Genomic DNA, 55,935 nt, shown 5'->3' with positions numbered 1-55,935 from the left:
AGAACAGGCCGCCTTCGAAACTCTCGGTGTAGATGTGCAGGTAGTCGCCGGCCGCCGAGCGGTCGAACAGCACGCCCGCGTCGCGCATGCGCGCCAGCAGCTCGGGCGCCACGTCGATGCGCGTGGCCAGGTCGTCGTAGTAGTTGTCCGAGATCGGCACGAAGCGCGTGCCGTTGGCGCGCAGCCGGGCCACGGTGTCGAAGATGTCGTCGCAGTCGAGTGCGATGTGGTGCACCGCGCCGCCGCCGGTCACGCTCAGCGTGCGCGCGGTGCGCGTGCGCTGGCTCAGCGACACGTTCAGCACCAGGCGCAGGCTGCGGTCGGCATTGGCCACGCCGCGGCTGCGAATCAAGCCGAAGGGGTCGGCCAGCTCCAGGCTCTCGCCGGGCTCCAGGCCGAGCACGGCGCGCGTGAACAGCACCCAGGTGTCGAGCTGGTCGAGCGCCAGGCCCAGCGCGACGTGGTCGATGCGCGTGAGGCCGGCATCGCGGTCGTCGGGCCCTGCGTCTTCGAGGATGAAGTCGGTCTCGTACAGCCCGTTGGCGCCCAGCGCCTCGGGCACGAAATGGATCAGGTTGCCGCCCGGCGCCACGATGGCCGGCACGCGCAGTTCGTTCGGGCCGACCGGGCTGTCGTGGCGCAGCGAGCGCATGGAGGTCGCGCGGCCCACGGCCGCGAGCGGGTCGGCGCAGCGCACGCCCAGCGCGCACACCGAGGTGCCATGCGCCTCGAAGCGGCGGCGCGCAAACGAATCGGGCTGCGCGTTGACGATGAAATGGATGCCGCCCTGGCGGTACAGCGTGACGGCCTTGGAACGGTGGCGCCCGACACGGCGGCACCCCAGTTGCCCGAGCAGCGAACCGAGCGTGACGGCCGAGGCCTCGTCGGCCGCGAACTCGATGAACGACAGGCCCGAAAGCACCGGCGCGGGTGGCGGGTTGAACAGCTCCACGCGCTGCGGCTGCACGGGTGCATCGCTGGCGGCCAGCCGCTCGCGCGTTTCGCTTTCGAGGTACAGCAGCGAGCGCATCGCATCGACCGCGGTGCGGCGGTTCGGCGTTTCGCGGAAGATGTCGTTGAAGATCTCGAGCGACAGCGGCCCGGTGTAGCCCGCGCGCAGCACCTGCTCGAAGAAGCCGGTCACGTCGAAGTCGCCCTGCCCCGGAAACGAGCGGTGGTGGCGCGCCCACTGCAGCACGTCCATCGACAACAGCGGCGCATCGGCCATCTGCACGAAGAAGATCTTCTCGCCCGGAATGGCGGCGATGCCCGCCGGATCGTCCTTCAGCGACAGCGTGTGGAAGCTGTCCAGGATCAGCCCGAGGTGCGGGTGGTCGGCGCGCTGCACGATGTCCCAGGCCTGGGCGTAGCGCGAGGTGTGGCGGCCCCAGGCCAGCGCCTCGAAGCCCACGCGCAGGTTGCGGCGCGCGGCGCGCTCGGCCAGCTCGTGCAGCTGGGCAGCGGCGCGGGCCGGATCGTTCACCGACAGCGGCGAGGTGTTGGAGCAGCACAGCACCAGCGGCGCGCCCATGGCTTCCATGAGGTCGAACTTGCGTTCGGCGCGCTCCAGGCTGCGCTGGAACTGCACTTGCGGCATGCCTTCGAAATCGCGGAACGGCTGGTACAGGTCGATCGACAGGCCCAGGTCGGACGCGATGCGGCGCAGCTCGGCGGCGGTGCCGCGGAAGTTGACGAAATCGGCTTCGAACAGCTCGATGCCGTCGAAGCCCGCCGCCGCAATGGCTTCGAGCTTCTGACGGAGGGTGCCGCTGAGCGAGACGGTGGCAATGGCGCGGTGCATGGGATGGACTGTAGAAAGAGCCCGGCCGCGCCACAACGCAAATCAGCCCCTTCTGATCGATGATCGCACGCCACCGATCATCATTCGCACGAAATAGGGGTTACACCTAGCCAACCCGGAGGTCCGGGCCGGGCGTTTTTTCAGAGGCTGCGCCAGTAATCGATCAGCATCTGCGCGAACTCGACCGGCCGCTCCACCGCGCTCAGGTGCGCGGCGTCGATGGTCGCCAGCCGCGCGCCCGGAATCTGCGCCACCATGGCTTCGGACATCGCCATCGGCGTGGCCTCGTCCTGCAGCCCGCCGATCACCAGCGTGGGCGTGGCGATGCGGCGATTGCTCTCGCGGAAGTCGATGGCGGCGACGGCATTGCAGCTCTCGATGTAGCCCCGCGCGTCGGTGCGCACCAGCGCGTCGTGCAAGGTGCGCGCGGCGACCGTGCCTTCGGGCGTGGCGGCATAGGCCGGCGTGAGCCAGCGCGCCACGGCGCCGGGCGCGATGGCGGCCACGCCCTTGGCGGCCACGGTTTCCGCGCGCAGGCGCCACGGCGCCTGGTCGGGGTAGTGGGCGGCCGAATTGGCGACGACCACGGTCTTCAGCAACTCGGCGTGCCGCACGGCCAGCGCCTGCGCGGTCATGCCGCCCATCGACAGGCCGACGAAGTGCACGGGCTCGCCGCCTGCTTCACGCGCGATCAGCTCGGCCGCGTCCTGCGCCAGCGTTTCCACGCGCAGCACGCCGGGCACCACCTCGGAGCCGCCATGGTTGCGGTGGTCGTAGCGGATCACCGTGTGGGCGCGCGCGAGCTGCGCGGCCACGCCGTCCCACATGTGCAGGTCGCAGCCGAGCGCATGGCTGAGCACGACGAAAGGGCCTTCGCCTTCGCGCACGACATTCAGGCGGGGGGTGGAAGTGGTCATGGGGTGGAGTCCTTCTTTGGGGAGGATGGCGGAACAGGTTGAGAGAGACGCGGCAGCCACAGGAACGCGATCGCCAACAGCACGACGCCGGCCATCAGCATCGGCACGACCATCGGCCAGGCGCCGTAAGAAAAACTGGTGTCGACAAACAGCGCGGCGACCTGCCCCACGCAGAACGCGACCATCATCATGCCGAAACCGGACCACGACACGGCCCGCCCCGCCAGGTGCGGCAGATCGCCCACGGCGCCGGCCTGCCCGCAGGGCTGGTGGATGCCGTGGCCGAGGCAGTACACGGCGTGGCCCGCCAGCAGCGGCACCGCGCTGTGCGGCAGCAGCCAGCAGCCCAGCGCCTGGATCACGGCGCCCGTGATGCTCAGCACCGCGCCCAGCCGCACGGTGCGCATCGGTCCGAAACGGCGCAGCAGGCTGCGGCACATCGTGGTGCTGAAGATGTAGACCAGCGAGCCGCCGGCCGGAATCCAGCCGTACCATGCGGGCGACCAGCCGAGGTAGCCGATGTAGACCATCGGCGAGAGCAGCAGGAAGCAGAACAGCCCGCCATAGGTGGTCGCCGCCACCGAGGCCCAGGCGCGGAACGAGCGGCTCGCGAACACCGCGCGCGTGCTGCCGCGGGGTGCGGACGATTCGCCGGTCATTGGCTTGCGCGTTTCATCGAACGAACGCCAGCACAGCGCGAACAGCGCCAGCGAATAGGCCGCCATCGCGACCATCACCCAGCGCCAGCCTGCGCCCTGCACCAGCCAGGCGCCCAACAGCGGCGCCACCAGCCCGACCATGCCCAGGCCCGTGAGGCCGCGCGCCATGACGTGCGGGCCCTCGTGCGCCGGATACAGGTCGCGCACCGCGGCGCGTGAGCACACGAGAATCGCCGCCATCGAAAAACCCTGCAGCGTGCGCCAGCCCGCAAGCACCGCCACGCTGCCCGCGAAGGCGCCGCCGAAGGCCGCGATCGCGTAGCAACCCAGGCCCGCGAGCAGCACCGGCCGGCGACCGAAGCGGTCGGCCAACGGACCGCACAGCAGCTGCGCAAAGCCGAAGGCCAGCACGAACAGCGTGAGGCTGGTGCTGGCCGAACCGAGTTCGCCGGCGATGGCGGGCAGCGCCGGCAGGTAGCTGTCGGTTGCCACGGGCTGCGCTGCGAGCAGCAGCGGCAGCAGCAAGGTGAAGCCGACGTCGAAGCGGCCCTTGCCGCCCTTTGCGCCCTTGCCTTCTGGCGCGCTCACTGCGCCGCCACTGGCGGCAGCAGGCCCTTCTCGCGCAGGATGTTCGTCGCGATGCCGAACGCATGGTTGGCCACCGGCACGCCGCAGTAGATCGCGGCCATCATGATCACTTCCTTGATCTCGTCGGGCGTGAGGCGCGACTCGGGCGGGCCGTCGAGCGCGGCGCGCACGTGCATCGCGAACTCTTCGTACGCATGGATGCCCAGCATCATCGACAGCACCATGAAGCGACGTGTCTTGTCGCCCAGCGCGGGGCGGCCCCAGATGTCGTTCCACGCGTGGCGCGTGATGAGTTCCTGGAACTCGGCGTTGAAGCCGTTGCGGTTGGCGAGCGACTTGTCGACCCACGCGTCGCCGAGCACGCGGCGGCGGTTGACGAGCCCGTCTTCGTAGGGGTTGCTCGGGGTGGCGTCGGGGGCGGTCATTGCGAGAGTTCCTTGTCGGATGAGAGTTGGGCTTGCAGGGCTTTCACCTCTGCCACAGCGATTTGCCCGGCGTTCACGGCAAGCGCAGGGTCGAACCATTCGTCGGCCGCGTCGCGCGGCAGCTCGGCACGCAGCCGGTCGATGTTGGCGCGCATGCGCACGGCATCGACCTGCAGGCCGGGCAAGGCGCCGGCCATGGCGCGCACGCTGCCATGCGCCGACATCAACAGCTGCGGCCACTCGGCCAGCTCGGCCTGCCACGCGCCGAGCGCGCGTTCGTGCTGTTGCGGCATCGCGCCGAGCAAAGCGGCCACGCGCTGCGGCGCGCGGTGCGCGGCGGCAATGGCGACCATCGAGGCCACGGGGTTGCGCTTGTGCGGCATCGCCGACGAGCCGCCGCGCCCGGGTTCGCTGGGCTCGGCGACCTCGGCCACTTCGTACTGACCGAGCAAGGAGATGTCGACCGCGACCTTGCCGAGGCTGCCCGTCATCAGGCCGAGTTCGCAACCGAGCGCGACCCATTCGTCGCGCTGCGTATGCCACGTCGCGCCGGGGTCGCCCAGGCCGAGTTCCTTGGCCATGCGCTGGCGCACCGCGGCGCCCTGCCCCTTCATCTGCGCCAGCGTGCCGACGGCGCCGCCGAGCTGCAACTGCAGCGCGTGCTTCGCCGCGGCGCGCAGGCGCATGCGGCTGCGCACCAGCGGCGCGGCCCAGCCGGCGCACTTGAAGCCGAAGCTCGTGACCGAGGCCGGCTGCATCAGCGTGCGCGCGAGCATCGGCGTCTCGGCGTGCTGCACGGCCAGGCGCAGCAGCGCGTCGGCGGCCTTGGCGAGATCGGTCTCGACGAGCGCAACGGCTTCGCGCGTGACCAGCGCCATCGCGCTGTCGATCACGTCCTGGCTGGTGCTGCCGAAGTGCACGAAGGGCACGGCTTCGGCATTGAACAGGCCCACGGCCTCGCGCAGCGCCTTCACCAGCGGGATGGCGACGCTGCCCGCGCGTCCGCTCTCGCGCACGATCTTGGCCACGTCGAACAGCTCGACTTTGCAGCTGCTGACGATCGAATGCGCGGCGCTCTCGGGAATCAGCCCCTCGGCCGCCTGCGCGCGCGCGAGCGCCGCCTCGAAGCGCAGCATGGCGTCGACGAAGGCGCGGTCGCTGAAGGCGCCCAGCGTTTCGGAGGTGGAAAGGAAGCCTTCAAAAATGCTCATGCGTGTTCCGATGTTTCTAGTATTTCAGTTGCGCCACAGCGCGCAGTTCTTCGGGGGACGCGGTGCCGAAGCCGAAGAACTCGAGGTAGGCCGGGATCATTTCGAACAGCATGTCGGTGCCGACCTGCACCTGGCAGCCCTTGGCCTTGGCGGCCTGCAGCAGCGGCGTGTATTCGGTCTTCATGACGACCTCGCCGACGAAGGTGTCGGGCGCGATGCGGTCCACGTCGAAAGGCAGCGGATCGGTGTCCTTCATGCCCAGCGGCGTGGCGTTGACGACGATGTCGAAGCCCGCCGGGTCTTTCGATCCCGTGGTGACCTTCATCTGCGGGTAGTGCTCGCGCAGCCGCGCGGCCAGTGCCTGCGCGGAGGCGTCGCTCATGTCGAACAGCATCAGCTCGGCCGCGCCGGCCGCGGCGATCGACGCCGCAATGGCCGACCCGACACCGCCCGTGCCCGACACCAGCACGCGCGTGCCCTTGAACAGGCGTCCCTTGCGCTCCACGCCGCGCACGAATCCCGCGCCGTCGAACTGGTCACCCAGCAGGCTGCCGTCGGGCCGCTTGAGCACGGCGTTGCAGGCGCCCGCGACGCGCGCAGTGGGCGTGACCTCGTCGACCAGTGACATCGTCGTGACCTTGTGCGGCATCGTGACCAATGCGCCGCGCAGGTTCGAGAACCTGAAGATCTGCGCGAGCGACACCGCGTAGTCCTCGGGCTTCACGCCCATGGGCACCACCACCGCGTCGATGCCCTGCTTGTCGAACCAGGGGTTGTAGATCATCGGCGCCTTGAAGGCTTCGGTGGGGTAGCCGATGTGGGCGATGAGCGTGGTCTTGCCGGAGATCATGAGAGTCGTCTTGTTCAGGGAGGTGCGGGCTCAGGCCACGCTCGGAGACTGGTAGCGCAACGGGGTTGCGATCTCGGCGTGCATCGCCGGCGGGTAGATGAGCTCGCGCAAAAAGTCGGCATCGGCCTGCATCGCATCCGCCGCGTCGAGGTGGCCGAAGTAGCGAAAGTAATGCGGCATCTGCTGCACCAGCATCTCGAAGCCGGCCTGTGCATTGAGCCCGCGCGCACGTGCCGCACGCACCAGCGGCGTGGGCTGGTTGCGCAGCAGGATGTCGAACAGCGCCGCGTGCGGCGCCATGCGCGCCACGTCGAGCGGCAGCGCATCGTCTTCGGCCAGGCCGAGCGGCGTGGCGTTGATCACGAGGTCGTAGCCCTCGGGCGCGTTGCTGTCGACCGCGATCACGGTCGCATCGAAGAAGGCGTCGAGCTTGGCGGCCACGCCCGCGGCCTTGCCGGAGGCGGTGTCGAAGAAGGCGATGTATTCGGCGCCGTTCACCGTGCCGCCTTCGGCCAGCGCCACGCCGATGGCCGCGGCACTCACGCCCGCGCCGAGGATCAGCACGCGCTTGCCGCGGAACGGCACATTGCAGCGGTCGAGCGCGCCGATCAGGCCTTCGCCGTCGAACAGGTCGCCTTCGAGCTGGTCGCCCTCGGTGCGGCGCACCACGTTGACCGAGCCCGCCACGCGGCCGAACAGGCCGCAGCCGTCGAGCAGGTCGACCACGCGCGGCTTGTGCGGCGGCGCGATCACCATGCCGCGCACGTTGCGCGCCAGGAAGGCCGACTTCATGAACACCGCGAAGTCGCGCACCGGCACCTGCATGGGCACCAGCACGGCATCGATGCCGTAGCGCGCAAAGGCGGCGTTGAACATGCGCGGCAGCCGCACATTGCGGACCGGGTCGCCGGGGATGAGGTAGGCCTGGGTGCTGCCAGTGATGAATGGGCTCATGGGCGTGCTTCCGTTCGTCAATCGCTCGTTTCGGGGCGGAACAGCGGGCGTTATAGACCCTTCGCGAGCGACGTGCTGGCACATGAGCCACCAAACGCTCGATGATCGATCTTTGAAGTTCGTCAATCGATCAAATTACGGGTTTTCACTTAGCCATTCGGGCCCTGTCGCCGGGCCGGACGCGGGCACACTTCCGCCCATGACCCCCACCAGCCCCGACGACTCGACGCCGCCCGCCGGCCTGGACAAGCGCGACTGGATCGCCGGGCTGGAGCGTGGCGTGAGCATCATCGAAGCCTTCGACGACGCCAACCCGCGCCTCACGGCCAGCCAGGCCGGCCAGCGCACGAACATGACGCGCACCGCCGCGCGGCGCTACCTGCTCACCCTGCAGCACATGGGTTACGTGGCGAGCGACGGCAAGCTGTTCTGGCTCACGCCGCGCGTGCTGCGGCTGGGGCAGTCGTACCTCGAATCGGCCCGGTTGCCGCGCGTGGTGCAGCCGTTTCTGCAACGCGTGGCGGCCGGCACCAACGAGATCGCGTACCTCAGCGTGATGGACGGCGACGAGGTGGTCTACATCGCGCGCAACGGCCCCAACCGCAGCATGAGCACCGGCTACGTGCTCGGCGCGCGCGTGCCGGCGCAGGTGACAGCCTCGGGCATGCTGATGCTGGCGCTGCGCAGCGACGCCGAGCTGAACGAATGGCTCGCCACGCGGCAACTGACGGTGTTCACCTCGCACACCATCGCCAGCATGGAACGCATGAAGCTCGAACTGGCACGCATCCGCGCCCAGGGCTGGGCGCTGTCGGAACAGCAGCTCGACCTGAACTCGCGCGGCATCGCCGTGCCGCTGCGCGACCGCCACGGCACGCTGGTGGGCGCGCTGAACATCACGATGCCGATGGGGCACGAGAGTTCGGAAGACGCGGTGGCGCGCGTGCTGCCGGTGCTGCGCGAGACGGCGCAGGCGATGCGCAATCTGATCTGACGAACTGACAGCATTCCGACAGCATCCGCCCGGCAGGATGCGGGCTCTTATCCAAAAAACACTGGAGACAAGCCATGTCCGACCGCTTTCCGACCGACGCCCACACCCGCCGCCACTGGCTGCAAGCCGGCGGCGCCCTCACCCTCGGCGGCCTGCTGCCTTCAATGGCCTCGGCGCAAGATGCCTGGCCCAGCAAGTCGGTGCGCTTCGTCGTGCCCTTCGCCCCGGGCGGCAGCTCGGAAATCGTGGCGCGCTCCACGGCCGCCGAGCTGTCGCGCACGCTGGGCCAGAGCGTGTTCGTCGACAACAAACCCGGCGCGGCCGGCAACATCGCGATGAGCGAAGTCGCACGCGCCACCGACCAGCACACGCTGATCCTCGGCCACATCGGCACGCTGGCAGTCAACCCGTACATCTTCGCCAAGCTGCCCTACGACGCGAACAAGGACTTCAAGCCCGTGAGCCTGCTGGCCAAGGTGCCCAGCCTGTACGTGGTGCACCCCGACGTGCCGGCGAAGAACCTCAAGGAATTCATCGCCTATGCGAAGAGCAAGCCGGGCAAGCTGAGCTACGGCTCGGCCGGCAACGGCAGCGCCGGCCACCTGGCCTTCGAGTACCTGAAGATGACGGCCGAGGTCTTCATGCTGCACGTGCCCTACCGCGGCACCGGCCCGATGGTGACCGACCTGCTCTCGGGCCGGCTCGACGCCTCGGCCATCGGCGCGGCCGCGATCATTCCGTTCATCAAGGCCGGCAAGGTGCGCTGCATCGCGACCGGCTCGGCCAAGCGCCTCGCGCAACTGCCCGACGTGCCGACCGTGGCCGAGCAAGGCTTCCCCGGCTTCGAGATGACGCAGTGGTACGGCATGCTCGCGCCGGCCAGCATCACGCCCGCGCAGATGACCAAGCTCTCGACCGAGACCATGAAGGCCGTGAAGTCACCCGACTCGATCCAGCGACTCACCGCCGATGCGGGCGAGGCCGTGGGCGGCACGCCGGAGCAGTTCGCTCAGTTCATCACTGCCGAGCAGAACCGGTGGCAGAAGGTCATCGCCCGGGCAAACATCAAGCCAGACTGAGCGTTCCAGGGTCTAGCATCGGCGCCATGCGCATCCTGCTGGCCGAAGACGAACACACCCTGGGCACCTGGCTCTGCAAGGCGCTGGAGCATGCGGGCATCCAGGTCGAATGGGTGGACGACGGCCGGCTGGCCGACCGGGCCTTGCAGCAGCGCGACCACGACGCGCTGGTACTCGACCTTGGCCTGCCCGGCATGGACGGCCACACGGTGCTGCAGCGGCTGCGCGAACGCGACCAGCGGCTGCCGGCGCTGATCCTCACGGCGCGCGATTCGCTGAACGAGCGTGTCGCGTCCCTCAACGCAGGTGCCGACGATTTCCTTGCCAAGCCCTTTGCGCTGGCCGAGCTCGAGGCCCGGCTGCATGCGCTGGTGCGCCGCGCGCGCGGCGTGGAGCATCCGCGCCTGGCCTGCGGGCCGCTGGTGTACGACGGCGCACGCCGGCAGTTCACGCTGGGCGGCGAGGCGCTCGCCCTGTCACCGCGCGAACAGGCCGTGCTGCGCGCGCTGGTGCAGCGCAGCGGCGAGCCGCTGTCGAAGCAGCAGATCCTCGACCGCGTGTTCTCCGACGACGACGAAGTGCATCTTGAAGCGGTCGAGGTGCTGGTCTACCGGCTGCGCAAGCGGCTCGACGGCAGCGGCGTGCGCATCGTCACGCTGCGCGGTCTCGGCTACGTGCTGGAAGCCGACTGAGTGAGCGCGCTGCGCCGCTTCACCGACCGTCTGCGCCGCACCAGCCTGTGGCAGCGGCTCGCGCTGCTGCTGTTCCCGGCCCTGCTGCTGGTGACGGGCATCGAGCTGTGGATGACGCGGCACGATGCGCTGGCCGCCGCCAATGCGGCGTATGACCGCTCGCTGCTCGGCGCGCTCAAGTCGATCGACGCGAACATCTCCACGGCCTCGGGCGGGCTGTCGGTCGAGCTGCCGTACACCATGTTCGAGTTCTTCGAGCTCACAGCCAGCGGGCAGGTGTTCTTTCGCGTCGCGACCTCCGACGGACTCGTCGAGCTGGGTAGCGCCGACCTGCCCGCGCCAGCCGTCGAGCCCGCGATGGGCGTGCCGGCCTTCTACGACGCCACCTACTTCGGTGAGGCCGTGCGGCTCGCGGCCTACCGGCGCGACCTCGACCGCGCACCGGCCGGCAGCACCGGGCGCAGCGTGCTGATCCAGGTCGGCGAAAGCACGCGCTCGCGCCAGGAGTTCACGAGCCGCTTCGTGCGCAGCGCGGCGCTGCGCGACGGACTGATCCTCGCGATGTTGCTGTGCGGCACCGCACTGGCGCTGGCCGCGGCGCTGCGCCCGCTGTCGCGGCTGGCGCGCGAGGTGCAGGCGCGCTCGCCCGACGACCTGACGCGCATCGCCGAGACCGACCTGCCCGCCGAGGTGCGCCCGCTGGTCGCCGCCGTGAACCAGCAGATGGCGCGCACGCAGGAACTGGTCGCACAACAACGGCAGTTTCTGGACGACGCCTCGCACCAGCTGCGCACGCACCTGACCACGCTGCAGATGCAGGCCGACTACGCACGCCGCGAAGACGACCCGGCGCAGGTGCGCGCCGCGCTCGACGCGCTGGGCGCCGAGATCGGCCGCGCCACGCGCAGCGCGCAGCAACTGCTGGCGCTGGGCCGCAGCGACACCGTGGCCGTCGAGCCCGCTGAATTCGACACCGCCGAACTGCTGCGCGAGGTGGCCGTCGACCTGCTGCCGCTGGCGCGCGCCAAACGAATCGACTTGGGCATCGACCTGGGCATCCACGCGCCCTCACCCGATCTGCACGCGGTGGGCGACCGCGGCCTGCTGCGCGAAGCGCTGAGCAACCTCGTGGCGAACGCGATCACCTACACGCCGGTGGCCGGCACCGTCACGCTCTTCGCGGCCGGCGATGCCGTGGGCTGGAGCCTCAATGTGGAGGACGACGGCCCCGGCCTGAGCGACGAAGAACGCGCCACGCTCGGCCAGCGCTTCCGTCGCGGCACGCGCGCGGGCCCCGGCGGCTTCGGGCTCGGCCTGGCGATCGTGCGCGCCATCGCGCAGCGGCACCGCGGCGATTTGCGGCTCGAAGCACGCGGCGCGGGGCCGGGCCTGCATGCCATCATCTGGTGGCCCCGTCCCGCGGGGTGAACCGCCGCCCTTCTTCTTCGATGCCACGCCCTTTTGCCTTCACCCGTCGCCATGCGTTGCGCGCGCTGTCCGCGTGGCTCGCGCCTGTCGCGCTGCATGCGACGGCGGCGTCCGGTGATGCGTCCGAAGGCCCGGCGGAATGCGTGATTCCCGCCAAGGCCGGCGGTGGTTTTGCGCTGACCTGCGCGCTCGCGCGCGACGCGCTGCAGGCCGTGCGCCCCGCGCGCACGCCGCTCGCGCAGCGCTACCTGCCGGGCGGCATCGGCGCTGTCGCCTTCGACCGCATCGCCAGCGGCCAGCTCGGCGGGCCGGGCACGCTGGTCGCGTTCTCGAGCGGCTCGCTGCTCAACCTCGCGCAAGGCCGCTTCGGGCCGCACCCGCCCTCGGCCGTGCGCTGGATCGCCACGCTCGGCACCGACTACGGCGTGGTCGCCGTGCACCGCGACTCGCCCTACCGGCGTTTGCAAGACTTGATCGCCGCGCTGCGCCAGGACACGTCGCGCATCGTCTTCGGCGCGGGCGGCACGGTCGGCAGCCAGGACTGGGTGAAGGCCGCGCTGCTGGTGCGCGCGGCCGGCGGCGCACCGAAGGCGATGCGCTTCGTGTCCTTCGAAGGCGGCGGCGACGCGCTCGGCGCGCTGCAGGGCAAGCACGTCGACGCGTTCCCGGGCGACGCCGCCGAAGCGCTGCAGGCCATCGCCGGCGGCGCGGCGGTGCGCCTGCTCGCGGTGCTGTCCGAAACGCGACTGGGCGGTGCGCTCACCGGCGTGCCCACCGCGCGCGAGCAAGGCGTGGACATGGTCTGGCCGACCGTGCGCGGCGTGTACCTGAGCGCCAACGTGCCCGACGCCGCCGTGCGCGCCTGGACCACGGCCTTCGCCGAAGCCACGGCCGCGCCGGGCTATGCGGCGCTGCGCGAACGGCACAGCCTTTATCCTTTCGCGCTCACCGGCGCCGCGCTCGACGACTACGTGCAGGCGCGCATCAAGGCCTACCAGGCGCTCGCCGACGAGCTCGGGCTGCGCCGCTGGAAGCCCTGACCCACATCACGCCCGAACGCCATGACCGAAGACGACATCACCCAACACCTCATCGACACGCTCGGCGGCGGCCATTTCGAAGTGGCCGACGACAACACCTTCTTCTTCCACGGCGCGGACAACAAGTTCCCCTTTGCCACGATCGTCACGAAGGACGACGCGTTCGACAGCGCCTCGAACCTGAACCGCCCCGGCGTGTTTCGCCTGAACGTCGGCGTGGGCAAGGAGACCTTTCGCGCGCTGTTCGGCGACGCTGAGCCATCGGGCATCGACTACACCGCGCTCGACCGGCTCATGCCGCACCCGGTGTACGCAAAGATGTACTGGGTCAGCGTGATCAACCCGAGCGCTGCGACCTTCTAGGCCGTGAAGCCACTGCTGGCGGAGGCCCGCAACCTGCTCGCGTCCCGGGACAAAATCTAAGCGATCACGCTGACGAACGCGACAGCGTTGCCAGCTTGTTCTTCGCGCTCTGCAAGAGCCCGACCTTCTCGACCGGCAACTGCGCCTTCGTATCCCCGAGCTTGATGATCTCGAGCGCCGCGGGTTTCGGCATGAGTGCATCGCGCGGCGTGAGGCCGTTGAATTTCGCGTTCGAGATGACGTGCACCTTCAGGTGACGGTGGATGTTCTTCGAGAGCTTCTTGCAGGCGGCGCCCAGGGTGGCTTCGTCGGGAATCGACTGGCCGTGCACGACGAGCAGCTCCAGGGTGCCGTCTTCGTCCTCTGCGAGCACGAAGGCGCGCACGACCGAGGCCTTGAACTTGCCGCGCAGCATCGCGCGGACCGGCTCGGCCGCAGCGAACGATTTGAGCGCGATGTTGCGCAGCTCGTCGTGGAAGATGAAAGCGCGGTCGATCGAGAAGGTCTCGGCCTCCTCGGCCTTCGGCTTTTGCTTCTTCAGGATGCCACTGCTGACGAGGTGCTCCAAGGTGCGTTCCACATCGGCCGTGTCGAGCTTCGAGCGATGGGCCAGCTCGCTGGAAGTCAAGGGTTGGTCGGGCGCCGCGTAGGCGACCATCAAGAGCTTTTGCACCTCGGGGGCGAAAAGAAAATCTGCAGCACTCATTTCGCGGTTCTCTACTTCTCTACGTCTGTGGGGTTCTCTACAAGCGGGTTGCATTATCGAGAGCACCCCTGCTTCCCGTGCGATGCGGCTTTCTCCACGGCGTTTTCGCGGCGGATTCCGTCACCGCGCATGGCGCCGGCCTACAGCGGCGCCCGGTGCGCGCCGGTAAGAACGGTTGAACACGACAAGGAGCTTCAGCCATGGACATGGAACAGACGATCGACAAGATCAAGCAAGTGGATGCCGCACGCGCCGACTACCCCGGCGAACACCTCGTCGTGCTCGGCGCCGGCGTGCTGCTGTTGCTGGCCGCGGGCCGCAGCCGGTCGTTCCTGATGCGGATCGTCGCAGGCGCCGCCGGCGGCGCGCTGATCGGCCGGGCCGCGAGCGGCACCGGCGGCATCGCCAAGCTGGCCGGGGTGTTGCAGAACGGAGGCCTGGCATGGCCGCGGCGCTGACCTCGCAGGCCCACCCGCCTACACCCGACCCGCGGCGGTACTGGGCGCCTTGCCTGGGCGTGGCGCTGGTGGCGATGTCGCTCTTCTATGTGACCTTGAAAGACCTGGTGCAAGAGAGCGCGGCACGCGCCGCGGCCTTGACCACCGCCGTCGTGCCCGCCGAGCCCGACAAGTCGACCGCCGACCGCGCGTTGCCGGATGCGGTGACAAGCGCTCCCACACAACCGGCCACGCTGACGAACACGAACTTCGAGGCCCCGGTGATCGCCCCCGCAGCGCCCGCCGCCAAGGCAGCGCCTGCCGTCGTCGAGGTGCACAAGTGCGTCATGCCGGAGGGCGATGCGGCCTACTCCGACGGGCCGTGCCCCGAGGGCGCACGCGCGAGCACGCTGCGATTTCCGCGCGACCTGCACGCCTCGGCGAACTTGTGAGTTGGTGAGCGGCTCAGGCCGCCTTCAGAAACACATCGTGATCCGGCGCGAAATTGGCGTGCAGCGGCAGCATCGCGCCGCCCAGCGCACAGGCCTGCGCCCCCGCCCGCCCGCCATGCAACCGCGGCGCCCACAGGCCTTCCCAGTTGCACTGCGCGAGCGCCGCGCGGGTCTGCGCCAGCAGCGCCTCGAGCAGCGCGCGTGACATCGAACCGTCCATCACCACGTCGGCCAGGTCGAGCACGGCCGTGCTGCTGACGATGGCATGCGCCAACGCGCGCGATGCGCTGCCGAGCCAGGCCTGCGTGGCCGCGGCGAACGGCGCTTCGAGCGCGCGGTCGTCGTACGCGGCCGTAGCGTCGAGGCCTTCGGCGCGCAGGCGTTGCTCGAGCTCCCACAGCGACGCCTCGGCCACCACCTGCGTCGACACGCCTTCGGAGGGCTTCTCCGTGCGCATCGGGATCGACGCGAGCGCGCCCGCGTTGCCGTGCGCGCCGGTGTGCAGGTGCGAGTTGATGACCAGCCCGCCGCCCACGAAGGTGTCGACGAAGATGTACAGAAAGCTCTTGAGGTCGTGCCCGCGCCCGGTGACGAGCTCGGCCACGCAGGCGGCCACGGTGTCCCGCGCAAAGCCCACGGGCACATCGGTGCGCGCGCGCACCTCGGCCAGCAGGTCCATCTGGTTCCACTCGTCCGACTGCGCCTTCGACAGCCCCAGCGTGCGGTGCCAGCCGCCGAGCTGGAACGGCGCCGCCAGCCCGGCGCCCACGTTGCGCGCGGCCAGCGGTCCGAGCCCGTCGCGCAGCCGGTGGATGTGCTCGGCGATCACGGGCAGCAGCGCCTCGGCGTCGGGGAACTCGTAGCGGATCGCGTGGTGCTCGCGCACCTGCGCCGCGAAGTCGATCAGCAGCCACTCGGCGCCGCGCCGCCCGAGCTTCACGCCGATGGCGAAGGCGCCGTCGGGGTTGAGCGCCAGCGGCACCGAGGGCTGGCCGATGCGCCCGCGCACACGGCTTTGCTTGACGATGAGGCCGTCGTCCTCGAGCCGCGCGGTGATGAGGCCGATGGTCTGCGCGCTCAGGCCCGTGAGCCGCGCGAGGTCGGCCTTGGGCAGGCTGGTGTGCACGCGCAACGCCTGCAGCACCACGCGCTCGTTGAACTGGCGCATGCCCACCTGGTTGGAGCCGCGCGGACGCAGCAAGACCGACGGGAGCTCGAGGGCATCGGGATCAGGCATGCGCCTCCGCGGGCAACTGGTCGGCGGTCATGGCACCGGTCATCACGGCCACGGTGTCGCTCATGCTGATCTTTCGGGGGTTGAGAACGGCGGCGCGCCGACCGAGACGTGCGACGTGGATGCGGTCGGCGACCTCGAACACGTGCGGCATGTTGTGGCTGATGAGCACCACGGGCAGGCCGCGCTCGCGAACGCGGCGGATCAGCTCGAGCACCATGTTGCCCTCTTTCACGCCGAGTGCGGCGGTGGGCTCGTCCATGATGACCACGTGCCGCGCGAAGGCCGCGCTGCGCGCCACGGCCACGCACTGGCGCTGGCCCCCCGAGAGCGTTTCGACCGCCTGCGTCATCGACTGGATGCCCACCTTCAGGTCGGCCATGCGCGCCGTGCTTTCGAGCAGCATCTTCTTCTTGTCGAGCATGCGCAGCACGTTGCCCAGGAAGCCGGGGCGGCGCAGTTCGCGGCCGAGAAAGAGGTTCTCGTAGATCGTCATCGCGGGCGCGACGGCGAGGTCTTGATACACCGTCTCGATGCCGGCACGGCGCGCGTCGAGCGGATTGCGAAAGTGCACCGGCGCACCGTCGAGCAGGATCTGTCCTTCGTCGGGCACGATGGCGCCCGACAGCGCCTTGATGAGCGACGACTTGCCCGCGCCGTTGTCGCCAATCACCGCGAGGATCTCGCCTTCGCGCAGTTCGAAGTCGACGCCGTCGAGCGCGGTGACCTGGCCGTAGCGCTTCACCAGGCCCTTGGCCTGCATCACGATCTTGGGAGTTGCGACAGCGTTCATCAACGTGCTCCCTTGCGCGAGAGCTGGTCGGCCGCCACCGCCAGGATCACGAGCACGCCCGTCACCAGCACCTGGTAGATCGACGACACGCCCATCAGCGTGAGCCCGTTGCGGAACACGCCCACGATGAGCACGCCGATGAGCGAACCCAGCACGATGCCGCGCCCGCCGAACAGGCTGGTGCCGCCGAGCACCACGGCCGTGATGGCGTCGAGGTTCTCGGTCTGGCCCGCGTTCGGGTCGCCCACGCCGGTGCGCGCCACGGACAGCAGCGAGGCGATGCCGTAGAACACGCCCGCCGCCACGTACACGCCCAACAACACGCGCTGCGTGGGAATGCCCACCAGCCGCGTGGCCTCGGCGTTGTTGCCCACTGCGTAGATGTGCCGGCCGGATGCGGTCTCGCGCAGCACGAACCACGCGAGCACATACAGCGCCACCATCAACACCGAGCCCCAGGCCACCTCGGCGCTGCCGATGGTGAAGGTGGTGCCCAGGCCCGTGAGGCCGGCAGGCAGGTCGGTGATCGTTTGCGACGACGAATACAGCTGCGTGATCGCGAACGCGATGTTCAGCGTGCCCAGCGTCACGATGAACGGCGGCAGCTTGATGCGCGTGACCAGCAAGCCGTTGAGCAGGCCGAACAGCGTCGTCACGCCGATGCCGCACAGGATGGCCAGCGGCACCGGCAGCCCGAGTTCGGTCGCGAACTTGCTCATGACGATGCTGCCCAGCGCCATCACCATGCCGCACGACAGGTCGATGCCGGCCGTGAGGATGATCAGCGTCTGGCCGATGGCGATCACGCCCACCACCATCACCTGCTGCAGGATCAGCGACAGGTTGCCGCCCGTCAGAAAACGGTCGGACTGCGTCGCAAAGAAGATGCAGGCGCCGAGCAGGGCCAGCCACGGCCCGAGGGCGCCCCACGGGATGTGGTGCGTCGGAGATTTCGCCATCGATGTGTACTCCCGGGACGACCTGTTTACTTCTTGCCCCAGCACAGCTCGGTGCCGGTCTTGGTGTCCTTGCTGTCGACGCCGGCCACGCTCTTGCCGGCGATGAGCGTCACGCCGGTGTCGACATAACCCGAGGCCTTCTTGCCCGTCTTGGCGAACTCGACACCCGCGGCCACACCCATGGCGGCCATCTTCAGCGGGTACTGCTGCGAGGTCGCGGCAATGACGCCGGCGGCCGTGTCCTTGATGCCCTGGCAGCCGCCGTCGACCGAGACGATCATCACGCCCTTCTCCTTGCCCGCGCGCTTGAGCGCGTTGTAGGCACCGGCCGCGGCGGGCTCGTTGATGGTGTAGACCAGGTTCACGTCGGGCGCCTTCTGCAGGCAGTTTTCCATCACGGTCTGCGCCTTGGCCTGGTCGCCGAAGCTGTCGGCCATGCAGACGATTTCGGGCGCCTTCGACAGCTCGTTCGACTTGGCATCGTTGGCCGCCAGCCCAAAGCCCTTCATGAAACCGTTGTGGCGCTGCGCGCCCACCGGGTGGCCCGGCAGCAGGTCGAGCGCGACGATCCTGGGCGTCTTGCCGGCCATCGCGGCCTTGGCGTATTCGCCGATGAGCACGCCGGCCGTGTAGTTGTTGGTGGCAAAGAGCGCATCGGTCGCATCCGGCGGATCGGCCGGGCTGTCCAGCGCAATCACCATGATCCCCTTGTCGCGGGCCTTCTTGATCGCCGGCACGATGGCCTTGGCGTCGCTCGGCGTGATGAGGATGGTCTTGGCGCCCGCGGCAATCATGTTTTCCATCGCCGTGATCTGGCCCGCGTTGTCGCCGTCGGCCTTGCCCGCGCCCGACAGCAGCTTGGCGCCGAGCTTCTTGGCCTCTTCCTGCGCGCCCTCCTTCATCTTCACGAAGAACGGATTGGTCTCGGTCTTGGTGACCAGGCCGATGACCGGTTCGCCGGCGGCCAGGGCCGTGGAGGCAGTGGAAGCGGCCAGGGCCAGAACGGCCAGGGCGGGAACGAAACGCGGGCTGATGAACATGGGGGTGTCTCCTTCAGGGGGCGAGGCGCTCAGCGCCTGCCGTGCTTGCTGTGGAACCGGATGCCTTGCCTGCGAATAAGCGGAAAGACATCCGAACGCGAAGGGGACTATCGAGCAGGCGACCGACTAAATCAAGTAAGTTTAGTTATCGAAAACCCGAGGGAGGCGGCGGGTGACCTTGAGCGGTTGATTGCGCTGCGGCGGGCGATTTGTAATTCAAATTAACTCATTTCAATTGCCGCGACAGCTATTCTTTTCAAATTTTGACAATTGTCCTAATTGTTGATTTATCGTAACCACCGATGCGAAAAATCATCAATTTGTGGAATGCAGAGCAAAGTTCGCGCTTCGGCCTGATGCCCGGAAAGCCTTGATGCCAATGGATTCAGTGCTCTGTTTTTCATTCCACACCGCCGGCCAAGTTGAATAAATAAACCCGGAGGAATTGCGGCAGATGCTCAGCCATTTCGTGGAAATACTCCGAAACAATCCGGAAATCGCCTTGTTTCTGGTGCTGTGCATTGGCTACGCAGTCGGCCAGATCCGTTTCGGGCCGATCCAGCTCGGTGGCATCTGCGGCACGCTGATTGCCGCGCTGATCGTCGGCCAGTTGGGCATCCGGCTCGACGACAGCGTGAAGAACGTGTTCTTCATGCTCTTCATCTTTGCGCTCGGCTACGCGGGCGGCCCGCAGTTCTTTGCCAACCTCGACGCCAAGGGCCTGCGGCTGGGCCTGCTGTGCCTGGTCGAGGTGGTGGTGGTGCTCGCGCTGGTGCTCGGCGCCACCGTGCTGCTGTCGCTCGACCGCGGCACGGCCGCCGGGCTGATGGCGGGCGCGGCCACCGAATCGGCCGTGGTGGGCACGGCGACCGATGCGATCTCCAAGCTTGCCCTCTCGCCCGCCGACATCGCGCAGCTGCAGGCCAACGTGGTCACGGCCTATTCGATCACCTACGTGTTCGGGCTGATCGCCATCGTGGTCGTCACGAGCCAGGTGTTTCCGCTGCTGCTGCGCGTCGACCTGCGCGCGGAAGCCGACAAGCTCTGGAAGACCATGGGCGGCGGTGCCGACGACCCGGCCGCCGCCAGCGCCACGCCCGAGATGGTCGGGCGCGTGTTCCGCGTCACCGTGGGGCGGGGTCGCTCGGTCGGCGAACTCACGTCGATCCTCGGGCGGCAGGCCAGCATCGAGCGCGTGGTGCGCGACGGCCAGAGCCTCGCGGTCGCGCCCGACGTGCGCCTGCGCGTGGGCGACCGCGTGCTCGCCATCGGCCGGCGCAGCGCGCTCGTCAACGTCGGCGAGCTGCTGGGCCCCGAGTTCGCCGACACCGCCGCATTCGACACCGTGGTCGAAACCACCGAGGTCGTCGCCAACCGCCGTGAATGGTTCGGCCGTGGGCTGCGCATGCTGGAAAACGCGTTGCCGTCCGCCGTGCAGGTGATCGGCGTGGCGCGCGACGGCCACGCCATGCCACTGCTCAACGACCTGACGCTGCAGCGCGGCGACGTGCTCCAGCTCTACGGCCCCGCACCCGAGGTGGCAAGCGCCATCGCGCAGATCGGCGACCGCGTGATCGCCTCCACGCGCAGCAACATCAGCTTCGCCGCCGCGGGCATCCTGCTGGGCGTGTTCATCGGCGGCTTCAGCGCAAAAATCGGCGGCATTCCGTTTTCGCTCGGCACCGGCGGCGGCGCGCTGCTCACGGGGCTGGCCTTCGGCTGGTACCAGTCGAAGCACCCGCACCGCCTGAGCGTGCCGGCCGACGCGCTCGCGCTCATGAAGGACCTGGGCCTGGCCACTTTCATCGCCTGCGTGGGCCTGGCCTCGGGGCCGCAGGCGCTGGCGCTGATCCAGAAGTTCGGCATTGCGCTGCCGCTGGTGGGCATCGCCGTGGCGGTGGTGCCGGCCAGCATCTCGCTGTTCGTCGGCCACCGCCTGCTCAAGCTCGAAGCACCGGTGCTGCTGGGCGCCATCGCCGGCCAGCAATGCAGCACGCCCGCGCTCAGCGCCGTGCAGAACGCCGCGGGCAACGCCACGCCGCTGCTGGGCTACACGATCACCTACGCCATCTCGAACGTCGTGCTGCCGCTGATGGGCCCGCTCATCGTGGCCCTGGCCGGACTGGTGCAGCACGCGAAATAAGACGAACGACCCGAGACGCTCCACGCCCTTCCCTTCTCCCTTCTTCCCATTGATGCCCTGAAAGGACTTCCCCTATGGAATGGCTGCATGAACTCTTCAAGAAGTCGCCCGAAATGGCGCTCTTCCTCTCGCTGGCGGTCGGCTACTGGATCGGCAAGATCAAGTTCGGCAAGTTCCAGCTCGGCGGCGTGGCCGGCTCGCTGCTGGTGGCGGTGATCGTCAGCCAGGTCGGCGTGCAGATCGACGGCGGCGTGAAGGCCGTGCTGTTCGCGCTGTTCATCTACGCCGTCGGCTTCGAGAGCGGGCCGCAGTTCTTCAGCTCGCTCGGCAAACAGTCGATCAAGGAGATCATCCTGGCCGCGGTGATGGCGGCCACCGGCCTGGCGACCGTGGTGGTCATGGCCAAGCTGTTCGGGCTCGACAAGGGCCTGGCGGCGGGCGTGGCGGCCGGCGGCCTCACACAGAGCGCCATCATCGGCACCGCGGGTGACGCCATCGGCAAGCTCGGCCTCGCAGCGGCCGAGACCGCGCGGCTGCAGGGCAACGTGGCCATCGGCTATGCCGTGACCTACGTGTTCGGTTCGTTCGGCGCGATCATCGTGTGCGTCAACATCCTGCCCAAGCTCATGGGGCGCAGCATCCGCGACGACGCGATTGCCGCCGAGACCGCGATGCAGGCCGGCGTGAAGGTGCTCGGCCCCGACCAGCAGGAAGCCGCACCGCCGCTGGTCGGCCGCATCTACCAGCTCACGAGCGACCCGCAGCGCACGGTGGCCGACATCGAGAACGCCAACCCGAGCACCACCATCACCATCGAGCGCGTGAAGCGCGACGGCAAGTTCGTCGAGGTCAGCCCCACGCTCGTGCTGCGCCAGGGCGACCAGGTGCTCACCGTCGGCCGACGCGACGCCGTGGTGGCGAGCGCGCCGCTGCTGGGCAAGGAAGTCGATGCGGTCGACGGCATGGAACTCACCATGCACAAGCGCGAGATCGTGCTCACCAACACGGACTTCGGCGGCAAGACCATCGACCAGATCCGCCAGGCCACCGCCGGCGGCGTGCGCCACGGCATCTTCGTGGTGCAACTCAGCCGCATGGGCCAGGTGCTGCCGATGAAGCCCGACACCGTCGTGCAGGTGGGCGACCTGGTGTCGATCTTCGGCGCCGAGCAGGACGTGAAGCGCGTGGCCGCCCTCGTCGGCGACGTGATCGTGCCGAGCGCCAAGACCGACTTCGTCTACCTCGGCGCAGGCCTGGTGGTGGGCCTCTTGATCGGCCTGCTGAGCGTGAAGATCGGCGCCATTCCGCTGACGCTCGGTGCCGGTGGCGGTGCGCTGCTGTCGGGCCTGCTGTTCGGCTGGTACCGCGCGAAGAAGCAGACCTTCGGCGCGTTGCCGCCCAGCGCGGTGCAGCTGCTGAAAGACCTGGGCCTGGCGGGCTTCGTGGTCGTGGTGGGTTTGTCGTCGGGCCTGCAGGCCGTGCAGACCATCAAGGAACTGGGCCTGACCATCTTCGGCGTCGGCGTGGTGGTCACGCTCGTGCCGATGATCCTCACGATGCTGTTCGGCCGCTATGTGCTGCGCTACGACAACACGGCCGTGTTCGCCGGCGCGCTGAGCGGTTCGCGCAGCGCCAACCCGGCCTTCGGCGAAGTGCTCGGCAAGGCCGAGAACGCGATTCCCACCGTGCCCTTCGCCATCACCTACGCGCTGGCGAACGTGTTCCTCACGCTGCTCGGCCCGCTGATCGTGGCGCTGGTCTGAGCACGGCTTCCTTTTTTCCTTTCTTCTTTTTTCTCAACCAAGGAGCACTCCATGGATTTCGGCGACGTGAAAAAACTGGGTGGGCTGAGCCCGTTCGAACTGAAGGATGCGCTGATCCAGGTCGCACGACAGAGTGACCGGCTCATGCTCAACGCCGGCCGCGGCAACCCGAACTTTTTGGCCACCACCCCGCGCCACGGCTTCTTCCAGTTCGGCCTGTTCGCCATGGCCGAGGCCGAGCGCTCGTACATCTACATGGCGGACGTGGGCGGCTTTCCGCAGCGCGAGGGCATCGAGGCGCGCTTCGAGATCTTCGCCAAGTCGCATGCGGGCGAGCCCGGCGTGCGCTTCATCGAGGCGGCCGTGTCGTACGTGCGCGACCAGCTGGGCCTGTCGGCCGGCGACTTCATCTACGAGATGTGCGAGGCCATCCTGGGCTGCAACTACCCGGTGCCCGACCGCATGCTGCGCCTGTCCGAGATCATCGTGGGCCAGTACATCCACAAGGAGATGATCAACACCCACCCCTTCGTGGGCCGGTTCGACATGTACGCGGTGGAAGGCGGCACCGCCGCCATGACCTACCTGTTCAACAGCCTGCGCGAGAACCACCTGCTGTCGCCCGGCGACACCATCGCGCTGGGCATGCCGATCTTCACGCCCTACATCGAGATCCCGCACCTGAACGACTACCAGCTCATTGAGGCGCTGATCGATGCGCCGGCCGAAAACAACTGGCAGTTCACGAAGAAGGAGCTGCAGAAGCTGCTCGACCCGAAGGTCAAGGCCTTCTTCCTGTGCAACCCGAGCAACCCGCCCTCGGTGAAGATCAGCGACGAGGTGCTGGGCTACATCGCCGACATCGTGAAACAGCGGCCCGACCTCATCATCCTCACGGACGACGTGTACGGCACCTTCGCCGACAACTTCACTTCGCTGTTCGCGATGTGCCCGCACAACACCATCCTGGTGTATTCGTTCTCGAAGTACTTCGGCGCCACCGGCTGGCGCATGGGCGTGGTCGCCACGCACGAGGACAACATCCTCGACCGCAAGATCGCCGCCCTGCCCGAGGCCAAGCGCCGGGAACTCGACGCGCGCTACAGCTCCATCACCACCGAGCCGCGAAAGCTGAAGTTCATCGACCGCCTCGTGGCCGACAGCCGGACCGTGGCCCTGAACCACACGGCCGGCCTCTCCACGCCGGTGCAGGCGCAGATGGTGATGTTCTCGCTGTTCTGCCTCATGGACGAGGGCGACACCTACAAGAAGTCGATGAAGCACATCGTCTCGCGGCGCAAGGAAGCGCTGTACCGCGAGCTCGGCCTGCCGCTGCCGCCCGACCCGAACTCGGTGAGCTACTACCACCTGCTCGACCTGCAGGACATCGCCACGCAGATGCACGGCGAGCGCTTCGGCAAATGGATTCTGACCAAGCTGCAGCCGAACGAGGCGCTGTTCCGCATCGCCTCCGAAACCAGCATCGTGCTGCTGCCGGGCCGCGGCTTCGGCGGCAAGCACCCCTCGGGGCGCGTGTCGCTGGCCAACCTCAACGAGTACGACTACGCGAACATCGGGCGCTCGCTGCGCAAGATGGCTTCGGAGTACTTTGCGATGTTCGAGAAGGAGACCGGCGGGAGCGGCAAGGGTGCCGCCCCCGCCAAGGGCAAGCCGGTGAAGGCCGGGAAGAAGAAGTAGCCCTCAGCTCGCCCTGCGCGCCGTCAGCCACTGCGACGGCGCCAGGGCCGACGCCACCACGCGCACTTCGCCGATGTTGCCGAAGAAGCCGTCGGAGCGGTCGTTGTTCCAGGAGCCGCCGCCCACCACCCATTGCGAGGTGGACTCAACCGAGGCCAGTCCTTGCGCCGCCGCGGTGTTGCGCAGCACCGGCGCGCCTTCGACGTACATCGTGGTGTCGTGCGACACCGGGTCGTTGACGATCGCGATGTGCACCCAGCGATCGGCAATGACCTCGCCCGACCAGTTGGTCTTTGCATAGGGGGTGCCTGCCGGGCTCGGCACGACCTCCCATTGCACTTCGCGCAGGCTCGAGATGGCGAACAGCATCGGCGGCGCGTCGCCGTCCCCCTGGAAACCGGGCAGGTTCCCGCTGCGGCCGTCGCGCGTCATGATGTTCATCCACGCGTGGTCCTTGCTGGTCCAGGCCTTGTCGATCTTCACGAACGCTTCGACCGTGTATCCCTGGTCGAGCGTGTGCGCGTTGATCGGCGCTGCCGGGTCGGTGAGGAAGTAGCTCATCCGCGGCGGTGGGTTCTTGTTGGTGTTGAGGAAGCGCACCGAGCCCGGCGCGGCCGAGAGGCGGTGGCGGTCGTCGGTCCAGATGATGTCGCCGTCGGCGGCATTGCGGATGACGCTCTGGTTCAGCGCATCGCGTCGCAGCGGGTTCGCGCCCGTCACGTCGGCGATCACGGTGCCCGGCAGCACAGGCTGGTTCAGCGTACCGCCGACGAAGCGCCAGTGCGCCAGCGTGTTCGCGACCTTGGGATAGTCTTCCGCATCGACGGCGGGCCGCTGCACGGTGGCCTCGGGGTCCTTGTAGTTGGCGAGGATCAGCGCCTTCGCCTGCTCGACCAGCGACTGCTCGACCGTGGCCTCGCCCGCGGCAAATCCCTTGTTGAAGCCCGCGAAGCGCTGCGCGAAATCCATCTCGATGGTGAAGGCCTCGTTGGGCGTGGTGAGCACGGCCTGGTCGAAGGTGTTCAGCGTGGCGGCGGGCTTTTGCGGCACCCAGGGCGAGAACGACAGCACCTTGATCTGCTTGTTCGTCAGGTCGAACTCGTACAGGCGCATCAGGCCGTTGCCGCCCTGGTAGGCCATCTGGTAGTCGACCACCATCTCCTCGACCTTGTGGCCGAAGTCGTTGGTCTTCGTGAGGTGCGCGGCGCCGTGGTGGTGGCCGTTGAGCGTCATGAAGATCTGGTCGTTGTCGCGGATCAACTTCTCCCACAGCATCTTGCCGTAGTCGGTTTCCAGCGGGCTGGTGCCGTCCGGGGCGATGTTGAGCAGCTGGTGGTTGACCAGGATCACCGGCAGCGTCGGGTTCTTCGCGATCACCTGCCGCGCCCACGCGATGCCCGCGTCGGACACCCGCCACGACAGCGACAGCACCATGAACTTCTGGCCCTGCGCTTCGAACACGTGGTACTCGTGGAAGCCGCTGGTGTCGCGCGCACCGAAGGTGGCCTGGCGCTTGGCGCGCTCGGCGCCGAACCACTTCAGGTAAGGCTCGGCGCCGAGGGTACGTGTCGCGTCGGTCCCGCCGACCGGATCGACACCGTAGTCGACATCGTTCACCACGTCATGGTTGCCGGCAAGGATGCTGTATGGCAGCTTGGCGTCTTCGAGGAACCTCATGGCGGCGTCGGCGACCTGCCACTGCTTTTCCTTGCCAACCTGATCGACGACATCACCCAGATGGATGGTGAAGGGGATGTTCAGCGCCTTGGCATTCGCCGCGATCCACTGGGTCTGCGCCGCGAAAGGTTCGCTGCCGAAACGCTTTTCGTACTGGCTGCTCTCATCGGTTGTAGCGTAGCGCGCATAGAACTGCGTGTCGGGCATCACGGCCAGCGCGAAGCTCGAACGCTTGCTCACGGCAGGCGCCGGCGCGGGCGGGTTGGGCGTTGGCGCGGGGGCCGGCAGCGGGCCGAAGCCGGCGCTGCCGCCACCACCACCACCGCAGGCGGCGAGCAAGGCACTGCTGCTGCCCACGGTGAGCAGGGAAGCACCAAGCTTGAGCATCTGCCGGCGCGGCGGCGGTGCCGGATGCGGCGTGGTGCGTTCGTTGTCGGAAGCGAGGGGGGAAGAAGAAAGCGGAAGCGCGCGTGCGCCGCGCGAATCGACGGAATCGGACATGACAAGACAAAACGTTGGGAAGCACCCAGCGTAGGTCGCGGCCATGACTCGGTCATGTACGACCCATGACACTTCGCCCCGGAAGCGCTCTCCTCCCCCCGCTCAGGCCTTTGCCACGCGCCCCGACGGCTCGAGCACCACCATCCGCCAAGCGCACAACGTCCCCGCCACCGCCAGCACCGCCGCCAGCGCGAACATGACGCGGTAGCCCAGCTCCTGCGCCACCGCGCCGCCGAGCAGCACGCCCAGCACACCGCCGAAGCCGTAGCCGATCACCGTGAACAGCGCCTGTCCGCGCCCGCGCAGGTGGCCGGGAAAGCGGCGCGACACCACGGCGATGCAGGCCGTGTGGTGCGCTGCGAAGCTCAGCGCGTGCAGCCACTGCGCGATGACCAGCGCCGCGATGAAGCCGCCCAGCCCGGCTGTGAGCCCGAGCCGCGCCACGCCGGCGATGCCGCACACCAGCATCCAGCGCGGCATCGGCAACAGGCCGATGAGGCGGCCCTGCAGAAAGAACCAGACGATCTCGGCCACCACCGACAGCGCCCACAAGAGGCCGATGGTGCTCTTGCCGTAGCCGATCGAGTCGAGGTACAGCGAGAAGAACGCGTACACCGAGAAGTGCGACATCACCTGGAAGAACAGCGAGGCAAAAAACCAGCGCACGGCGGGGATGCGGAGCACGGGGCCGATGGGTTCCTTCACGGCGTCGTGCGCGGCGGGCGGCTCGCGCACGTCGGGCAGCTTCATCGTGGCGATCAGCACCACGGCCAGCGTACCAGCCGCCCAGTACGGAAAGTGCTTCATGCCGAAGCGCTCGAACCATTCGCCCGCGACGAACACGGTGACCAGGAAGCCGGCCGAGCCACACAGGCGGATGCGCCCGTAGCGCCCCCAGTCGCCTGCGACGATCTGCGCCATGGCCGCTTCGGTGAGCGACATCATCGAGCTGGTGTGCGTGAACATCACGAGCAGCACGAGCGCGAGCCACCAGGCGCCGCCGTGCCACCACAGCCCGAAGGAGCTGGCCAGCGCCACGGCGGCGCTGAAGCGCAGCAGCTTCACGCGTTGGCCGGTGTGGTCGCTGAGCGCGCCCCAGGCATAGGGCGCAAAGACGCGCGTGATCGATTGCACCGAGGCCAGCAGGCTGATCGTGAAGATCGGCAGGCCCAGGTCCTTGAGCCACAACGGCAGATAAGGATTGAAGAAACCGATGTGCGCGAAGTAGCTGGCCGACAGGCCAGCGAATGCCAACAGGTGGCCGCGCCCAGCGGCGGCCACAGGTGGCGGCGTCGACACTACAGGAAAGACGACTGCGGCGACGCAGCTTCGCTCTTCTCGACAGGCGGGTTCACGTCGCCGCACTGCGCGCGGTTGCGCAGCACGTGTTCCATCACCACCAGCGCGAGCATGGCTTCGGCGATGGGCGTGGCGCGGATGCCCACGCAGGGGTCATGGCGGCCCTTGGTGATGACTTCGACGGGGTTGTTGTTCACGTCGATGGACTGGCGCGGGCTGATGATCGAGCTGGTGGGCTTGATCGCAATGCTCACCTCGAGGTCTTGCCCCGAGCTGATGCCGCCCAGAATGCCGCCCGCGTTGTTGCTGAGGAAACCGGTCGGCGTGATCGAGTCGCCGTGCGTGGTGCCGCGCTGCGTGATGCTGTCGAAGCCGGCGCCAATTTCCACGGCCTTCACCGCATTGATGCCCATCATGGCGTAGGCGATTTCGGCGTCGAGCTTGTCGAACAGCGGCTCGCCCAGGCCCACAGGCACGTTGGTGGCGGTGACGCGGATGCGCGCGCCGCACGAGTCGCCGGCCTTGCGCAGGCGGTCCATGTAGTCCTCCAGCGCGCTCACGTCGGCGATGGGGGCGAAGAAGGGGTTGTTGGGAACGTGGTCCCAGCTCTCGAAGGGAATGGCGATTTCGCCGATCTGCGTCATGCAGCCGCGGAACACCATCCCGTATTTTTCGGCCAGCCACTTCTTGGCGACCGCGCCGGCCGCGACCATGGGCGCCGTGAGCCGTGCCGAAGAACGCCCGCCGCCGCGCGGATCGCGGATGCCGTATTTCTTCCAGTAGGTGAAGTCGGCGTGGCCGGGGCGGAACTGCTGGGCGATCTGCCCGTAGTCCTTGCTGCGCTGGTCGGTGTTCTGGATCAGCAGCGCGATCGGCGTGCCGGTGGTCTTGCCTTCGTACACGCCGGACAAGATCTGCACCGCGTCGGGCTCGTTGCGCTGGGTGACGTGGCGGCTGGTGCCGGGGCGGCGACGGTCGAGGTCGCCCTGGATGTCGGCCTCGCTCAGGGCCATGCCCGGGGGGCAGCCGTCGATCACGCAGCCGATGGCCGGGCCGTGCGACTCGCCGAAATTGGTGACCGCGAAGAGAGTTCCGAAGGTGTTGCCGCTCATGCCGGGGATTATCCCCACAAAGCAGCGCCCGACTCAGTCGGTGGTGTTTTCCATGCGCTTGGCGAGCACCCCGAGCTGCAGCTCGATGCTGAACAGCCGCTCGTTCAGCACCGCCGTCTGCAGGCGGATCGCCTCGACGATGGCCTTGGTCTGCGGGTCGGAGGTGCTGTCGGACAGTTCCGCCAGGTCATGCAGCTTCTTGCGCAGTTCGTTGCTCATGGGGCCTCCGTTCGGTCGTGGGGATGCGTCGTGGAAGCCCCAGTATGGAGGCTCGTCAACGCTCCGGCAATGCGGCGCCGCCCGGGGGTACGGCGCCCTCCACCGCATGCGACGCGCCCACGCCGCGCAGCCGCACCGCCACCAGCACGCCAACGAACAACAGAACCACCGCGCACAGGCCGGCCACCAGCCGCAGGGCGCGCAGCAGCGCCTCACGCCCGGTGTCGATCAGCGCGGCGCCGGTGGTCCCGGGCAGTTCCGCGGCCAGTGCGACCGCGCCGCCCAGCGTGCTGCGGGCGGCTTCGACCGCAGCCGCATCGACAAGGCCGGCCGGCACCGCATCGGCCATGGCCGCGCGGTAGATCGCTGCGCCGACGCTGCCGAGGATGGCGATGCCCAGCGCCCCGCCGAACTCGGAGCTGGTTTCCGAGATCGCCGAGGCCACGCCCGCGCGCTCTGGCGGCGCGCTGCCCACGACCAGGTCGGTGGCCAGCGTGAACACCGGCGCCAGGCCGAGCGAAGAGATGATCGCGCTCGTCACCATCCAGGCCAGCCCGCCCTGCGCGGGCAGCAACACCAGCATGCCGAAGCCCAGCGCCGCCAAGCCCAACCCGCCGCCCATCACATAGGCCGGGCACAGGCGCCGCGTGAGCGCGGGCACGATCATCGAGCCGACGATGAAGGCGCCAGCACTCGGCATGCTCCACAGGCCCGCCTCCAGCGGCGACAGGCCGAGCACCAGCTGCAGGTACTGGGCGTTGTACAGAAAGAGCCCGAACATCACGAAGCAGGCCAGCATGTAGGCCCCCAGCGAGACGCTGAAGGCCGGCAGCCTGAACAGGCGCAGGTCGATCATCGGATTCGCCAGCCGCCCCTGCCGGCGCGCGAACAGCCAGCCGAGCAGCGCACCGACCGCGATGGCCAGCAGCGACACCGCGTCGGGCCCGTGCTCGGCCACCTGCTTGATGCCGTAGATGGCGGCCAGCACCGCGCCCAGCGAGAGCGCCACGCTGGCCAGGTCGAGCGCGCCCGCGTCGGGGTCGCGGTACTCGGGCAGCAGCCACGGGCCGAGCGCCAGCAGCAGCACCATCACCGGCACGCCGATGAGGAACACCGAGCCCCACGGAAAGAACTGCAGCAGCACGCCGCCCAACACCGGGCCGATGACCGCGCCGGCCGAGTAGCTCGAGATCCACACGCCGATGGCCACGGTGCGCTGCGCCGGGTCGAGGAACATGTTGCGGATGAGCGAGAGCGTGGACGGCGCCAGCGTCGCCCCCGCCACGCCCAGCAGCGCGCGCGTGGCGATCAGCATGTTGGCGCTGGTCGAGAAGGCCGCGAGCACCGAGGCCACGCCGAACGCCACCGCGCCGATCAGCAGCAGCCGGCGCCGCCCGATGCGGTCGCCCAGCGTGCCCATGGTGACCAGCAGGCCGGCCACGAAGAAGCCGTAGATGTCGACGATCCACAGCAGCTGCGACGCCGTGGGCTTGAGGTCTTCGCTGATCGACGGGATCGCCAGGTTCAGCACCGTGAGGTCCATCGAATAGAGCATGCACGGCAGCGCGATGACCGCCAGGCCGGTCCATTCGCGCGCCGTGGCGCGGGCGGGCGTTGCCCGGTTCGTGGCGCCGCTCATGGGCCGGCCCCCCGGTTGCCGCTGTCGCTGCTCGAGAAGGCCTTGCGCACCTCGATGCTGCTGAAGCGCGCCGACGGAATGCCGGCCGCGAGCTGCAGCGCTTCTTCTTCGCTGTCGGCCTTGACGAGGTAGAAGCCGCCCAGTTGCTCGCTGGTTTCGGCGAACGGCCCGTCGGTGACCGAGAGTTTGTCGTTGCGCATGCGCACCGTGACCGCCGTGCCGGCCGGCTGCAAGGCCTCGGCCACGACGAGCTTGCCGAGCGCCTGCAGATGGGCGTCGTAGTCGATGTGTTCGTTGATGTAGTGGTCCATGTCCTGCGCCGAGAAGTGGCTCGTCTGCGCGTCGGTTCCGTAGATCAGGCAAAGGTATCTCATGCGACATTCCCCTTCGGGTTTTCGATCATTTCCATGACGTCGATGGGACGCACTTCGATGGCGCCGTACCGCGCCATCGGAATGCGGCCCGCCAGCTGGATCGCGGCGTTCAGGTCACGCGCTTCGACCAGGATGAAGCCGCACAGCTGCTCGCGGGCTTCGGCGTACGGGCCGTCGACGTGCGAGCGCTGGCCCTGGCGCACCTGCACCACCTTGGCGGCGCTCACCGAGGTCAGCGCCTCGGCGGCGATGAAGTGGCCGGCGGCTTCGAGCAGGCGGTCGTAGGCCATCGAATCGGCGCTGAGCGCGCGGCGCTCGTCGGGCGACAGTGCGCGAAGCACCGCTTCGTCGCAATGAACGAGGCAGAGGTATTTCATGCGGAATCTCCTTGCAGATTTGAGTGAGGACATCACTGGTCGAACGGCGACGGCCGAAATCGACACGGGCCGTCAAAAACTTTTTGTGCCCGGCAAAGACGCCAGCTGCCGCTCCAGAAATTGCCGCTCGGGCTGCTGGCGGACCAGCGACAGCGCCTGCAGATAAGCCTCACGTGCGTCGTCGGTGCGGCCCAGGCGCCGGCACAGCTCGGCACGCGCGCCATGCGCCAGGTGGTACTGAGCCAGCTCGCCGCGCGCGAGCAACGCATCGATCAGCGCCAACCCGGCCGCCGGCCCGTCGCGCATCGCCACGGCCGCCGCGCGGTTGAGTTCGGCCACGGGCGAGGGGTCGAGCCGCAGCAGCACGTCGTACAGGCCGACGATCTGCGGCCAGTCGGTGTCGGCGGCCTCGGGCGCTTCGGCATGCACCGCGGCAATGGCGGCCTGCAAGGTGTACGGGCCGAAGCGGCGCGACAGCAGCGCGCGCTCGACCAGCGCCGCGCCCTCCCCGATCTGCCCGCGGTGCCAGAGGCTGCGGTCTTGCGCGTCGAGCAGCACGAGCTCGCCCTGCGCCGAGGTGCGCGCGGTGCGGCGCGCGTCGTGCAGCAGCATCAGCGCGAGCAGGCCCAGCGCCTCGGGGTCGGGCAACAACTCGGCCACCAGCCGCCCGAGCCGGATCGCCTCGGCCGACAGGTCGGCGCGCGTCACGCTCTCGCCCGATGAGGCCGCGTAGCCTTCGTTGAACACCAGGTACACCACGCGCAGCACGGCATCGAGTCGTTCGGGCAGCTCGGCCAGGCCCGGCACCTGGTACGGAATGCCAGCGTCGCGGATGCGCGCCTTGGCCCGCACGATGCGCTGCGCGATGGTGGGCGCGGGCACGAGAAAGGCGCGAGCGATCTCCTCGGTCGCCAGCCCGCAGACCTCGCGCAGCGTGAGCGCCACCTGGGCGTCGGGCGCGAGCGCGGGGTGGCAGCAGGTGAAGACCAGGCGCAGGCGATCGTCCTCGAGCGCGTCGGCATCGGGGTCGGCCTCGTGCCAGGCGGGCGCAGGGTCGGCCAGCGTGTCGGTGTGGGCAGTGGCCTCGTCCCACGCGGTGAAGCGCACCTGCCGGCGGATGCCGTCGATCGACTTGAAACGCCCCGCCGACACCAGCCAGGCGCGCGGGTTGGCCGGCACGCCTTCGCGCGGCCATTGTTCGAGCGCGGCGCGAAAGGCGTCGTGCAGGGCTTCTTCGGCCCGATCGAAGTCGCCCAGCAGGCGCACCAGCGTGGCGAAGATGCGGCGCGACTCGGTGCGATAGATCGCGTCCAGCGCGTCGAGTACGTCGGTAGTGGCCGTCGGTTGTTCTGTCACCCGGTGTCGCCGCCGAGCAGCCAGCTCTCGAGCTTGACGAGGGAGCCGGTCCAGCCGTGGGTGTGGCCGTCACGCGCCGCTTCGTCGAAGAACTGCTGGTGCATGAGCACGAGCTCGCAGCCGCCCGCATCAGGTTCAAGCTGCACGGTGACGCGCGACTCGCGCTCGGGCGTGCTGCGCCAGGCCCAGCTGAAGACCAGCTTGCGCTCGGGCACGACCTCCAGGTAGGTGCCGCTCACGTCGTGCGTCTCGCCGTCGCCCGCCAACATGGTCACGCGAAAGCGCCCGCCCACGCGCAGGTCGACCTCGGCCAGCGGCACGTCGACGATCTCTTCGGGGCCGAACCAGTGCTTCAGCGCTTGCGGGTCGGTCCACGCGCGCCAGACTTTGGCGGGGCTGACGCGGAAGTGCCGACGGAGCGTGAGCGAGGGGCGCTCGGTGATGAGGTTGGTGGTGGGGCTGGGGGAAGGTTTCGCCATTCGGTGTCCTCCTGGTGATAGAGAAAGCGCGCCAGTGCATCGAGGCGGCCGGTCCAGAACTTCTCATAGCGCGAGAGCCACACGGCAGCCTCCTGCATCGGGCCTGCCGAAAGCTCGCAGCGCACGACGCGGCCCGCTTTCGTGCGCGAGATGAGGCCGGCGCTTTCGAGCACACGCAAGTGCTTCATGAAGCCGGTCAGCGACATGCCGTGCGGTTCGGCGAGCTCGGTCACGCTGAGGCCACCCTCGCCCAGCGCTTCGAGCACGCTGCGACGCGTCGGGTCGGACAGCGCCGCAAACACGGCGTCCAGGGCATCTGAGTGAACCATGCGGTTGAGTATCTGGAGCGGCCTGCGGGCCGTCAAGCAATGGGCCCCGCGCAGGAACGGTTTATGCATGCTGCATCGCAGCATCATCCCCCGCGAAGGAGCGCCCATGCTGGACCGAACCGCCACCCAGTTCTCCCACGTCAAGCCCGCCGACACCGACTACGTCTCGGGCGGGCTGCGAGACTTCTTCCTGTACCGCGACCTCGGCATTGCGGCCGCCACCCACGGCAAGGTGATCGCGCACCTCGTCAAGGCCAACATGGCACCGGAAACGGGCACCGGCTGGCACCGCCACGAGGCGGACTTTCAGATCGTCATCATGCTCAAGGGCTGGGCGCGCTTCATGTACGAGGACAAGGAAACGCGCGTCGAGGCCGGCGACGTGGTGCACCAGCGCCCCGGCATCCGCCACTTTCTCTTCGACTACTCGCCCGACATGGAGTACCTGGAAATCGTCTCGCCGGCCGACTTCAAGAGCATCGACGTCGAGCCGGTGTGCGAGATTCCGCCGCCCACGCCCTGGCCCTGAAGCCCGCTGCCAGCGCGGCTTCGCGCGCCGATAAACTCCTCGCGTCTCACCAGAAACGACAACAACCGAGGAGAGAGAACTTGCGTATTCATACGGCCCGCCTGACGGCCGGCTTGCTGTTCGCGTGCGCCTTGACGGCCACCCACATCAGCAACGCCGCATCCCCCACCACCGCTTCCACCACCTCTGCGGCGAGCTCGCTCGAAGCCGAGCAGGAAGCCGCTTTCAAGGCCGCCAAGGCCGTGCAGAAAGCCGGTCCCGCTGACATCGCCCTGCGCGACCAGGCCCACCTGCACTTGCCCGCCGGCTACGTCTGGGTGCCCACACCCGCCGCCGCGCAGCTCATGCGCAGCATGGGCAACCGCACCGACGACACCTTCATCGGCGCGATCTTCCCCGCCGATGACGGCGACTGGATGGCGGTCGTGAAGTTCGTGAAAGAGGGCTACATCAAGGACGACGACGCCAAGGACTGGAACGCCGACGAACTGCTCACGAGCCTGAAGGAAGGCACCGAGGCCGCGAACGAGGAACGCGCCAAGCGCGGCATCCCGGCCATCGAGGTCACGGGCTGGGCGCAGAAGCCGCAGTACGAAGCCTCGACGCACCGGCTGGTGTGGTCGGCGCTGTCGAAGAAAAAGGGCAGCGACGGCGGCAACCCCGGCGTCAACTACAACACCTATGCGCTGGGCCGCGAGGGCTACGTCAGCCTGAACCTCATCACCAACGCGAACGACCTCGAGAAGTACAAGCCCGACGCCACCAAGCTGCTCGGCGCGCTGCAGTACGACGACGGCAAGAAGTACGCGGACTTCAACGCATCGACCGACAAGGTCGCCGCCTATGGACTGGCCGCGCTGGTGGCCGGTGCGGCCGCGAAGAAGCTGGGCCTGTTCGCAATCGCCCTCGCCTTCCTGGCCAAGTTCGCGAAGGTCGCCGTGGTGGCGGGCGGTGCCGCGCTCTGGGGCCTGACGAAGCTGTTCAAGAAGAAGAGCTGAGTTGTAGCCCCCGGGGCTCAGCGCGCTGCAAAGCGCGGCGCGCGCTTCGCAGTGAAGGCCGCCACGCCCTCGCGCGCATCCGCGCTGCCCGATCGTTCACGCAGCAGGCGATGCTCCATCTCGAAGTGTTCTTCGATCGGGCGCGCCGTCGCACCGCTGCACAGCGCCTTGATGCCTGCGAACGATGCGGTCGCGCCGTTTGCCAGCCGCGTCACCAACGCTTCGGCTGCGGCTGCGAGTTCACCATCCGGGTACAGCGCATCGACCGCGCCCGTCGCCAGGCACCGCGCGCTGTCGATCGGGTCGCTGAGCATCAGCCATTGCTGCGCCCTCACCGGCCCGATGCGCCGCGACAGGAAATACGAACTCCCCGCGTCCGGCGACAGCCCGATGGCCGCGTAGCCCGTGCGCAGCTTCATCGACTCGGCCGCGAGCACGAAGTCGCCGCACAGCGCCAGCCCCACGCCGGCACCGCCGACCGTGCCGTTCACTGCCACCACCAAGGGGGCCGGGTTTTGCGCCAGCCGCAGCAGCGCGGGATGCAGCCGATCGAGGATGGCGTCAACCAGCTCGGGCAACTTGTCGCCGGCAGCCACGAACGAATCGATATCACCGCCCGCGCAGAACACCCGCCCCTCGCCGGTCAGCAGGATGGCGCGCGGCGCTGCGTCGATCACCTCGTTGATGGCCCGTGACAGCGCATGGCTGCTCGCCAGCGACACCGAGTTGGCGCGCTCGGGCCGCTTCAGCACGATGCGGCCGATGCCGTCCTGCACGCCCCAGGCAATGCCTTCCTCGAACTGCATCGTGGTCATCTCAAATCCCCGTGAGCCCGCCGGTGCACATGAGCGTCTGGCCGCTCACGTAGTCCGACTCGGGCGCGCACAGCAGGTACACCGCGCCGGCGGCTTCTTCGGGTGTGCCGCCGCGGCCCAGCGGGATCGACTGTTCCATCATCGCCAGCAGCCCGGGGTTGACGCCGACCTTGATCTCGCGCCCCTCGATGTTCGCCGTGGTGGCCTCGGCCGTGCTGGCCGTGAGCCGCGTCTGGATGAAGCCGAAGGCCACGCAGTTCACGGTGACGTTCATGCGGCCCCACTCCTTGGCCAGCGTCTGCGTCATGCCGACGATGCCGGCCTTTGCGGTCGAATAGTTGGCCTGGCCCGCGTTGCCGAAGAGCCCGGCCACCGACGAGATGTTGACCACCTTGCGCACCACGCGCCGGCCGGCTTCGGTCTCTGCCTTGCCGAGCGCGCGAATCACCGGTTGCGCGGCGCGCAGGATGCGGAACGGCGCCGTCAGGTGCACGTCGATCATGGCGTACCACTGCTCGTCGGTCATCTTCTGCACCACGCTGTCCCAGGTGTAGCCGGCGTTGTTGACGATGATGTCCAGGCCCTTGAATTCGCTCACCGCCGTGCCGACAAAGCGCTCGGCAAAGTCCGGCGCCGACACGCTGCCGACGCAGGCCACGGCCTGGCCGCCGGCGGCGCGGATGGCCTGCACGGTTTCTTCGGCCGGTTCGGCATCGAGGTCGTTGACGACGATGCGTGCGCCTTCCGACGCGAGCTTGAGCGCGATCGCGCGGCCGATGCCGCGGCCCGAGCCGGTGATGAGGGCGACCTTGCCTTCGAGTTTGGGTGTCATGTCTCTTTTCTCTCTTCTCTTGATTCGTTCGTTCAAAGGGTCAGCGCAGCGCCACGAGCGCTTCGCCCGCGATGCGGGCCTGGCCGTACTGGTTGGCGCTGAGCACTTCCACGCGCACGCAGCGCTCGCCGTTGTGCTCCAGCTTCTCGAGCACGCGGCCGGTGCAGCGCACGGCATGGCCCAGGTGCGTGATGCCCTGGAAGCGCACGTCGAAGCGGCGCAGCTGCGACTGCGGCGCCCACTGCGTGAGCAAGCGGCCGAGCCAGGCCATGCCCAGCATGCCTTGCGCAAACACGTCGGGCATGCCGGCCTTGCGCGCGAAATCTGTGTCGATGTGGATCGGGTTGTGGTCGCCCGAGGCGCCCGCGAAGAGCGCGAGCGTGGTGCGGTTGACCGGCGCGAGCTGCAAGGCGGGAAGCTCGTCGCCGATCTGCACGGTGTCGTAGGTGATGGAGGTCATGGATGCAGCTTCTTTCAGTGGCGGCACACGATCACCGTGCGCAATTCGGCCACGAGTTCGTCGCGCTGGTTGGTGGCACGCGAGGTCTTCACCACGAATTCGAGCGCGCCGTTCTTCTTGTCGTAGATGTCGCTGATGGTGGAGCGAACCGTCACCGTGTCGCCCACGCAGGCCGGCCGGTGGTACTCGAAGCTCTGCTCACCGTGCAGCAGCTTCGACAGCGGAATCTGCAGGTCGTCGAGCATCTGGCCCGACGCGCCCGAGTCCAGCTCGGCCGCGAACAGGAAGGTCGGCGGCGCGGGCAGGTCGGGGTAGCCGGCATCGCGTGCGGCGGCGGCATCGGTGTAGACCGGGTCGGTCTCGCCGATGGCCTTGGCGAAGAACTGCAGCCGGGTGCGCTCGATGGGCAGTACCGACGCAGGCAGCTCATGGCCGATCCATTTCTTGTCGATCATGTTCTGCCTTTTCTCAGACGCGTTCGTACAGCGTGACCACGCACGCGCCGCCCAAGCCGAGGTTGTGCTGCAGCGCCATCCGCGCGCCTTCGACCTGCCGTTTGTCTGCCGTGCCCCGCAGCTGCTGGACCAGCTCCGTGCATTGCGCAAGACCGGTCGCCCCCAGCGGGTGGCCCTTCGACAGCAGGCCGCCCGACGGGTTGGTCACCACCTTGCCGCCGTAGGTGTTGTCACCATCGACCACGAACTTCTCGGCGCCGCCGACCGGGCACAGGCCCAGCGCTTCGTAGCTGATGAGTTCGTTGTGCGCAAAACAGTCGTGCAGCTCGACCACGTCGATGTCCTGCGGGCCGACACCGGCTGCGTCGTACACCTTCTGCGCCGCCTCCTGCGCCATGCTGAAGCCGACCACTTCGCGCATGTCGCGGCTCTCGAAGGTGACGGCGCGGTCGGTGGTCATGGCCTGCGCCTTGATGCGCACGCTGCGGTCCAGGCCGTGACGTTCGGCAAAGCGCGGCGAGCAGACGATGGCCGCAGCTGCACCACAGGTCGGCGGGCAGGCCATGAGCCGCGTCATCACGCCGGGCCACATGACGGGCGCGGCCATCACCTCGTCTTCGGTGACGACGGTACGGAACAGCGCCACCGGATTGTTCGATGCATGGCGGCTGGCCTTGGCGCGGATCTTCGCGAAGGTCGACATCTGCGTGCCGTACTGCTGCATGTGCGCCAGCCCCGCGCCGCCAAAGTAACGCAGCGCCAGCGGCACCTGTTCGTTGCCGACCAGCTCGTCGGTGATCGACTCGAAGTGGTCGAACGGGCTTGGGCGGTCATTGAACACCGCGCCGAGTGCGCCGGGGCTCATGTGCTCGAAGCCGAGCGCCAGCACGCAATCGGCCGCGCCGCTGGCCACGGCCTGGCGCGCGAGGAACAGCGCGGTCGAGCCGGTGGAGCAGTTGTTGTTGACGTTGACGACCGGAATGCCGGTCATTCCCACTTCATAGAGCGCGCGCTGGCCGGCGGTGGAGTCGCCGTACACGTAGCCGACGTAGGCCTGCTGCACCAGCTCGTAGCCGATGCCGGCGTCTTTCAATGCGGCGTTGGTGGCGTGCGCCGCCATCTGTGGGTAGGGCTGGTTCGCGCCCGGCTTGGTGAAGGGGATCATGCCGACACCGACTACATAGACATCCTGGCTCATGAGCGTCTCCTGAAATGAATGAGTGAAATAGGAAGAAGGAATTTCGGCCGTCAGGCTACGCTTCGTTGACGGTCTTGCCAAAAGGGTTCGCGCAGCCGGGTCTTGAGCACCTTGCCCGCACCCGACAGCGGCAGCGCCTCGACCACCGCCACGCTGCGCGGGCACTTGTAGTTCGCGATCAGCGCCTTGCAATGCGCGATGAGCACATCGGCCGCCAGCTCCTGGCCCGGCTTGAGCACGAGCACCGCATGCACGGCTTCGCCCCACTCCTCGCTCGGGATGCCGATGACGGCGCAGGCCGCCACGGCCGGGTGCTGGTTGATGGCGTTCTCGACCTCGGCCGAATAGATGTTCTCGCCGCCGCTGATGATCATGTCCTTCAGGCGGTCGACCACGAAGATGTAGCCGTCGTCGTCCATGTACGCGCCGTCGCCGGTGTGCATCCAGCCGCCGCGCACGGCAGCAGCCGTTTGCGCAGGCTGGTTCCAGTAGCCCTGCATCACGTTGGGGCCGCGCACCGCCACCTCGCCCACGGTGCCGCGCGGCACCTCGACGCCCTCGCCGTCGACGATGCGCACCTCGGTGCAGTAGCTCGCGCGGCCGGCCGAGCGCAGCTTGCCCCGGCGCTGGCCTTCGGCCGTGTGGTTGCGCGCGGGGTTGATGGTGGCCAGCGGCGACAGCTCGGTCATGCCGTAGGCCTGGACAAAGTCCACGCCCGGGAAGGCGGCCATCGCGCGGGTCAGCACCGCCTCCGAGATCGGCGAAGCGCCGTAGGTGATGCACTTCAGGCTGCTGAGGTCGCGCGGCTCGCGCATGGCGGGATGGTCCACCAGCATCTGGATCATGGTCGGCACCAGCAGCGCATGCGTGACGCGGTCTTTCTCGATGGTGTTCAGCACCGCCTCGGGGCTGAAGGCCGGAATGATCGCGTGCGTGTTGCCCTCGAGCCAGTGCGGTGCGGAGATGCCCATGTCGGCCAGGTGGAACATCGGCGCGGCATGCAGGTAGCAGCCGTCGGGCGCGGCCAGGCCTTCGGCATGCAGGGCCAGCCCCGAGCTGCCCATGTTGGTGTGGCTCAGCATCACGCCCTTGGGAAAGCCCGTGGTGCCGCCGGTGTAGAAGATGCCGGCCAGGTCTTCGCCGCGGCGGCCCACATCGGGCACGGGCGAGGCGGCCTCCAGCAGTGCCTCGTAGCCATGCATGCCGGGCGGCGTCGGGCCGTCGCCGCAGTAGATCACCTCGCGCAGGCTGGTCGCCTGCCCGCGCATCTGCTCGACCACCGCCCGGAAGGTGTCGTCCACCAGCAGCAGCGAGGAGCCCGAGTCTTCGAGCGAGTACAAAATTTCGGCGGCCGACCAGCGGATGTTGCAGGGGTTGAGCACACCGCCGCCCCAGGGCACGGCCATCTGGTACTCGAGGTAGCGCGCCGAGTTGAGCGCCAGCATGGCGACGCGGTCGCCCGCCTGCATGCCGAGCCCCTGCAGGGCGCCCGCGAGGCGGGCGACGCGCTCGGCATACGCGCGAAAGCTCAGGGTGCGGCCGGCGGCGCGCACGGCGATCCGGTCGGGGTGCTGCTGCACGCTGCGGTGCAGCGACTGGGTCTGGTACATGGCGGTTGTCTCCGTTCGGTTCTTGTGTGAACGCATGGTAGAAACCGCGCCGTGCCGCGGCGATTGCGCTTCGCATCGCCCGCATGGCAGAAAACCTCAATCGACACCCACACCGCTCTCGGGTCTGATTCGCTCACCCATGTTGCAACCGCCCGTCACCATCCCGATCGTGTTCGTCCAGGGCATGCTCTCGGGCGTGCGCGCGCGCGGCGACAACGCACCCATCAGCATCGACACCGCGCTGCAGGACGCGGGCATCGCCCCCGCCCTGCTCGACGCGCCGGGCGCGCGCGTCACGGCCGAGCAGTACGTGGCGCTGTTCGCACTGCTGATGGAGCGGCTGGACGACGAGGCCCTGTGTTTCCTGTCGCGCCGCCTGCGCTGCGGCAGCTTCGCACTGATGACGCGCGCCACGATGGGCGCACCCACGCTCGAAGTGGCGCTGCGCCGCGTGGCCCGCACCTTCAGCCTGCTGCAGGACGACCTCGAGATGGTGCTGCTGCGCGAAGGGCCACTCGCGGGCTTCGGCCTGCGTGTGCAGGGCATGCCGAGCGCGCCGCTGAACTTCCTGCACGAGCTGATGCTGCGCGTGTACTGGCGGCTCTTTGCCTGGCTGCACGGCGGCCGGCTGACGGCGCGCCGCTTCGACTTCGGCTTCGAGCAGCCGCCCTATGCGGCCGGCTACAGCAAGGTGTTTCCCGCGCCGCTGCAGTTCGGCCAGCCGCTCTCGGCCGTGTGGTTCGACGCCAGCGCATTGGCCACGCCGATCCACCGCGACGCACGGGCCATGCGCGACTTCCTGGCCGCCGCGCCGGCCCACGTCATCCTGCCGCCGCTGGGCGAGCTGGCCGTGAGCGCGCGTGTGCGCACCGTGCTGCAGCAGCACCGCCCGGCCTGGACCGACTTGGCCACGACCGCGCGCAGCCTGCACATGTCGGTGAGCACGCTGCAGCGCCACCTGGGAACCGAGGGCACTTCGTTCCAGTCGCTCAAGGACCAACTGCGGCGCGACGTGGCCATCGTGCGCCTGAACACCAGCACCGTGCCGCTGGCGACGCTGGCCGAGGAGCTGGGCTTTTCGGACAGCGCGGCGTTCCAGCGCGCCTTCAAGACCTGGACCGGCGGCGCGCCGGGGTCGTACCGGCGGCGGCCCAACCCGGAGCCGGACGCGGACCCCGAGGCCTGAAGCTACCCGCCTACCACTTGACCCGCACGCCGAGCGAGCCGTTGATCGAGCTCTTCACCTTGGCATCGCCGCCCGACGACCACAGCTTGCCGACTTCACCGTACAGGCTCGTCGTCTGGCTCAACGCCAGCGTGAAGCCGCCTGCGAGTTCGGTGCTGGTGCCGCCGATGGGTGCTGTGATGTCGGTCGTGGTCGCGCCGTTCACGAAGCGTGCGATGTCGGTGCCGCTCGATGTCTTGTAGACATTGAAGCGGCCGTAGGGCTGCAACACGCCCAGGCCGGTGTCGATCTGGCCCTTGACTCGCACGCCTGCGCGGGCGATCCAGCCGCTGTCGGCTTGCGGCTGCGCGATGGCGCCGGCGATGACCGCGTTGCCCAGGTCCATGTGGTGATGGATCAGCTGCAGCTGCGGCTCGATGCGCCAGCCACTGCCGCCGATCGCGAAGGACTGCCCCACTTCGATCGAGCCCAGCAGGCTGTGGCCCTTGCCGCCCACGCCCGCACTGAGCATCGGCTCGACCGTGTAGCGGTGGCGGCCCGACTGCACGACGGCATCGGCGTAGAAGCCGCTGTCCGCGGTGTAGGTGCCGTACACGCCGACGTACTGGCTGCGCAGGTCGTTGCGGCCCACGGCGAGGTTGCGGATGCCGCTGGCAAAGCCGTTCACGCGCGCGTCGCCGTCGAGCTGGCCGACGTACAGGCCGGCGCGCCAGTTCGGTGTGGCGAGCAGGTCGGTGCCGGCCTGGAAGCCGGTCAGGCGGCCCTTGCTGGTGGGCGAGACGGTGCCGCCCTGCTGGATGTCGATGTCGGTGGAGAGCACGCGGGCCCAGGCGCGGCGCTCTGTACCGGTCGGTGTGCTCGCGGCGTCCTTCACATCGTCATCGCCCACGCGCTTGCGCACGTCGCCCAGCATCGCGAGATTGCCCTGGCGCAACTGGCTCGGCAGTGCGGCGTACAGCGCAGCTTCCGGGCGGTAAGTGACCACCGGCAGGCCCACCGGCTGGCCCGGCGCCGCCGTGTCGGTGGTGGAGCGCAGGTACCAGTTCTCGCCTGCGCCCTTCGCATCGGCGGCGTGCAGGCGGTACTCGTAGGCGCCTGCATCGACATGGCCGCCGGCCAGCGAGAAAGCGTCCTTCGTGGTCTGCGCGGTGGTGGTCGCACCGTTCTGTGCGGTGATGACCTCGATGCCGTTGCCGCTCGTGAGTGCGCCCAGGCCGCCGAGGTTGCTGATCTGCACTTGGGTCTTACCGCTGGCGATCGCGGCGGGGCCGTCGAGCACGAGGCGGTCGGAAGGGCCGGTGCCGTTGAGTGTCGTGCTCAGCTTGAGCACGCCGTTGTTGCCGACGTAGGCGCCCTTGACCGTGAGCGTCGTGCCTGCGGTCGCGCCTGCCAGCGACACGGTACCGCTGTTCGTCATTGACGCCACGGTCTGGTTGAAGCCCGCGAGGTCGAGCGTGGCACCGGTGGCCACGCTGTGTGCCGAGGCGGCGCTCAGCGTGTTCACCGCGCCGGCCTTCAACGTGCCCTGCGCCACGTTCGTCGCACCGGTGTAGGTGTTCGCGCCGGAGAGAGTCAGCGTGCCGGCGCCCTGCTTGGTGATGAAGCCACCACCGCTGATCGCACCGCTCAGCGTGCCGTTGAACGCGCCGGTGTCGATGACCGGATCGTTGTTGCCCGTCAGCTTGATGGTGTTGGCAATCGTGAGGCCGTTCGCGCTGAAGCCCAGCGTGGTGTCATCGTCCATCGACAGCGTGCCGGTGCCCAGCGCCTGGCTGTGGCCCACGTTCAGCCGGCCCTGGCGCAGCGCCGTGCCGCCGGTGTGCGTGTTCGCGCCTGAGAGTGTTAGCGCACCCGTGCCCACTTTGATCAGCGAGCCGCCGACGCCGGAGATCACGCCCGAGACTTCGGTGTCGGTGTTGAGAGCGCCCGTGGTCAGCGCCTTCGCGCCGAGCAGCACGCGGCCGGCGCCTTCGAGCGAACCGATGGTGATGCCGGGTGTGCCGAGCTTGGACAGGAAGACCGTGCCACCGGCCTTGTTCACCACGCTCGCCTGCGCGGCCGTCGCGTTGTCGCGAATGTCCAGCACGCCATCGCGCTCATTGACGATCGTCGCTTGTCCGGCCGAGGCGTCGTCCCAGAGGTTGGTCGTGCCGCCAGCGAAGTTGGTGATGTGGGCCTTGCCCGCGTTGGCATCGAACCAGACCATGACCTCGCCACCGCGGTTCTCGATGGTGGCGTTGCCGGCCGTCGCGTTGCCACGGAAGTCGATCGAGCCGCCGGCCTGCGCAACCAAGGTCGCGTGGCCAGCCGAGGCGTTGTCCTGGAACTGGACGAAGCCGCCATTGCCCGGCTGGGTGGCGCCTGCCGTGATCTTCAGGTTTTCCGCGTCCGCACTGCCGCTGAAGATCAGGGCCGCGCCACTGTTCACGTCCACCGGGCCGGTACCCACCGCGCCTGTCACACCCACGTTCAAGCTGCCGCCGTCGACCTGCGTGCCGCCCTTGTAGGTGTTGGCCGCAGTGAGCAGCAGCTCGCCGCCACCAATCTTGCGCAGGCTGCCCGAGCCGCTCATCGTGCCCGCGAAGCTGCCGCTGGCCACCTGGTCGAAGGCCACCTGGGCGTTGTTGACGATGGGGCCTCGAAGGCTGGTGGTGTCGCCTTGCAGCGTGCCCGCGCGCACGAGCGTCCCGCCCATGTAGGTGTTGGCGCCCTTGAGGATCAGCGTGCCCAGGTCGTCCTTCGTGAGGCCGCCCGCGCCGCTGAGCACCGACGCGATGGTCGCGCTCATCTGCGCCCCCGAGGCCGTGCCGTCGCCGACCTTGATGACCGTGTTGGCGTTGCCCAGCGTCAGCGCGTCGCCGGTGACGACATAGCCGCTGGTGGAGAACTGCGCGCCGTCGATGCTGATGGCGCCGCCGGTGTTGTCCACGGTGACCGTGCCGGCCGTGCCGCCAAACAGCGCGAACTGGTTCTGCTTCCAGCCGGCGTTGGTCTTGCCGTTGGCGCCGGTCCAGCTGTCGGACGGATCGTTGAGGGTGGAGTTGCCGATGCGCCAGGTGCCGGAGCCGCCGCTGATCGTGCCGTCGTTGTAGGTGGAAGGGTCGCCGCCCGCGCCGTCCCAGAAACCGAGCGAGACGCCCTTGCTGTTGATCAGGTTGATCTCGCCGCGCACCGACGACTGCACGTGCAGGTCACCGGCCGCGGTGCCCGCGGGCGCTGTGCCGAGGTTCAGGCCGTTGTCGATCAGCGACCCGGTGTAGCTGATCAGGCGGTACAGGCCGGGCCCGAAGGCGCCGCCGGGTGCCTCCGCCACGTTGAGCGTGCCGTCGAGTACGAGGCCGCCGTTGACCTTCACGAGGTCGTTGAGCGGGCCGCCCACCGTGCCGGCTTGGCCCAGTTCGTAGCTTAGGAAGGCGCCCGGGTCGAAGCGCAGCATGCCCGTGGTCAGCGTGCCGAGGTTGCTGCCCGGTGCCAGCGTCGCGCCGTTGGCGATGGTGACCTGGCCCGAGATGGTGCCGCCGCCGCTGAGCGTGGCGCCGTTCTTGACCTGCACCGTGCTCGTGCCCGTGGCGCTGCCGATGGTGTTGTTCACGCGCAGCGTGCCGGCGTTGACCTCGGTCGCGCCGGTGTAGGTGCTGGCGCCCGTCAGTTCCAGCACGCCCGTGCCGCTCTTGGACAGGGTGCCGGAGCCGCCGATGACGCCCGCGTAGCTCAGCTCGCCCGTGCGGTCGAAGACCAGGTCGCCCTCGTTGCTGATGTTCCCCGTGATGCTGCCGGTGGTGCCGCCCGCGCCGATCTGCAGGATGTTGCCGGCCACGACGGTGGTGGTGCCCGTGAAGGTGTTGTCACCGGTCAGGGTCAGCTTGCGCGCGCCCTTCTGCAGCAGGCTGCCGGTGCCGCTGATGTTGCCGGCGAAGGTGGTGTCGGTGCTGCGGTTGAACACCAGCGCGGCGTTGTTGGCGATGTTGCCGACGATGCTGCCGCTGTCGCGGATCTCCAGGGTGCCGGCGTTGAGGGTCGTGCCACCGGTGTAGGTATTGGCAACCTCAAGGCTCAGCGTGCCCGCGCCCTCCTTGACCAGGGTTCCTCCACCCGTGATTTCCGCGCGCACCGCCAGCGTGGCGGCCTGGGCGTCGAACACGTTGTTGCCAGCACCCAGGCCGATCTTGTAGCCCGCGCCAGGCGCGAGGGTCAGCTGGCTGCCGCTCGCACCACCGCGGTAAGTGACACCGGCAACGGTGACGTTGTCGCCCAAGGTCACGGTGTAGCTGCCAGTGGCATCGCTGCCCGCCGCGAACACGGCGCTCGAGCCGTCGATCCACGCCACGGTCGGGCCCATTCCGCCCGCGTCGACGTTCCAGAAGCGTTGCGCGTTCGTACGGCCCCACACGCCCGATGGCGCGCTGCCGCCCGCGCCAGCCGATGTGCCTTCCAGGTCCCAGTGGTAGGTGCCGGCAGCCAAGGTTACCGGCGTCAGGCGCAGGGTCGTGTTGCCATCAGACGGGAGGCCACTCGAGTACCCAGCCACGTACGACGTGTAGCCCCCGAGCGCGCTCGCCAGGCTTCCGCCCCAGGCGACTTGGCCGCCTTGCCCCGCCAGGATGGCGGCCAAGCCTGCGTCATTGAGCGCCACGGTCAGCGTGCTGGAATTCGGCGTCGACGGCGACACCTCGGCCTGGCCGATGGTGAGGCCGTTTCCCAGTTCGTCGAACCTCGCGAGGTCGACGCCGGGAGAGGAGAGCCCTGGAATGTCGCCCGTGTACCGATGGAATCGCAGCACCGTGCCTGTGGCCGGTATGCCACCCAGGCTGAAGGCATTGAACTGAAACGCCGCAGTGATCACCTGGTCCGGCGCCAGAGACAGGTTCGGTACGTTGAAGACAAAGTACGACCGGTAATTTTTGCAGGCAGAAGGGCAATCCGAGCCCGTGGCGTAGTTGTAGTTCCCCACCAGATGAGGGTCGACATCGCTCTGCCACCCCCTGTCGGACGTGTTGAGCACGATGTCAGGCGCTGCGGCTGCGGCGCCCACCCCGGCCAGCAGTCCCGCCGCCGCCAGCACAACGCTGCCCGCGAGCTTGCCGCGTGCGCGCGTGAGTTCGGAAACAGCCACCCAGGCCCCCAACGACGAGTTCCAGAGGCTGCGATGTGCTTTGTTCATGGGGAGAAAAACCTTGAAAAGAGAGGCCGACCGCACCAAAAATGGGCAAATCGTCAGGAAACGTTTATTTTTGTAAATAAATTGTTTCCTACCTATCACCAGAACTGGTTATTCATGCACCCCACCGCCTTGCTGGGTTTTCGGAAACTTCCGAACGTCCAGCAATCCGGCGCGACAATCCGCCGCATGGCTTCCGCACCCGAACTCCCCCCCCTCAACCGCCAGTTCGTCGCCCACTTCGGCGAGATGGGCAGCAAGTGGGGCATCAACCGCACCGTCGGGCAGATCTATGCGCTGATCTTTTTGTCGGAGCGCGCGCTCAATGCCGACGAGATCGCCGAGTTGCTGGAGTTCTCGCGCTCCAACGTGAGCATGGGCCTGAAGGAGCTGCAGGCCTGGCGCCTCGTGCACCTGCGCCACCACGCGGGCGACCGCCGCGAGTACTTCGAAGCGCCGAAGGACGTGTGGGAAATCTTCCGCGTGCTGGCCGAGGAACGCCGCCGGCGCGAGATCGAGCCCACGCTCTCGATGCTGCGCAACGCTCTGCTCGAATCGCCCACGAGCGACGCCGAGCGCCACGCGCAGGCCCGCATGCGCGAGATGCACGACCTGATCGACCGACTGATGAAATGGTTCGACGACGTGCAGCGCCTGGCGCCCGAGACTGCGATGCAGCTCATGGGCATGGGCGCGACGGTGACGAAGGTGCTGACGCTGAAAGATCGCCTCACGGGCGGTGCGTCAAAGAAGAGCAAGGGCCCCGCGGGCGAAGACTGAGCCGCACCGCGAGGCAAAGAGGACGCTACGCCCTCACAGCCGCTCTTGCCCCTGCGGGGCTTCCGGCAGGCCGAGCTTTTCCTTGCGGATGGCCTCGTCGTCCATGAGTTCGTACCACATGGCGTTGAGCACGGCGAAGGCGGCTGCCAGCGGCAGGCCGAGTATCCAGGCGAAGTACCACATCTCTTTTTCCTTCCCGTTTCAGTAGGCGTGTCCGCTGTCGTCGCGGATGGCTTGCTCGTCGACCTTGCCCCACAGCACGTGGTAGACCCAGGTGGTGTAGGCAATGATGATCGGAATGAAGAAGACCGTGACCACCAGCATGATGAACAGCGTCAGGTGGCTCGACGACGAATCCCACACCGTGAGGCTGGCGCGGGGGTCGATCGACGAGGGCAGGATGAACGGGAACATCGACGCGCCCACGCTGAGGATGATGCCGGCGATGCCCAGCGCCGCCGTGAGCAGCGCCAGCACCGGCCGGCGCAGCACCAGCCCGAGCAGTGCGCCCAGCGTGCCCACGAAGCCTGCTGCCGGTGCGGCAATGGTCCAGGGGTGCGCCGCGTAGTTGCCCATCCAGGCGCCCGCATGCAGCTCGACGGTCTTCAGCATCGGGTTCGACGGACCCACCGTGTCGACCACGCTGCTGATGCGAAAGCCCCCGATGCCCATCGCCAGCCACACGCCGGCCAGCGCGTAGAACACGAGCGTGAGCACGGCCGCGACCATGCCGTAGCTGCGCGCGCGTTCGGCCACTGGGCCTTCGGTCTTGAGCAGCAGCCACGCCGCGCCGTGCATCACCAGCATCGCCACCGACACCAGTCCGCAGAGGATGGCGAAGGGGTTCAGCAGGCCGAAGAAACCGCCGTCGTAGAAGATGTGCATGTCGGTGCCGAAGCGGAACGGCACGCCCTGCAGCACGTTGCCCACGGCCACGCCGCTGATCAGCGCGGGCACGAAGCCGCTGAAGAACAGCACGCCGTCCCAGCGCGCGCGCCACTGCGGCGACTCGCGCTTGCTGCGGAACTTGAAGGCCACGGGCCGCAAGATGAGCGCCGACAGGATCACGAACATCGCCAGGTAGAAGCCCGAGAACGACACGGCGTACAGCTGCGGCCACGCCGCAAAGACGGCGCCGCCGCCCAGGATCAGCCAGACCTGGTTGCCCTCCCACACCGGGCCCACGCTGTTGATGACCACGCGGCGCTCGATGTCGTTGCGCGCCGCAAACGGCAGCAGCATGCCCGCGCCCAGGTCGAAGCCGTCGGTCACGGCGAAGCCGACCAGCAGCACGCCGATGAGCAGCCACCAGATGAAGCGCAGGGTGTCGTAGTCGAGGAGTGTGTGGAGGATCATGCGGCGCTCCCGGTCGAGGCAGAAGAGGAAGACACGGCGGCACGCGCCGGCGGAATGTGCGAGCGGGTGTCGCCTTCGGTCGGCGCATGCTCGACCTCGGGGCCCTTGCGGATGGCCTTGAGCATCAGCTTCATCTCGATGATGAGCAGCGTGGTGTAGATCGCGATGAAGCCCGCGAGCGTGATCAGCAAGGTCGTCACGCCCAGGTTCGACACGGCCACTGCGGTCGGCAGCACGCCTTCGATCACCCAGGGCTGCCGGCCGTACTCGGCCACCAGCCAGCCGGATTCAATGGCGATCCACGGCAACGGAATCGCCCACACCGCGACCTTGAGCAGCCAGCGATGGCGGTCGAGCGCGCGGCGCGCCGACAGCACGAAGAAGGTGCCGGTCAGCAGGATCAGCAACATGCCGATGCCCACCATCACGCGGAACAGCCAGAACAGCGGCGCCACCTGCGGCACGGTGTCCCACGCGGCCTTGGCGATCTGCTCGTCGGTGGCCTGGCGCGGGTCGTCCACGTAGCGCTTGAGCAGCAGCGCGTAGCCCATGTTGATGCCGTTCTCTTCAAAGTCGCCGCGCACGCCCTGCGTCACCTTGTCGGCGCCGCCGGCCTCGCGGATCTTCTGCAGCGCGTCGTAGGCCTTCAGGCCCTCGCGGATGCGGGCCTCGGCGCGCTTCACGAGCTCGTCGATGCCGGGCATCACGGTGTTGAGCGAGCGCGTGCCGATGAGGCCCATCACCGCCGGGATGTGAATGGCGTAGTGCGTCTCGCGCGCCTTCTGGTCGGGGAAGCCGATCACGGTGAAGGCGGCGGGCGCGGGTTGCGTTTCCCACATGCCTTCGATGGCGGCCAGCTTCATCTTCTGGTGTTCGCCCGAGAGGTAGCCGCTCTCGTCGCCGAGCACCGCCACCGACAGCGCGGCGGCCAGACCGAACGATGCCGCCACGGTCATCGAGCGCTTCGCCAGTTCGATATGCCGGCCCTTGAGCAGGTACCACGCCGACACGCCGAGCACGAACACCGCGGCGCACACATAACCGGCCGACACGGTGTGCACGAACTTGGCCTGCGCGACGGGGTTGGTCAGCACTGCGGCGAAGTCGGTCACTTCCATGCGCATGGTCGCCGGGTTGAAGGCCGCGCCCACGGGGTTCTGCATCCAGCCGTTGGCAATGAGAATCCACAGCGCCGAGAAGTTGGAGCCGATGGCCACGGCCCACGTTGCCGTGAGGTGGCCCACCTTGGAGAGCTTGTCCCAGCCGAAGAAGAACAGGCCCACGAAGGTCGCTTCCATGAAGAAGGCCATGAGCCCTTCGATGGCCAGCGGCGCACCGAAGATGTCGCCGACGTAGTGGCTGTAGTAGCTCCAGTTCATGCCGAACTGGAACTCCATCACGATGCCCGTGGCCACGCCCATCGCGAAGTTGATGCCGAACAGCACGCCCCAGAACTTGGTCATGTCGCGCCAGATGACGCGCCCGGCCATCACGTAGACCGTCTCCATGATGGCCAGGATGATCGACAGTCCGAGCGTCAATGGCACGAACAGGAAGTGGTACAGCGCCGTCACGGCGAACTGCAGGCGCGAGAGCGCGACGATGTCAAGGTCCATGGGGGGCTTCCTTTTGTGTGTTCTGTTCGTTCGTTGCTCGGTCGGTCAATTCATCAATCAGGACGCAGGCCGCGCAGTGCGACCTCGAAGGCATCGGTGCCACGGCGCAGGTCGGCCACGATGCGGCCCTGCGCCATGCACACGAGGCGGTCGGCCAGCGCGGCTTCGCGGCGCAGGTGCGTGGCGATCAGCAGCGTGCGCGGGCCGACCTGCTGCGCCAGGCGCTGCAGCACGTCGTGCGCGGTGGCGGCGTCGAGCGCTTCAGTGGGTTCGTCGAGCAGCCACAGCGGCACGGGCCGCAGCAGCAGCCGCGCGAGCGCGAGCCGGCGCGACTGGCCGCCCGAGAGGCCGAGGCCGCCTTCGCCCAGTCGCGTGTCGAGCCCGGTGGTCAGCGCGCGCACGTCGGCGTCGAGGCCGGCGGCGTGCAGCACGGTCCAGAGGCGCTCGTCGCTGGCTTGCGGATCAGCGAGGCGCAGGTTGTCGCGCAGGCTGTCCTGGAAGAGTTCGGTGCGCTGGGTCAGCAGACAGGCCAGTTGCGCTTGCACATGGCCAGCGCGCGGTGTGAGGTCGCCGGCGATCACGCAGAGCAGCGTGGACTTGCCCGCACCACTGGCGCCGATCAGTGCGACGCGCTCGCCGGCATTCAGATGCAGCGACACGCCGCTGAGCACTTCGACCAGGCTGCCGGGGTGGATGACGGTGAGCTGGTCGACCTGCACCGCTGCGGTTTGCTCGGTGCGGCATGGGCGCGCGCCCTCCTCCACTGCGGGGTCCAGGCGCGGTGCCAACCGACGCACCGCCAGCCACGTGCGACCTGCGTCGAGCGCGCCACGCCGCAGCGCCGCGAACGGTTCGGTGGCGGTCAGTGCGATCAGCAAGGCAAGCGCTGCGCCGGGTGCGCCGATCACGCCTTCGCTCACCAGCGCGCCCACGGCCAGCAGCACACCGACCAACGTCAGGGTGCCGGCGCTGCCGTAGGCGAAGCCGGCCGCAGCTTCGAGCTTGTTCAGTGCGAGGTCGGCCTGCGCGAGGTGCGTGTCGGCATTCATCAGCGCGGCGCGCTGGGCGTCGAGCCGGCCGGCCATTGCGAGGTCGGCCTGGCCCGCGACCAGATCGACGGCCCGCGCGCGCAGCGCCTCCACGGCATGCGCGCGTTGCCGCGCCGGCTGCCGCGCACGTCGCGCGATGAGGCACGCCAGCCCCCAGCCGATGGCGCAGAGCCAGAGCGCGATCGCCACGCCCATCCCCACATGCATGAAGCCGAGCACGATGCCCGCCAGCAGCGCGGCGCCCAACGCCGCAGCGGCGGGCACGAACAGGCGCAGGTAGAGCGACTCGAGCGCGTCGATGTCGGACGTGAGGCGGAACAACAGCCGCGCCGGCCGCATCAGCAGGTCGCGCGCGGCCTCGGGGCGGGCCCAGCCGCGGAACAGCCGCACGCGCAATTCGGCGAGCACGGCGAAAGTGGCGTCGTGCGTGACGAGCCGCTCGCCGTAGCGCGAGCCCGTGCGCCCGAGGGCGAGCAGCCGGATGCCGGCCGACGGCATGAAGACATCGAAAGTGAAAGCCGTGGCCGCGTGCAGGCCGGCGAGCGCGGTTGCGGTGATGAACCAACCCGACAGGCCCAGCAGCGCCATGCCTGCGAGCACAGTGACAGCGGCGAGAAGGCAGCCTAGCAGCAGCGCACGCGGCTGCGTCGCGAGGAAGGGGCGCAGCACGAGGCGCAGGTCGCGCCAGCGAGGCGAACGGGTCGCGTGGCTGCTCATGCAGCCTTCTCCACCCGCGGTTGCGGGCCGAGGCTCACGCTGCGGTCCATGCGCGCGGCCAGCACCGGGTCGTGGGTCGAGACGATCAATGTCCGGCCGCGTGCGAGCGTCACCAGCGCGTCGGCCACGCGCGCGGCGGTGGCGGTGTCGAGGTGGGCCGTGGGTTCGTCGGCCAGGATCAGGTCAGCGTGCGGATGCACCGCGACGCGCGCCAGCGCCAGCCGCACGGCCTCGCCGCCCGACAGGCCGCTGCCGCCCTCGCCCAAGGCGGTGCCGGGATGGGCCTGCGCCACGTCATCAAGCGCCGCGAAACGCATCGCCTCGGCCACCTCGGGCGCGCCGATGTCGGCACGGCCCAGCGCGACGTTGGCTTCGACCGAGCCGGCGAAGACGTGCGGCTTCTGCCCCATCCACGCCGTGCGCTGGCGCAGCGCGGCGGCCGTGTGCTCGGTGAGCGGCACGCCGCCGATGGCGATCTCGCCATGCGTGGCCGGCATCAGTCCCGCGAGCAGTGAGAGCAGCGCGGTCTTGCCTGATCCGCTGGGGCCGGTCAGCGCGATGTGCTCGCCGGCGCCGATGCGCAGCTCGTAGCCGTCGAAGAGCGCTGTCGACTCGCCGGGCCAGGAGAAATGCAGCGCGTGGACCGTCACCGCAGGCGCGGCGCCCGCACCGGCGGCGCCGGTGGCTGCGCGCGTGACCGCGACGCCCGCGCCGGGCAACGGCAGTGCGCCGCGTTGCAGGTCGTCGAGCGCCTTCAACGCCGCTTCGCCCGCCGCGCGGTCGTGCCACACCGCCGACAGCTCGCGCAAGGGCTCGAAGAACGCCGGCGCCAGCAACAGCACGAACAGGCCTTCGCCCAAACTGAGCTGCTGGCCCCACGCGCCGAAGCCGAGCGAGCCCAGCAGATGAAAACCGATGTAGACCGCCACCAGCGCCACACCCAGCGCCGAGAACAGTTCCAGCACCGCGGACGACAGGAACGCGATGCGCAACACAGCCATCGTGCGCTGGCGCAGCGACTGCGCGGAGGCGCCGAGCCGGTCGGCCGTGGCATCGACTGCGTCGAGCGCGCGCAGCGTGGCCAGGCCGCGCAGGCGGTCGAGCAGGAAGGCGTTCATGCCGCCCATCTCGACCATCTGCGCCTCGCTGGCCGCCTTGGCACGCCAGCCGACGATGGCCATGAAGATCGGGATCAACGGCGCCGCCACCAGCAGCACCAGCGCCGCGGCCCACGAGAACCAGGCCACTGCCGCAAGAAGGAAGAGCGGCACCACCGTCGCACGCCAGCGCGCAGGCTGGTAGCGCACGAGGTACGGCACCAGCGCCTCGGCCTGTTCGGCGAGCACGCTGGCCGCAAGGCCGGAGGGCGCGCGTTCGCGGTCGAGCGGCGAGCCGGCCGCCAATGCCGACGCGGTCTGCGCGCGCAAGGTGGTCAGTTGCGCCCGCGCGCGCCCGAAGGTGCGGCGCACGCCCCAGGCTTCGCAGCCCGCGCGCAACAGGCCCCACAACAAGATGCCCACCGCCGGCCACAGCACGGCCGCCATGCCCTCCCCGCTTGCCAGGCCCTGGACCGCCATCGCCAGCAACGCCGCCTGCGGCAACCACGCAAGCGCGGCGGCGCCTTGCACCACGCTGCCGATGTCGGGCGAAGTGAAAGCCTTCAGCGGCGATCGTGGCGGCGTTTGTTCTGTCATTCCTTGAGTTTGTGTATTTTCAGTATTTACTGAAATATTCACAATCATACACATAGGTGACGAAACACGGAGACTGCCCGCTCGGAAGCCCCGAGGCAACAGATTTGCAAAGAATCGGGGAGAAAAAGGTCCGCGCCCGAGCGGGCGCGGCGCGCTTCAGTACGACACGATGAGGCCGCTGACGAGCAATGCGGCAAAAAGTGCGCATACGCTGCGCACCGAGGCCGGCCGGGCTTCGACCCCCCGGTACAGCAGCACCGCGGCGCCCACCGACAGGCCGAAGGTCGCGACCATGCCGAGCAGATCGACCCACGGGTCGTGCGGCCCCAGGCCCGCCACCAGCGCATTCACAGCGAGCAGCACCGGGAAGTGGATCAGGAACAGCGAATACGAAATGCGCCCCAGCTGCTGCAGCGGCACGGCGACTGCAGGCCAGTGTGCGGGCGACAGCCACTGTCGGCGTTGCGCCACCGCGATGAGCAGCGCGGTGACCAAGGCGATGGCGATGCGACTGCGCCAGTCGATCATGAGCGCGCCCACTCCGACCAATGCCAACAGCGCGACGGCGCCGTGCCAGGTGCTGGCGCGCGTGACGCGGCCGACCCAGAACGCCAGCATGCCGAGCCCGTAGGCGCCGAAGAAATAGAACGCCGTGTCGTCCAGCCGCGCCTGCCGGTTGAACAGCGCGAGCGAGGCCACGGCCACGATGAACACCAGCGCCACCGGCGCCCAACGCGCGGCCGAGGTGGGCTGCCGCAGCACGGCGGGCAACCCGACCAGCGCGAGCGCGAGCGCAAACAGCTGGAAGTCGATGGCCACGTACCAGACGCCGGTCGACAGCGACTCGTAATTCAGCAGGTCCTGCAGCAGCAGGCCGTGGGCCAGCAGTTGCGCGAGGCTGGGCGTGGCCGGCACCACGTCGTCACCGAGCCACGGCCGCGCCACCTCGGCCACCAGCACGCACACCGTGAGCGCCGCAAGGTACGGCATGACCAGCCGGCCATAGCGCTGAAAGATCCGCAAGAACGGCCGGTCGACGCGCAGCACGCCGTCGGGCGCGAGGCTCGCCGTCGCAAGAAAGCCGGCGATCACAAGGAACACCTGCACCGCAAGCCGGCCGTCGTCCGCCAGCCAGCCGAAGAAATCGGGCGCGAGCACCTGCGCACCGGCCGGCATCGGGCCGTAGCGCGCGAGGTGGTGCCCGACGATCAACGCACAGGCCAAGCCCTTGACCACGTCCAGCAACGGCATGCGCCCCTGCCGCGTGGGCACAGCCGCTCCGACGCCGCTTGTTGCGACGGTCGCGGCCGGTGCGTGCGAACTGTTCAAAGTGCCAATCGCTGTCGTGCTTCCTGGTACTCGCGCTTGAGCTTCTCGATGAAGGCGCCTGCGCTCGCCACTTCGGTGATCGCGCCGATGCCCTGGCCCGAGCCCCAGATGTCTTTCCAGGCCTTGGCCTTGCTGCCGTCGCCGCCGCCGAAGTTCATGGTCGTCACGTCGCCTTCGGGCAGGTTGGCCGGGTCCATGCCGGCCTTGACGATGCTGGGCGCCAGGTAGTTGCCGTGCACGCCGGTGAACAGGCTCGAATAGACGATGTCGTCCGAGTTGCCGTCCACGATGGCCTGCTTGTAGTCGTCGCTCGCACGCGCTTCTTCGGTCGCGATGAAGGCGGTGCCGATGTAGGCGAAGTCGGCGCCCATGGCCTGCGCCGCGAGCACTGCGCCGCCCGAGGCGATGGAACCCGACAGCGCGATCGGGCCGTCGAACCACTGGCGGATTTCCTGCACCAGCGCGAACGGGCTCTTCACGCCCGCGTGGCCGCCGGCACCGGCCGCCACGGCGATGATGCCGTCGGCGCCCTTCTCGATCGCCTTCTGCGCGAACTTGTTGTTGA

General features: G+C 68.6%; 51 protein-coding genes (2 of these 51 only partly in view). 15 read left to right on the top strand and 36 right to left on the bottom strand.

Annotation, left to right across the window (positions count from 1 at the left end):
* The 7 genes from IG196_RS11305 to IG196_RS11275 all read right to left on the bottom strand — a co-directional run.
* On the bottom strand, positions 1–1,801 hold the 5' portion of the coding sequence (locus IG196_RS11305) for a bifunctional sugar phosphate isomerase/epimerase/4-hydroxyphenylpyruvate dioxygenase family protein (RefSeq protein ID WP_192196221.1). The gene continues 122 nt to the left of window position 1, outside the view; 1,801 of the gene's 1,923 nt are visible here — the first part of the coding sequence; it begins with the start codon at positions 1,799–1,801; its stop codon lies beyond the left edge, outside the window.
* Positions 1,802–1,941: 140 nt separating this feature from the next.
* Positions 1,942–2,718 carry an alpha/beta fold hydrolase gene (locus IG196_RS11300; RefSeq protein ID WP_192196220.1) on the bottom strand — a complete coding sequence of 259 codons (777 nt, stop codon included), beginning with the start codon at positions 2,716–2,718 and terminating at the stop codon, positions 1,942–1,944.
* Positions 2,715–3,965 (bottom strand): MFS transporter, encoded by a 1,251-nt coding sequence (locus IG196_RS11295; RefSeq protein ID WP_192196219.1) that lies wholly within the window; start codon positions 3,963–3,965, stop codon positions 2,715–2,717. The genes IG196_RS11300 and IG196_RS11295 overlap by 4 nt, the downstream gene beginning before the upstream one ends.
* Positions 3,962–4,390: a carboxymuconolactone decarboxylase family protein gene (locus IG196_RS11290; protein WP_192196218.1), complete on the bottom strand. Its 429-nt coding sequence runs from the start codon at positions 4,388–4,390 to the stop codon at positions 3,962–3,964. Before IG196_RS11290 ends, IG196_RS11295 begins: the two co-directional genes overlap by 4 nt.
* On the bottom strand, positions 4,387–5,601 hold the full coding sequence (pcaB, locus tag IG196_RS11285; protein WP_192196217.1) for a 3-carboxy-cis,cis-muconate cycloisomerase: 1,215 nt from the start codon (positions 5,599–5,601) through the stop codon (positions 4,387–4,389). The genes IG196_RS11290 and pcaB overlap by 4 nt, the downstream gene beginning before the upstream one ends.
* A 16-nt stretch (positions 5,602–5,617) precedes the next feature.
* Entirely contained in the window at positions 5,618–6,451 is an 834-nt protein-coding gene (locus IG196_RS11280; RefSeq protein ID WP_192196216.1) for a shikimate dehydrogenase family protein, read from the bottom strand.
* Between the two features lie 30 nt (positions 6,452–6,481).
* Complete coding sequence (locus tag IG196_RS11275) at positions 6,482–7,405, bottom strand: shikimate dehydrogenase family protein (RefSeq protein ID WP_192196215.1); 924 nt, start codon at positions 7,403–7,405, stop codon at positions 6,482–6,484.
* Positions 7,406–7,604: 199 nt separating this feature from the next.
* Between IG196_RS11275 and IG196_RS11270 the strand changes: the two genes are divergently transcribed.
* The 6 genes from IG196_RS11270 to IG196_RS11245 all read left to right on the top strand — a co-directional run bounded on the left by IG196_RS11270 (position 7,605) and on the right by IG196_RS11245 (position 13,001).
* On the top strand, positions 7,605–8,399 hold the full coding sequence (locus IG196_RS11270; RefSeq protein ID WP_192196214.1) for an IclR family transcriptional regulator C-terminal domain-containing protein: 795 nt from the start codon (positions 7,605–7,607) through the stop codon (positions 8,397–8,399).
* Between the two features lie 74 nt (positions 8,400–8,473).
* On the top strand, positions 8,474–9,478 hold the full coding sequence (locus tag IG196_RS11265) for a Bug family tripartite tricarboxylate transporter substrate binding protein (RefSeq protein WP_192196213.1): 1,005 nt from the start codon (positions 8,474–8,476) through the stop codon (positions 9,476–9,478).
* A gap of 26 nt (positions 9,479–9,504) precedes the next feature.
* Complete coding sequence (locus tag IG196_RS11260) at positions 9,505–10,170, top strand: response regulator (RefSeq protein WP_101493741.1); 666 nt, start codon at positions 9,505–9,507, stop codon at positions 10,168–10,170.
* Positions 10,171–11,598: a sensor histidine kinase gene (locus tag IG196_RS11255; protein ID WP_225617006.1), complete on the top strand. Its 1,428-nt coding sequence runs from the start codon at positions 10,171–10,173 to the stop codon at positions 11,596–11,598.
* Positions 11,599–11,618: 20 nt separating this feature from the next.
* Complete coding sequence (locus tag IG196_RS11250) at positions 11,619–12,638, top strand: Bug family tripartite tricarboxylate transporter substrate binding protein (RefSeq protein WP_192196212.1); 1,020 nt, start codon at positions 11,619–11,621, stop codon at positions 12,636–12,638.
* 21 nt (positions 12,639–12,659) lie between these two features.
* Positions 12,660–13,001: a DUF6194 family protein gene (locus IG196_RS11245; protein WP_225617005.1), complete on the top strand. Its 342-nt coding sequence runs from the start codon at positions 12,660–12,662 to the stop codon at positions 12,999–13,001.
* 64 nt (positions 13,002–13,065) lie between these two features.
* Here the strand turns inward: IG196_RS11245 and IG196_RS11240 are convergent, their stop codons facing one another.
* Positions 13,066–13,707 (bottom strand): hypothetical protein, encoded by a 642-nt coding sequence (locus tag IG196_RS11240; protein WP_192196211.1) that lies wholly within the window; start codon positions 13,705–13,707, stop codon positions 13,066–13,068.
* 200 nt (positions 13,708–13,907) lie between these two features.
* Between IG196_RS11240 and IG196_RS11235 the strand changes: the two genes are divergently transcribed.
* Together IG196_RS11235 and IG196_RS11230 are read left to right on the top strand one after the other, a co-directional pair.
* On the top strand, positions 13,908–14,165 hold the full coding sequence (locus IG196_RS11235) for a hypothetical protein (RefSeq protein WP_192196210.1): 258 nt from the start codon (positions 13,908–13,910) through the stop codon (positions 14,163–14,165).
* A complete protein-coding gene (locus tag IG196_RS11230; RefSeq protein WP_192196209.1) occupies positions 14,150–14,596 on the top strand; it encodes a hypothetical protein in 447 nt (148 codons plus the stop codon). Before IG196_RS11235 ends, IG196_RS11230 begins: the two co-directional genes overlap by 16 nt.
* A gap of 13 nt (positions 14,597–14,609) precedes the next feature.
* On the opposite strand, the gene IG196_RS11225 is transcribed toward IG196_RS11230, so the two are convergent.
* Genes IG196_RS11225 through IG196_RS11210 form a run of 4 tightly spaced genes read right to left on the bottom strand, consistent with a single transcriptional unit; the run spans position 14,610 to position 18,622 of the window.
* On the bottom strand, positions 14,610–15,833 hold the full coding sequence (locus IG196_RS11225) for an ROK family transcriptional regulator (protein ID WP_192196208.1): 1,224 nt from the start codon (positions 15,831–15,833) through the stop codon (positions 14,610–14,612).
* Positions 15,826–16,623: an ATP-binding cassette domain-containing protein gene (locus IG196_RS11220; RefSeq protein ID WP_192196207.1), complete on the bottom strand. Its 798-nt coding sequence runs from the start codon at positions 16,621–16,623 to the stop codon at positions 15,826–15,828. The genes IG196_RS11225 and IG196_RS11220 overlap by 8 nt, the downstream gene beginning before the upstream one ends.
* On the bottom strand, positions 16,623–17,582 hold the full coding sequence (locus IG196_RS11215) for an ABC transporter permease (RefSeq protein ID WP_192196206.1): 960 nt from the start codon (positions 17,580–17,582) through the stop codon (positions 16,623–16,625). Before IG196_RS11215 ends, IG196_RS11220 begins: the two co-directional genes overlap by 1 nt.
* A gap of 26 nt (positions 17,583–17,608) precedes the next feature.
* The gene (locus IG196_RS11210) at positions 17,609–18,622 is read right to left on the bottom strand and encodes a sugar ABC transporter substrate-binding protein (protein WP_192196205.1); all 1,014 of its coding nucleotides are present in this window, start codon (positions 18,620–18,622) and stop codon (positions 17,609–17,611) included.
* A gap of 454 nt (positions 18,623–19,076) precedes the next feature.
* Between IG196_RS11210 and aspT (IG196_RS11205) the strand changes: the two genes are divergently transcribed.
* The 3 genes from aspT (IG196_RS11205) (at position 19,077) to IG196_RS11195 (ending at position 24,226) form a co-directional block, all read left to right on the top strand.
* Positions 19,077–20,765: an aspartate-alanine antiporter gene (gene aspT / locus IG196_RS11205; RefSeq protein ID WP_192196204.1), complete on the top strand. Its 1,689-nt coding sequence runs from the start codon at positions 19,077–19,079 to the stop codon at positions 20,763–20,765.
* A 74-nt stretch (positions 20,766–20,839) separates the two neighbouring features.
* Positions 20,840–22,528: an aspartate-alanine antiporter gene (aspT, locus tag IG196_RS11200; protein ID WP_192196203.1), complete on the top strand. Its 1,689-nt coding sequence runs from the start codon at positions 20,840–20,842 to the stop codon at positions 22,526–22,528.
* Positions 22,529–22,579: 51 nt separating this feature from the next.
* Positions 22,580–24,226 carry a bifunctional aspartate transaminase/aspartate 4-decarboxylase gene (locus tag IG196_RS11195; RefSeq protein ID WP_192196202.1) on the top strand — a complete coding sequence of 549 codons (1,647 nt, stop codon included), beginning with the start codon at positions 22,580–22,582 and terminating at the stop codon, positions 24,224–24,226.
* A 3-nt stretch (positions 24,227–24,229) separates the two neighbouring features.
* Here the strand turns inward: IG196_RS11195 and IG196_RS11190 are convergent, their stop codons facing one another.
* The 10 genes from IG196_RS11190 to IG196_RS11145 all read right to left on the bottom strand — a co-directional run bounded on the left by IG196_RS11190 (position 24,230) and on the right by IG196_RS11145 (position 33,588).
* Positions 24,230–26,404 (bottom strand): LamG-like jellyroll fold domain-containing protein, encoded by a 2,175-nt coding sequence (locus IG196_RS11190; protein ID WP_192196201.1) that lies wholly within the window; start codon positions 26,402–26,404, stop codon positions 24,230–24,232.
* Positions 26,405–26,506: 102 nt separating this feature from the next.
* On the bottom strand, positions 26,507–27,703 hold the full coding sequence (locus IG196_RS11185) for an MFS transporter (protein ID WP_192196200.1): 1,197 nt from the start codon (positions 27,701–27,703) through the stop codon (positions 26,507–26,509).
* Entirely contained in the window at positions 27,703–28,815 is a 1,113-nt protein-coding gene (aroC, locus tag IG196_RS11180; RefSeq protein ID WP_144004426.1) for a chorismate synthase, read from the bottom strand. Before aroC ends, IG196_RS11185 begins: the two co-directional genes overlap by 1 nt.
* A gap of 33 nt (positions 28,816–28,848) precedes the next feature.
* Complete coding sequence (locus tag IG196_RS11175; protein WP_056583411.1) at positions 28,849–29,034, bottom strand: hypothetical protein; 186 nt, start codon at positions 29,032–29,034, stop codon at positions 28,849–28,851.
* Positions 29,035–29,089: 55 nt separating this feature from the next.
* Positions 29,090–30,673, bottom strand: coding sequence for an MFS transporter (locus tag IG196_RS11170; RefSeq protein ID WP_192196199.1), 1,584 nt, complete (start codon positions 30,671–30,673; stop codon positions 29,090–29,092).
* Positions 30,670–31,047, bottom strand: coding sequence for a YciI family protein (locus IG196_RS11165; RefSeq protein WP_192196198.1), 378 nt, complete (start codon positions 31,045–31,047; stop codon positions 30,670–30,672). Before IG196_RS11165 ends, IG196_RS11170 begins: the two co-directional genes overlap by 4 nt.
* Positions 31,044–31,424, bottom strand: coding sequence for a YciI family protein (locus IG196_RS11160; RefSeq protein ID WP_192196197.1), 381 nt, complete (start codon positions 31,422–31,424; stop codon positions 31,044–31,046). The genes IG196_RS11165 and IG196_RS11160 overlap by 4 nt, the downstream gene beginning before the upstream one ends.
* Before the next feature lie 72 nt (positions 31,425–31,496).
* Positions 31,497–32,780, bottom strand: a complete 1,284-nt coding sequence (locus IG196_RS11155) for an RNA polymerase sigma factor (protein ID WP_192196196.1) — start codon at positions 32,778–32,780, stop codon at positions 31,497–31,499.
* Positions 32,777–33,223 (bottom strand): SRPBCC family protein, encoded by a 447-nt coding sequence (locus tag IG196_RS11150; protein ID WP_192196983.1) that lies wholly within the window; start codon positions 33,221–33,223, stop codon positions 32,777–32,779. Before IG196_RS11150 ends, IG196_RS11155 begins: the two co-directional genes overlap by 4 nt.
* A complete protein-coding gene (locus IG196_RS11145; protein ID WP_192196195.1) occupies positions 33,133–33,588 on the bottom strand; it encodes an ArsR/SmtB family transcription factor in 456 nt (151 codons plus the stop codon). The genes IG196_RS11150 and IG196_RS11145 overlap by 91 nt, the downstream gene beginning before the upstream one ends.
* A gap of 106 nt (positions 33,589–33,694) precedes the next feature.
* Between IG196_RS11145 and IG196_RS11140 the strand changes: the two genes are divergently transcribed.
* Entirely contained in the window at positions 33,695–34,117 is a 423-nt protein-coding gene (locus IG196_RS11140) for a cupin domain-containing protein (protein ID WP_192196194.1), read from the top strand.
* Between the two features lie 80 nt (positions 34,118–34,197).
* Positions 34,198–35,115, top strand: coding sequence for a DUF2167 domain-containing protein (locus tag IG196_RS11135; RefSeq protein ID WP_192196193.1), 918 nt, complete (start codon positions 34,198–34,200; stop codon positions 35,113–35,115).
* A 17-nt stretch (positions 35,116–35,132) separates the two neighbouring features.
* Here IG196_RS11135 and IG196_RS11130 read toward each other — a convergent pair whose 3' ends face one another.
* From IG196_RS11130 to IG196_RS11105, 6 genes are read right to left on the bottom strand one after another with little or no spacing between them, the layout of a single operon-like run.
* A complete protein-coding gene (locus tag IG196_RS11130; RefSeq protein ID WP_225617004.1) occupies positions 35,133–35,930 on the bottom strand; it encodes an enoyl-CoA hydratase/isomerase family protein in 798 nt (265 codons plus the stop codon).
* A 1-nt stretch (position 35,931) separates the two neighbouring features.
* The gene (locus IG196_RS11125) at positions 35,932–36,762 is read right to left on the bottom strand and encodes an SDR family NAD(P)-dependent oxidoreductase (protein ID WP_099796383.1); all 831 of its coding nucleotides are present in this window, start codon (positions 36,760–36,762) and stop codon (positions 35,932–35,934) included.
* A 40-nt stretch (positions 36,763–36,802) separates the two neighbouring features.
* Positions 36,803–37,222, bottom strand: a complete 420-nt coding sequence (locus IG196_RS11120; protein ID WP_192196192.1) for a MaoC family dehydratase — start codon at positions 37,220–37,222, stop codon at positions 36,803–36,805.
* A gap of 14 nt (positions 37,223–37,236) precedes the next feature.
* On the bottom strand, positions 37,237–37,677 hold the full coding sequence (locus IG196_RS11115; RefSeq protein WP_101493760.1) for a MaoC family dehydratase N-terminal domain-containing protein: 441 nt from the start codon (positions 37,675–37,677) through the stop codon (positions 37,237–37,239).
* A gap of 13 nt (positions 37,678–37,690) precedes the next feature.
* A complete protein-coding gene (locus IG196_RS11110) occupies positions 37,691–38,875 on the bottom strand; it encodes a lipid-transfer protein (protein WP_192196191.1) in 1,185 nt (394 codons plus the stop codon).
* A gap of 50 nt (positions 38,876–38,925) precedes the next feature.
* Positions 38,926–40,485 (bottom strand): long-chain-fatty-acid--CoA ligase, encoded by a 1,560-nt coding sequence (locus tag IG196_RS11105; RefSeq protein WP_192196190.1) that lies wholly within the window; start codon positions 40,483–40,485, stop codon positions 38,926–38,928.
* Between the two features lie 139 nt (positions 40,486–40,624).
* Between IG196_RS11105 and IG196_RS11100 the strand changes: the two genes are divergently transcribed.
* Positions 40,625–41,671 (top strand): AraC family transcriptional regulator, encoded by a 1,047-nt coding sequence (locus IG196_RS11100; protein ID WP_192196189.1) that lies wholly within the window; start codon positions 40,625–40,627, stop codon positions 41,669–41,671.
* Between the two features lie 10 nt (positions 41,672–41,681).
* Here IG196_RS11100 and IG196_RS11095 read toward each other — a convergent pair whose 3' ends face one another.
* Positions 41,682–46,832, bottom strand: a complete 5,151-nt coding sequence (locus tag IG196_RS11095) for an autotransporter outer membrane beta-barrel domain-containing protein (RefSeq protein ID WP_192196188.1) — start codon at positions 46,830–46,832, stop codon at positions 41,682–41,684.
* Positions 46,833–47,018: 186 nt separating this feature from the next.
* Here IG196_RS11095 and IG196_RS11090 point away from each other — a divergent pair, with 186 nt between their 5' ends.
* On the top strand, positions 47,019–47,609 hold the full coding sequence (locus IG196_RS11090; RefSeq protein ID WP_099796376.1) for a GbsR/MarR family transcriptional regulator: 591 nt from the start codon (positions 47,019–47,021) through the stop codon (positions 47,607–47,609).
* 33 nt (positions 47,610–47,642) lie between these two features.
* On the opposite strand, the gene cydX is transcribed toward IG196_RS11090, so the two are convergent.
* From cydX to IG196_RS11055, 7 genes are all read right to left on the bottom strand, one after another.
* The gene (gene cydX / locus IG196_RS11085) at positions 47,643–47,792 is read right to left on the bottom strand and encodes a cytochrome bd-I oxidase subunit CydX (RefSeq protein WP_192196187.1); all 150 of its coding nucleotides are present in this window, start codon (positions 47,790–47,792) and stop codon (positions 47,643–47,645) included.
* Positions 47,793–47,810: 18 nt separating this feature from the next.
* The gene (gene cydB / locus IG196_RS11080; RefSeq protein WP_192196186.1) at positions 47,811–48,965 is read right to left on the bottom strand and encodes a cytochrome d ubiquinol oxidase subunit II; all 1,155 of its coding nucleotides are present in this window, start codon (positions 48,963–48,965) and stop codon (positions 47,811–47,813) included.
* A complete protein-coding gene (locus IG196_RS11075; RefSeq protein ID WP_192196185.1) occupies positions 48,962–50,581 on the bottom strand; it encodes a cytochrome ubiquinol oxidase subunit I in 1,620 nt (539 codons plus the stop codon). Before IG196_RS11075 ends, cydB begins: the two co-directional genes overlap by 4 nt.
* 53 nt (positions 50,582–50,634) lie before the next feature.
* Entirely contained in the window at positions 50,635–52,347 is a 1,713-nt protein-coding gene (cydC, locus tag IG196_RS11070; protein WP_192196184.1) for a thiol reductant ABC exporter subunit CydC, read from the bottom strand.
* Positions 52,344–54,041, bottom strand: coding sequence for a thiol reductant ABC exporter subunit CydD (cydD, locus tag IG196_RS11065; protein ID WP_192196183.1), 1,698 nt, complete (start codon positions 54,039–54,041; stop codon positions 52,344–52,346). The genes cydC and cydD overlap by 4 nt, the downstream gene beginning before the upstream one ends.
* 156 nt (positions 54,042–54,197) lie before the next feature.
* Positions 54,198–55,292 (bottom strand): acyltransferase family protein, encoded by a 1,095-nt coding sequence (locus IG196_RS11060; protein WP_192196182.1) that lies wholly within the window; start codon positions 55,290–55,292, stop codon positions 54,198–54,200.
* A 74-nt stretch (positions 55,293–55,366) separates the two neighbouring features.
* Positions 55,367–55,935, bottom strand: partial view of an NAD(P)H-dependent flavin oxidoreductase gene (locus IG196_RS11055; protein ID WP_192196181.1) — the 3' portion only. Its footprint extends 394 nt past the window's final position; 569 of the gene's 963 nt are visible here — the last part of the coding sequence; the start codon falls outside the window, past its right edge — the gene reads right to left on this strand; the stop codon is at positions 55,367–55,369.

This window comes from Variovorax sp. 38R, from assembly GCF_014843395.1.
GTDB classification, from domain to species: domain Bacteria; phylum Pseudomonadota; class Gammaproteobacteria; order Burkholderiales; family Burkholderiaceae_C; genus Variovorax; species Variovorax paradoxus_H.
This window is presented reverse-complemented; position numbering and strand designations above follow the sequence as displayed.

Excerpts from the sequence above, each read along its gene's own strand:
- IG196_RS11300 (WP_192196220.1), bottom strand. The coding sequence starts at position 2,718 with ATGACCACTTCCACCCCCCGCCTGAATGTCGTGCGCGAAGGCGAAGGC.
- IG196_RS11290 (WP_192196218.1), bottom strand. The coding sequence starts at position 4,390 with ATGACCGCCCCCGACGCCACCCCGAGCAACCCCTACGAAGACGGGCTC.
- pcaB (WP_192196217.1), bottom strand. The coding sequence starts at position 5,601 with ATGAGCATTTTTGAAGGCTTCCTTTCCACCTCCGAAACGCTGGGCGCC.
- IG196_RS11280 (WP_192196216.1), bottom strand. The coding sequence starts at position 6,451 with ATGATCTCCGGCAAGACCACGCTCATCGCCCACATCGGCTACCCCACC.
- IG196_RS11275 (WP_192196215.1), bottom strand. The coding sequence starts at position 7,405 with ATGAGCCCATTCATCACTGGCAGCACCCAGGCCTACCTCATCCCCGGC.
- IG196_RS11270 (WP_192196214.1), top strand. The coding sequence starts at position 7,605 with ATGACCCCCACCAGCCCCGACGACTCGACGCCGCCCGCCGGCCTGGAC.
- IG196_RS11265 (WP_192196213.1), top strand. The coding sequence starts at position 8,474 with ATGTCCGACCGCTTTCCGACCGACGCCCACACCCGCCGCCACTGGCTG.
- IG196_RS11260 (WP_101493741.1), top strand. The coding sequence starts at position 9,505 with ATGCGCATCCTGCTGGCCGAAGACGAACACACCCTGGGCACCTGGCTC.
- IG196_RS11250 (WP_192196212.1), top strand. The coding sequence starts at position 11,619 with ATGCCACGCCCTTTTGCCTTCACCCGTCGCCATGCGTTGCGCGCGCTG.
- IG196_RS11245 (WP_225617005.1), top strand. The coding sequence starts at position 12,660 with ATGACCGAAGACGACATCACCCAACACCTCATCGACACGCTCGGCGGC.
- IG196_RS11240 (WP_192196211.1), bottom strand. The coding sequence starts at position 13,707 with ATGAGTGCTGCAGATTTTCTTTTCGCCCCCGAGGTGCAAAAGCTCTTG.
- IG196_RS11235 (WP_192196210.1), top strand. The coding sequence starts at position 13,908 with ATGGACATGGAACAGACGATCGACAAGATCAAGCAAGTGGATGCCGCA.
- IG196_RS11230 (WP_192196209.1), top strand. The coding sequence starts at position 14,150 with ATGGCCGCGGCGCTGACCTCGCAGGCCCACCCGCCTACACCCGACCCG.
- IG196_RS11225 (WP_192196208.1), bottom strand. The coding sequence starts at position 15,833 with ATGCCTGATCCCGATGCCCTCGAGCTCCCGTCGGTCTTGCTGCGTCCG.
- IG196_RS11220 (WP_192196207.1), bottom strand. The coding sequence starts at position 16,623 with ATGAACGCTGTCGCAACTCCCAAGATCGTGATGCAGGCCAAGGGCCTG.
- IG196_RS11215 (WP_192196206.1), bottom strand. The coding sequence starts at position 17,582 with ATGGCGAAATCTCCGACGCACCACATCCCGTGGGGCGCCCTCGGGCCG.
- IG196_RS11210 (WP_192196205.1), bottom strand. The coding sequence starts at position 18,622 with ATGTTCATCAGCCCGCGTTTCGTTCCCGCCCTGGCCGTTCTGGCCCTG.
- aspT (WP_192196204.1), top strand. The coding sequence starts at position 19,077 with ATGCTCAGCCATTTCGTGGAAATACTCCGAAACAATCCGGAAATCGCC.
- aspT (WP_192196203.1), top strand. The coding sequence starts at position 20,840 with ATGGAATGGCTGCATGAACTCTTCAAGAAGTCGCCCGAAATGGCGCTC.
- IG196_RS11195 (WP_192196202.1), top strand. The coding sequence starts at position 22,580 with ATGGATTTCGGCGACGTGAAAAAACTGGGTGGGCTGAGCCCGTTCGAA.
- IG196_RS11190 (WP_192196201.1), bottom strand. The coding sequence starts at position 26,404 with ATGTCCGATTCCGTCGATTCGCGCGGCGCACGCGCGCTTCCGCTTTCT.
- aroC (WP_144004426.1), bottom strand. The coding sequence starts at position 28,815 with ATGAGCGGCAACACCTTCGGAACTCTCTTCGCGGTCACCAATTTCGGC.
- IG196_RS11175 (WP_056583411.1), bottom strand. The coding sequence starts at position 29,034 with ATGAGCAACGAACTGCGCAAGAAGCTGCATGACCTGGCGGAACTGTCC.
- IG196_RS11170 (WP_192196199.1), bottom strand. The coding sequence starts at position 30,673 with ATGAGCGGCGCCACGAACCGGGCAACGCCCGCCCGCGCCACGGCGCGC.
- IG196_RS11165 (WP_192196198.1), bottom strand. The coding sequence starts at position 31,047 with ATGAGATACCTTTGCCTGATCTACGGAACCGACGCGCAGACGAGCCAC.
- IG196_RS11160 (WP_192196197.1), bottom strand. The coding sequence starts at position 31,424 with ATGAAATACCTCTGCCTCGTTCATTGCGACGAAGCGGTGCTTCGCGCA.
- IG196_RS11145 (WP_192196195.1), bottom strand. The coding sequence starts at position 33,588 with ATGGTTCACTCAGATGCCCTGGACGCCGTGTTTGCGGCGCTGTCCGAC.
- IG196_RS11140 (WP_192196194.1), top strand. The coding sequence starts at position 33,695 with ATGCTGGACCGAACCGCCACCCAGTTCTCCCACGTCAAGCCCGCCGAC.
- IG196_RS11130 (WP_225617004.1), bottom strand. The coding sequence starts at position 35,930 with ATGACCACGATGCAGTTCGAGGAAGGCATTGCCTGGGGCGTGCAGGAC.
- IG196_RS11125 (WP_099796383.1), bottom strand. The coding sequence starts at position 36,762 with ATGACACCCAAACTCGAAGGCAAGGTCGCCCTCATCACCGGCTCGGGC.
- IG196_RS11120 (WP_192196192.1), bottom strand. The coding sequence starts at position 37,222 with ATGACCTCCATCACCTACGACACCGTGCAGATCGGCGACGAGCTTCCC.
- IG196_RS11115 (WP_101493760.1), bottom strand. The coding sequence starts at position 37,677 with ATGATCGACAAGAAATGGATCGGCCATGAGCTGCCTGCGTCGGTACTG.
- IG196_RS11110 (WP_192196191.1), bottom strand. The coding sequence starts at position 38,875 with ATGAGCCAGGATGTCTATGTAGTCGGTGTCGGCATGATCCCCTTCACC.
- IG196_RS11105 (WP_192196190.1), bottom strand. The coding sequence starts at position 40,485 with ATGTACCAGACCCAGTCGCTGCACCGCAGCGTGCAGCAGCACCCCGAC.
- IG196_RS11100 (WP_192196189.1), top strand. The coding sequence starts at position 40,625 with ATGTTGCAACCGCCCGTCACCATCCCGATCGTGTTCGTCCAGGGCATG.
- IG196_RS11095 (WP_192196188.1), bottom strand. The coding sequence starts at position 46,832 with ATGAACAAAGCACATCGCAGCCTCTGGAACTCGTCGTTGGGGGCCTGG.
- IG196_RS11090 (WP_099796376.1), top strand. The coding sequence starts at position 47,019 with ATGGCTTCCGCACCCGAACTCCCCCCCCTCAACCGCCAGTTCGTCGCC.
- cydX (WP_192196187.1), bottom strand. The coding sequence starts at position 47,792 with ATGTGGTACTTCGCCTGGATACTCGGCCTGCCGCTGGCAGCCGCCTTC.
- cydB (WP_192196186.1), bottom strand. The coding sequence starts at position 48,965 with ATGATCCTCCACACACTCCTCGACTACGACACCCTGCGCTTCATCTGG.
- IG196_RS11075 (WP_192196185.1), bottom strand. The coding sequence starts at position 50,581 with ATGGACCTTGACATCGTCGCGCTCTCGCGCCTGCAGTTCGCCGTGACG.
- cydC (WP_192196184.1), bottom strand. The coding sequence starts at position 52,347 with ATGAGCAGCCACGCGACCCGTTCGCCTCGCTGGCGCGACCTGCGCCTC.
- cydD (WP_192196183.1), bottom strand. The coding sequence starts at position 54,041 with ATGACAGAACAAACGCCGCCACGATCGCCGCTGAAGGCTTTCACTTCG.
- IG196_RS11060 (WP_192196182.1), bottom strand. The coding sequence starts at position 55,292 with ATGCCGTTGCTGGACGTGGTCAAGGGCTTGGCCTGTGCGTTGATCGTC.